The following is a 57,671-nucleotide window of genomic DNA, read 5'->3' as shown; positions in this document are numbered from 1 at the left end:
GTCTCCTGCATGCCCTTGAGCTTACCGGGGCAGCTGGTGCCCAAGCAGTCTCTGCCAATCCGGGGACGGGCGGGGGACCGAAGGTCTCTGGCGTCAGCGGAGGAGGCCAATCTGGTGCAGGGCGATGAATACGTCGTCACGCTTCTGGTCGAGGAGTGCTTCGTTGAACAGCGTCGTGTGCCTCGGTGCCGGCTTCCGGATGAAGAGCAGGACGGCCCGGAGTTTGTGCATCATGGTGGTCACCTCCCTTCCATGCCTGGGTTGCGGCGGTCAGTGCTGCGGGGCCGGACAGGTGTGCTGGCGATAGTCACGGTGAACCTTTCGTGTGTTTGCCGTGGAGATGGAAAGAAATTTGGCACGTCAATTAAGGCCCCGGTAAATTGGGGATGAAAAGGCCTCATAACGCATGGAAATGCCCGGGGCAATTGTTTGATTTCGCAAAGCGACGAATGGCCCCCTGAACGCAAGAGCGCCACAGCCCCCAACAGGAAGCTCGGTTCCGAACTATGGGGATGCTGCGCAACCGCGTGGTTCCGCCTGGTCAGCCGGCTATCAGAGGGCTTCCGAGGAACGGGAGTCCTCTGTCTCCGCTGGGTGCTAGGTCAGGGACACTAGGCCGCGAGCGGAGGGGTCAGGAGACAGTCAGGCCGAAATTCGGGCGCAGATCAGCACTGGAGGCCGGGGTGGCGGTGACGGAATACATCCATCCGCTAGTCAAAGTAATCATTTTCCCAACCTCCTTTTCTGTCCTGCCGTGGCTCCGGCTGAATGGCCGGGCGACGCGCGCCGTGACCCCGGCAAATCGCCCTGGGGTCAAAATAAAAATACACCATGAATGCAGCAGTTGACCACTGAATTCATAAACTTTCCTGAAGTTCTTTTCTAAAACGTATCTATAGGCCCCAACGGACCACTGCGGGTGTCTTCTTATCCCAGCCCAGGGTGCAGACTTTCGCCGTGCCCAGCACGAAGTGCCGCCCTTCGCGGGGATCGAGTCCAAGCCACCGGGCCGTCAGTATCCGGGAGAAGTGGCCGTGGGCCACGATCAGCACATTGTCCAGGCCGGATTCCAGCACCCGCGCCACAATCTTGTCCGCCCGGGCTGCCACGTCGTCGAGTGATTCACCGTTCGGTACGCCGTGGGTCCAGATCAAGTACTCCGGGTTGTCCTTGCGGATGAGGTCAGAGCTGATGCCTTCGTACTCGCCGTAGTCCCACTCGACGGCGAGCGGCTCCAGCTGGGCGTTCGGGTAGCCCGCCAGTTCCGCCGTCCGGCGCGCCCGCCGGAGCGGCGAGGTCAGCACGAGGTCAAAGTCGACGGCGTCGAGCACCTTGCGCGCCTCGACCGCCTGCTGCTCGCCTTCCACGGTGAGGGGAAGGTCCGTGAGGCCCGTGTACTGCCCGCTCTTTGACCACTCGGTTTCGCCGTGCCGCAGGATCCACAGCTGCGGACGGGGGCCGTTGGTAGGTGCAATCACTTAGGACTCCTCAGTAGTGGACAGTTCGACGGCGGATCCGGTTCCGGCCTCTTCTGGAGCAGACTCCGGCTGCGCAGCCCACCACACGCGCAGTTTGGCCTCGGCGACTTCGGCATCCAGCGGGCCGTATTCCATCCGTTCTTCGAGCAGGTACTTGTAGGCGCGGCCCACGACGGGGCCCGGCTTGAGCCCCAGCAGCGCCATGATCTGTCCGCCGTCCAAGTCGGGGCGGACCGCCTCAAGGGATTCCTGCTCCCGCAGGGCTGCAATCCTGGCTTCCAGGTCGTCATAAGCGAAGGATAGCCGCTCCGCCTTGCGCTGGTTGCGGGTTGTCACGTCGGAGCGGGTGAGCCGGTGCAGCCGCTCCAGGAGCGGCCCCGCGTCGGTGACGTAGCGGCGGACGGCGGAGTCGCTCCAGCCGGCGTCGCCGTAGCCATAGAACCGCATGTGCAGCTCCACGAGGCGTGCCGCCGCCTTGATCGTGTCGTTGTCGAAGCGGAGCGCCTTCATGCGTTTTGACGTCAGCTTGGAGCCCACCATGTCGTGGTGCCGGAAGCTCACTGCGCCGCCAGGCTCGAAGCGGCGCGTGGCCGGCTTTCCGACGTCGTGCATCAGGGCAGCGAACCGCAGCACAAAATCGGGGCCGGGAACGGGGCCGTCGGCACCTGTCTCCAGCGCGGCAGCCTGCTCCAGGACCTGGAGCGAATGCTGGTAGACGTCCTTGTGACGGTGGTGCTCATCCGACTCCAGGCGGAGGGCCGAGACCTCCGGTAATACGAACTCAGCCAGCCCGGTGTCGACCAGCAGATCAATCCCGGCCCGGGGATGGGCGGCGCAAATGAGCTTGACCAGTTCCTCCCGCACGCGTTCGGCGGAGATCATGGTGATCCGTTCGGCCATCCGGGTCATGGCCGCGCGGACGTCCTCGTGGACCGTCACGCCCAGCTGGGCTGCGAACCGGGCGGCGCGCATCATGCGCAGCGGGTCGTCGGAGAACGAGGTTTCCGGGGTTCCCGGAGTGGTGAGGACTGAGGCATGAAGATCACGGACGCCCCCGAACGGGTCGACCAGCTCCAGCGCCGGCAAGCGCAGGGCCATGGCGTTGATCGTGAAGTCCCGGCGCAGCAAGTCGTCGGTCAGTGAATGCCCGAAGGCCACCATCGGCTTGCGTGAGTCGGGATCGTAGGCTTCGGCGCGGTAGGTGGTGATCTCAATCTGGAAACCGGCCTTGCGCATCCCGATGGTGCCGAACGCCCGCCCGATCTCCCAGAAGTTATCTGCCCACTTCTTGATCAATGCGACGGTCTGGTCCGGGGTGGCGTCCGTGGTGAAGTCCAGATCGGGTGAGACGCGGCCCAGGAACAGATCACGCACCGGCCCGCCCACGAGGGATAGTTCGTGGCCGGCGTCGACGAACCGCTGTCCAAGCTCCAGAACCACCGGGTCCACCTGGAAATCAACAGTGTGCGTGTCAGTCTTGTGATGTGCGTGCGCCATAGTTTCTTAAGCATAGTTTCTCAAGCCCGCTGGAAAACCGCGCCGGCACCACATCGAAACTGTCCCGAGGTCCCGCGCTTAACGGTAATCCCCTGGGCGGGGCGGCAATCTACTTTCCCGGCCGTCCACTTTCCCGTCATGTTGAGGTCATCAACAGCGGACAAGAGTCGTTAGAGTGGACTTCATGGCCCATCCCGTACCTAGCGCTCCCGGCAGGAGGACAAACGCACCGTTGCCATCGGCAATCGGTGCCAATGTCGCGCCTGTCCAGCACTCGGGACACGCCTCCCTGCCTACCGTGGAGGAAATCTCCGCCGGTGGCGTCGTCGTGGACACGTCCGACGCCGAACTGCGGGTTGCGATCATCGCGCGCCTCAACCGGGGCGGCCGGCTGGAATGGTGCCTGCCGAAGGGCCACCCGGAAGGCCAGGAAAGCAATGAGGAAGCCGCCGTGCGGGAGATCGCGGAGGAGACCGGGATCGAGGGCAAGATCCTCGCACCGCTGGGAAGCATCGACTACTGGTTTACCGTCAGCGGGCACCGGGTCCACAAGACCGTCCACCACTACCTCTTGCAGGCCACGGGCGGGGAGCTCACGATCGAAAACGATCCGGACAAGGAAGCCGTGGACGTCGCCTGGGTTCCCATCCAGGAGCTGGCACGCAAGCTCTCCTTCCCGAACGAGCGCCGCATCGCGGATCTCGCCAAGGAAGTCCTCCCGGAACACCGCTGAGGGCGCGCGGAAGAGGCTGGGATCGGGCTCGGATAGCGCACAAAGCCATGCCCGGGTGAGACGATGAAGACGATGTCATCAGCCGAACCCACTCCCTCGCCCTCCGGCCCCACCGATTCTAAAGCTGTCCAGCCCGGAGAGGCCCGTTCCAGCGCCATCATGGCCGCGGGAACCCTCGTCTCGCGATTCCTGGGGTTCGGCAAGACCTGGCTGCTGGGCGCCGCGCTTGGTCTTGGCTCCACCGTCAACGACACCTTCATCAATGCCAACAACCTGCCGAACCTGATCTTCCTGCTGGTGGCAGGCGGCGTCTTCAATGCGGTCCTGGTTCCCCAGATCATCAAGGCCAGCAGGGCGCCGGACCGGGGAGCGGACTACATCAGCCGGCTTCTGACCCTCGCCGTCCTGGTGCTGCTCACACTCACCCTCCTGGTGACCCTCCTGGCGCCCTGGGTCATTGAACTGACCACGCAGGGTTACTCCCCGGAGCAGAAGTCGCTGGCCGTAACGTTCGCATTCTGGTGCCTTCCGCAGATCTTCTTCTACGGCCTGTACGCCCTGCTGACCCAGATCCTCAACGCCAACGGCGCGTTCGGTCCCGCCATGTGGGCTCCGATCCTGAACAATATCGTGGCGATCGCCGGACTCGGCATGTTCATCGGCATCATGGGCGCCAATGTGACAAACCCACACACCCTCGACAACTGGGGCTCTTTCCAAACCTTCCTGGTGGCCGGGTTCTCCACGATCGGCGTGATCGCGCAGACGGCCATCCTGATGATTCCGGTGTTCCGGCTCCGGCTCGGCCTGCGGCCGCGCTTCGGCTGGCGCGGAGTGGGACTGGGCCAGGCGGCACGCCTCAGCGTCTGGACGCTGGCGACTGCCGGCGTCGGGCAGCTCGCCTTCCTGTACGTCATGCGCATCGCCACTATCCCTGGCGCCGAACGCCTGCGCCTGGAACACGCCGGTGACCCCGCAGCGGACACGCTGCCGGGTAACGCCGTGCTCGAGGTGGCCAGCCAGCTGTACCTGCTGCCGCACTCGATCATTGCGCTTTCCCTGGCCACCGTCCTGTTCAACCGGATGACCCGGGCGTCCCAGGACAGGAACCACAGCGAACTGCGGAATGCGCTTTCGCACGGTCTGAGGACCATGGCCGTGGCCACGGTTTTCGGGGCACTGGCACTGTTCGCCCTCGCCGGCCCGCTGGGCATGTTCTTCTCCGGCGGCGAACAACAAGACGGCGTCATGCTGGCCCAGACGCTCACGATCCTGGCGCTGAGCACGCCGTTCATGAGTGCCAACTTCATGATGTCCCGGGTCTTCTACGCCAGCGAGGACGCCCGGACGCCGTTCTTCATCCAGCTGGTGCTCGCGCTCGTCAACGTGGTCGCCGCCTTCCTGATCCAGTTCCTGCCGTTCGACCAGATCATCTTCGCCATCGCCATGCTCTACACCGGCGGCAACATTCTGTCCGTCATTGTCAGTGCAGTCTTCCTGCGCCGGCTCCTGGGCCATCTGGACGGTCCGCGGATCGCGAACTCTTACATCCGCATGGGCTACGCGGCCTTGGGTTCGGCCCTCACCGCGGCCGTGGCGCTGTGGCTGCTGGGCAGCTACAGCCCGGACGGTTTCGCATGGAGCAGCCGCCCCGCCGCGCTGGTGACGATCGTCGTCGTCGGTCCCATCATGCTGGCCGTTTACCTCTTCCTGCTGAAGCTCTTCCGCGTGACCGAGCTTCGGGATCTGCTGCAGCCGCTGCTCGGCCGGCTCCGCCGGGGGCCAAACCCTGAGCCGGACGTCTCCGAGCGCCGTGACACCGGCGTGGGGGGCGGGGCTGCGGAGGGTTCGGGACCCGCGCGCCCCCGGCCGGAACGCGCCACCGTGTCGGTGGACACGGGCCTGATTCCCAGGATTTCGGGTGAATTCGACGCCGCGTCCTTCCGTGCCGGACCCGATATCCGGGAACCCGAGGAACGACGCGGCTGGCCCGCCGGACCGGAAGGCGGCTACCTGCCCGCCGAAGAGCTGCCCAGTTCGGCCGAGGGCGGCCTTGGCCGGGGCGACGTCCCGCTGCCCGGCCGCCGGACGTACCAGGGCCCGCCCGGCCACAATCCGTATTTCCCCTTCGGGCGCAAGAAGAAAAAATAAGGTCGGGACGGTGTCACAGCGCCGTGCTCCGCGGCGTGGACACGCGATCGGCTAGGATCGAAGACTAACAAGGGGAGTTGCAGACCAGGGGTCAACCGGCTTTACCGGGGGACTTGCGGTCACTGATGAAGTGGTCAGGCCGGCAGTTCCCGGACAGTCTAGGAGGAGCCCGTGTCCCACCCGATCGATGTCGGATCAGTACTCGGTGGCCGCTACAAGGTCACCGCCACCGTGCTGGCCTCGCATGACCAGGATCTGGTGCTGGACGGTGTCGACCAGGTGCTGAATCGTGCCGTGAGCATCCTTGTAGCCGGCCCGGACAACGCCGACCAGGTGGCCCGGAGCGCCCGCGAAGTGGCCACAGGTGAGCGGCCCGGCCACGTTCAGATCCTCGATTTGGGCGTCAGCGCGCACACGACGTACTTGATCACCAGTCACACCTCTGCGGCCGATTTGCTGGATCTTGTGGTCTCCTCCAACCCTCCCTACGTCGAACCGTTCTTCACGGACACGCTGGGCAGTGAGATCTTTGGACAGGCCCGCTCCCAGGAACCCGAAACGTACGACGGACTCTACGACGACGAGGAAGTAGACGCCGGGTACATCGACTACGGACAAAAGCAGCCGCCGGCTGCCGCTGAACCGGTGTCCGCGCCGGTTCGGGCCCCCCGCGGGCCGTCGCTGCCGGTGTCGGGCCCGGCCGCCGGTCCAGCCCCCGCCGCCGCTGCCGGGATGGCGGCGGGCGCTGCCGCCGGTGCCCCGCCGTCCCCGAAGACCGCGCCGCAGGAGGCGACCCCGCACACGACGGCACCCCAGCCCGTTCAGGAGGCGGGCGCCGCTCCGCCGACCACAATGCAGCCGGGCGTACCGGCCGGTCAAACTGACTCAACGCCGGCGTGTCCTGCCGAGCATCCCAAGGTGTCCCTGTGGTCGGAGGACGATTACGGCTACGCCGGTCCGGCTGAACAAGATCACGCCTCCCAGCAGGTTCACCCCGCCGCCGCTGCGACTGCTGCCGGGGCCGGCCAGCTTCCACCGGAGAAGGACCGCACTCCGCGCACTTTTCCCGTCGCGGCGCGGAACACCGACGCCGAGCCTGATGAGGACTACTACGCAGAGGATGAAGGGCCGCGTCGCGAACCCCGTTCCATGCGCTGGCTCGTAGGTGGCCTGCTGGCCGCCGTCCTGGTGGTCGGACTGATCTTTGCCGTGACAAACCTTGGAAGCCTCTTTAAGAGCAGCCCGCCGCCCGCCGCGGGTGGCAGCTCCTCGGCGAGCACTCCGGCCGCAAGTTCCGGAAAGCCTTCGTCGAGCACCAGTTCTGCGCCCGCGGGCGGGACGCCGGCAATCGAAGGCGTCACCCGGATCGGCAACTTCGACTTCGCAGGAACGTACGATGCGGATCTGTCCAAGACCTTTGACGGAAATGGCGCCAGCTTCTGGTCCGACATGGAGTTCGCCACGGACGACTGGGGCGGTCTTGCCAGTGAGGTCCCGCTGGCAGTCAAGCTCAAGGGGCCGTCCGAGGTTTCCTCGGTAACATTGAGCCAATTGGGAGCCTCCGGCGGAAACATTAGCGTGTTCACCAACGACCGCCCTTCCTTGGACGGAGCCAAGCAGGTCGGCAGTAACAGCTTCACGTCGCCGGACCTCACCATCCGCCTGCAGGAGCCAGTCACCGCACAGTATGTGATCGTGTCCATCAAGACGCTTCCCAAGCTGGCGGCACCCAAGACCCGCTACGGTTTTGGTCTGCGCCTGGCCGAGATCAAGGTCCAGTAGCTCAGCCCGTAATCCGGCCGGCACGCCACCTGGCCTTCACTACCGGGACGGTACCCTGAATGGTGGCGACCTGCTGTGATGCCCGGTTCCATCGGAATATTCAGCACCAAGTAGTAGTTGTGCCATGTGGCCGGCCACCCAGGCGGGCGCATCGACAAAGGAAGAGGTTCACCGTTCAGTGAGCAACGCAGAAAACACCGCGTCCGAAGTACGTGATGTCATCATCGTCGGCTCGGGACCCGCGGGCTACACCGCCGCGGTGTACACGGCGCGCGCCAACCTCAAGCCGCTGATGCTGGCAGGTTCGGTGACCGCCGGCGGCGAACTCATGAACACGACCGACGTAGAGAACTACCCGGGATTCCCCGACGGCATCATGGGCCCGGACCTGATGGAAAACTTCGAGAAACAGGCTGCCCGATTCGGCACGGAAATCCAGTTCGAAGACGTCACCAAACTGGACCTCGACGGCGACATCAAGACCGTGACCATCGGAACGGGGGAGACCTTCCAGTCCCGGTCCATCATCCTTTCCACTGGTTCTGCCTACCGCGAGCTGGGGTTGCCGAATGAGAAGCGCCTTTCAGGCCACGGCGTCAGCTGGTGTGCAACCTGCGACGGTTTCTTTTTCAAGAATCAGGACATTGCCGTGATCGGTGGCGGCGACTCCGCAATGGAAGAGGCACTGTTCCTCACGAAGTTCGCGAAGTCCGTCACCGTGGTGCACCGCCGGGATACCCTCCGGGCTTCCAAGATCATGGCCGACCGTGCACTGGCCCACGAGAAAATCACTTTCGTCTGGAACACCGGAGTGGAAGACGTCCTCGGCCAGGACAAAGTCACCGGGCTGCGGTTGAGGAACCTCGTGGACGGCTCGGAAACTGAACTGGCCGTTACGGGCGCCTTCGTGGCGATCGGCAACGATCCCCGTACAGACCTCGTCAAGGGCAAGCTGGACCTCACCCCCGAGGGAACCATTGCCGTCGAGGGACGTACCTCGAAGACCAGCCTCAAAGGCGTCTTTGCCGCCGGCGACGTCATTGATCCCACCTACCGCCAGGCCATCACGGCGTCGGGCTCGGGCTGTGTGGCCGCCCTCGACGTCGAACATTATCTCGCCGATTTCCACGCCTAAACGGCGCGCAGAAGCCAACCGAAGAGAGAGACAAGGTTATGAGCAACGCAAAAGACGTCACAGACGCCAGCTTCAGCACTGATGTACTGGCTGCTGACAAGCCCGTCATTGTGGATTTCTGGGCCGAATGGTGCGGACCCTGCCGCAAGCTGGGACCAATCCTCGACGAGATCTCCGTTGAGTACAGCGAAAAGGTAAATGTCGTCAAGGTCAATGTGGACGACAACCCGGGCATTGCTGCGGAGTACGGCATCACGTCCATCCCGGCGGTCTACCTGTTCCAGGGCGGCGAGGTCAAGAGCACTGTCATCGGTGCCCGGCCCAAGCAGTTTTTCGAAAAGGAATTCGCGGACGTTCTGTCCTAGTTCAGTCGGCTCCGTGAGCGATCACGGTAAGCCTCGGAGGCCCCACTTCCTGGAAGTGGGGCCTCCGTTTTCTGTGCACCCGGATTCCCGGTTACGAGCCAGCGCGTAGGCGTATGGGGTCTCGGGGGGCCCGTGGGTGCCGCGGGTCCCGCGGGAGAGAATTTCTGCAGCTAATCTAGGTTGAAAGACGACGGGTAATTCCGCGGATGCTCCGTGCTTGCCTCAGGGTTTCCCTTGACCCCGGGGAGGGGAGAGTGCACACTCATGCCGCCTGCCCTTTGCAAAGACCTCTGTTTCACGTGAAACATCGAAGGCTAGCGCCAGCCCCCAGACCGGGTGTGCGGGGCCCTGGTTCAGCGGCGAACCCACGGCTGGGCCCAATGTGTAGGTTTGACGTGATTCATCGGCAGCAGCCGTCGGCCGGACCCGGCCGCGACGGATTTGCCCCTTCTCATGTCAGCCTTGCGGCTCGAACATACGCGGGTTTCACGTGAAACATGCGTTACAAATCCTGCGGACCTCTCGATTTCTCCCGGGAGACCACCCGGACGCAGAGTCGAAGGACATGCCTCGAAAGGCACCTCCGCCAGGTAGGACGGTGACAGATCGCTTTCCTAGTCGCCGTAACGCCGAGGACTGACAAGAATCAGTCTTGCCGTTGCTGCACCGTGGCAACACCGTTTCCAAACGAAAGCGGCCACAAAGAGCTCCGCCCAACCATTGCCGGGAAACGTTTCACGTGAAACATTGAAGCAGCTCAGGACTGGGACAGGAACCGTTGAATACAAGACACAGGAGCAATGATGAAAGCCGGAAAATCCCAGGTTCGGTTTCCACCAGATGAATAACTCCAAGGGCAGTCAGTGGTCGTAGGCGGTCAGTGAGCGGCGGACGGACTGTCCTGTGTGGTCGTTGTGCCAGATCGCGGCGGTCATGGCCAGCAAGCGTTGAACGATCCGGACCGTGACGCCCGCAAGGGTGCGTCCGAAGTGATGTTCGAGGTCCAGCTGGACTTTGAGGGTATCGTTGATCGATTCGATGACCTGCCGCAGGGGTTTGAAGAACCGTGATCCTGCCCGGGGTTTTTCGCCCTTGCGGCCAGGCGCAGCAGCTCGATCCCGGGCTGGTCCACCGTCTCCTCGAACCCGGCACCGTAGTAGTTCTTGTCACCGATAAGGATCTGCGGTGCCCGTCGGCACGGACCCTGGCCATCGCCGGGGTCCCGGCGAGGATGTCCAGGAACGTCTGGCGTTCGTCGGCCTTGGCCCCGGTCAGGGCATACCCGATTGGCAGCCCCTGCAGGGTGCAGACCAGGTGCAGGCGCAGGCTCAGAAATACCGTGAATGCGAGGCGCAGTACCCGTATTCGGCCCACCCGGCCAGGTCTGAGCGGCGGACCGTTTCCTTGGACCGGGCGCATTCGACCGGGGTCGAATCCACGACCCGCACATCGTCGCTGCCGATATCGCCTTGTTGGACGAGGATACCGATGAGCCAGTTCATGGTCGGCGCCGCCGGCGCAGCCGCTTGTTGTATCCGGCCTGGCCGGGCAGATACGGGAACATGGTGTGCAGGCTCTTGCGGGCATGGCGCAGCCAGCGGGCCTCGCTGGTAAAGCCGAGCAGCGCCTGTATCAGCGCCAACGTGATCACTTCGGCATCGGTGATCCGCGGACTGATGCCGACCCCGGGGCCGGGCCGGGACGCGTTCCGGATATGCCTATAGCAGATCATCGGCTTGCACATACAAATGCAGTAACAAGGCTGTGCAGATCGGCGTCCACGCGAGCCTCCAGGTTCGACGTTGGGTAGATAACGCCGATTCTGAACACCGTTGCCCGCTTTCAGGCCAAGGCACGCCGGACAGTCCCCCTGGAATCACTCATCTATTCCCGCTATTTAGCTATGCGCGACGTCCTGTCCTGTTTCACGTGAAACATCACGCCGACACCCGGGGGACAGGACGTCTGTAGAACAGGGCCGCGGAAGGGCTACTTCAGCAGCCACGTTGACGAGCAACGCACCCTGGGAACCCGAGGAGGTATAACTGATATGGCACTCCCAGATTATCCGAGGGACCACGCCAATGGAGACATACGTGCCATCGACATCAGTGCGGATATTCCGATCTCAACTTCGCAGGTGACCAACAGGACTCCACAGGGGAATGCAGCAGACTTCACCATCGAGGGTCATCACCAGTACCAGGGGCGAGCAATCTCCCTCTTTTCATCCCTCCAATATTCCCCAAGCACCTACCTTCCGCATGGCCTGCAGGACACGCACCGGCCGGACGAGTGAAAGGAACCGGGAGGCACCGCGGTGCGGATCCGCACGGCAGTCACACTGAACACCAGAAACTGCCCCAGGCGGTTTCACGTGAAACATGTAGCGGACGCGGCGTCTGGCACCGGCAGCGCAACGGTAATGCAGGGATTTGATTCCGGCCCAATACCGCGGCGAATCCTTCCTGCCGCAGCCCGGGCTCGAAGCCAACATCCTGCTGCTAGTGATTTGGCCCCACCGTCTGATTGCGGACACTGACGGACCGCCAGACGCTGCCTGCGCCTACCGGAGGCGACCACAGGCATCACCAGGAACGCCGTTGGTCCACCGCCCGCCCAATTCGGGAGACACTGAAACCTGCAGTCCGTTGCAGCGTGCACAGGGTTGGGCCGGCGGGATCCGTGAACGGCGGAACGGTTCCATTGACCCCAGTTTCCGAACACGCCTGGGAACCCGCGGAACACACGTCGCCGGTGCAAAGCTCCCAACAGGGGCCAGAGACCTGTTGGCAGAATGTCCGTCCGCACCGCAAGCCCAGTACGCACAATACGCACAAAGACCGTGGGGCCACGGCCCCGTTCGCCCACGGCGACTCCTGCCACTCGCGGCGTCACAGTAGCGTTGGGTCGAAACCGTCCGCGTCACCTTGCCGGGAGGAACAGTTAAGCCAAAAGTGGGATCTGAGAACCGGACCATGGCCGGCTCCGCAGAAATATCTCCGCGGCATGCTCTCCCGCAGGCCCTGATCGGGCTCTGCAGAGGTGAGGATGACAGTCCCACTTTCTTGCTCCACCAGTCCCACTTTCTTGCTCCAGATGAGTAGTTAGTCCAGCAGGAGGCAAGCTTCCAGACCTGGTCACGGAGAGGGCAGAGCAGGGATCACTACGTGGGACGATGGTTTTTCCACTGCAACTCACCACGAGACGACAGACGGTGGTCTGGTAGCGGACGATGGAGAAAGCGACTACTGGGACAACACGGCCTTAGCGCCTGCACCGGGGAAGCCCGAAAGGAGGGTTTCCATTGCCAGGCATCAGCACAGCCGGAGCGGAAGACTACGTCTTCACCGTGACTGATATCTCGGCCGCCGGCGAGTTTTCCACAGAAGTTATACACACTGTTATCCACAGGCTATGAGTGATTGCTCACAGCTCAAAGCATGGCCGGCTACACTTTTCGTGGGAGAGTCGCTGGCAGCAGGGTGGGTGACGGCCATTCGGCGGATCGTGCCAGGTTGGCACCTGCGTCAGAAACTGACGAATTCCCTTGCTAGTTGACCCACCAGAGAGCGTCAGATTGCTCCAAAATTAACCGGTTTCTAGGGATTTTGTTGGCGCGCCCGGGTGTGCACTGACTCGTCTCTGGCAAACGCTGAGAATGTTTCACGTGAAACAGCGGAGGGCCAGAACGGCAGACCTGAGAATGGCAAGGGCCTGCTGCGACTGGTGGTCAGCGGGTACCACTGACCTTTCGCTTTCGTCCCGGCTAATCCACAAGGTTATCCACAGGAATATCCACCGCGATATCCACCGCTACGAGCCTGTTGATAATAGGTCCGCAGCTTCGAAAGTCGCCTGCATATTCCTTCGCGTTTCATGGTGCCGAGCCGATCGGGGAAACACTCACTCAGTGACGCGGCAAGAATGCGGTCCGGGGGAGCCCGCTTCTCAAGCGTTCGGGGCGGCCGCCAGACACCGCCGACTCGACGTCGACTTAGGAGCTGGGCGGCGGCGACAGTCTCGGAAGCCGGAGCAGTGCGCTAGGAAGTCATTGTATCCACATGCCATTCCGATGGTCTGTCCGAAAGGAGGTCGAACCCCTGAGCAGATACTCATCTCACAGCTACGGTCGGCCTAGCAGACTCGATCCGATGGGGGCCAGAAGTCTGTTTCCATAGCCGGTCTCGGCGAGTCATCCCACTGGCTGCACGCCCTCCATCGGGGGAGCGGTTACGCCCACCAGCTCTGGCACCAGCTAGCACCGGCCCACAGATCTGGGCCGCAGCGCGCCCACAATAGCTACTCGCTCCGTCACTGCATGACAATCCGTTTCCTTCATTGTTGGCATCGCACCACGGCGCTCATGTCCTGTCCCCACAATGATCTCCAAAACTACGCACCGCTGACTCCACGGGTTTCGTCCCGTGGGGTGGTGTAGTACTCCGCGGTTGCGCGTTTGCATGGGCAACGTAGTGAGCCATCGTGCGATGGTCAGTGAGTGCCGGTCAAAATCACTCCCAGGAAGACACAAACACACGATGGCTCTAGACCAGTCTGCCCTGCATGACCTGCTTGGCCTGCTTGGCCAACTAAAGCTCACCGATGGCTCCGACCGGATCCGTGCCGCGACCGAAACGCCGAACCAGCAGCTCATCGAAGGGGAGGCGACCGCGTTCATCGGCGCCGCCCCGTTCGAGCGGAGCGGGGGATCGCACCGCCCATCGCAACGGCAGCCGGCCAAGGAAGCTGAATACCGCCGCGGGCGATCTGCATCTGAAGAGCCCGAAGCTGAGAAACGGATCGTGCTTCATGGCCCTGTTGGAACGGCGCCGCCGCGTGGTCCAGGCCCTCTCCACTCGGTCGTGTTGGAGGCTTACCTGCACGGGGTCTCCCACTCGCAAAGTCGACGATCTGGTGAAGGCGCCCGGAGCCGAAACCGGGATCACCAAAACCGAAATTTTCGGGATTTGCCAGGATCTGGACCACGAAGTCGGCGCGCTCCGGGACCGTGACATCTCGGCCATGGAGTACCCCTATGTGTTCTTGAACGCCGCCCGCTGCAGGGCCCTCGACGGGCACCACGTCGTGTCCCAGGCGATCGTAGTCACGTTCGGCGTCGCCGCCGACGGACGTCGGGAAGTCCTGGGCTTCGACGTCGGCGACAGCCAGAATGGAACGTTCTGGACCGCGTTCCTGCGGTCGCTGAAGAACCGCCGGCCAGCCGACGTGCAGCGTGTCATCTTCGATGCCCCACCGGGCTGAAGAAGTCCATCGGGACGGTATTCCAGTGCGCGGCCTGGCAGCCCTGCCGGGTTGATTTCATCCGCAACGCGCTCTCGTTCGTGCCGAAGGATCCAAACACATGATCGCCTCGATCACCCGCACCCTCTTCGTCCAGCCCGATGCCGGGCACGTGAACACCCAGTTCGACGAGGTCGACCGGATGCTGACCACATTCCATCCGAAGGTCGCCGCGATGCTCGGCGACGCACGGCTCAGGTACCCCCGTGGTCGCGGTGCTCGCCTGGCGGCGCCGACAACACTCCGGGTCGATCATTTGCGTCCTGGGCCCTCGGGGAGCCCCACCTACGGCCGACGACGCGATTCAACCGCGGGCGGGCAAGCCGACGGGCAGCGGGCGGCCACCACCTCTGTTTCACGTGAAACATGGGAGCATGTTTCAACGGCCACACGTTGGCGAGCGAAACAACCTATGGGCCAAGGCAACGATTCTGTTCCCCGCCTCCCCAGGGTCTATGACACAGTTAACATCGCACCGCCCTGGGGGCGACTCATGTCCAACCTGCAAAAGCCTACATTTGGGCATTCAGATCGTGGCCCTCCACTTCAACCGTCGCGTTCTCACCGCCCAAAGAGTCAGGGCAGACGCGGGGCTACAGAACCGGGCAGCACATTTCCGATCGGACCGCCGTCGCCGTCCGCGCGCTCGAAACCTGCTCCGGCATGGGGTACTACTGCCAAAAGACCACCGCGCGCGGTCTTGTTTCACGTGAAACTGTGCCCCGTCCTGCATGTCGCCTGAGCCTCCGGCGGGCCAGCTGGCCGCTTCATCGGATCCTTGCTTCCGCAGCCACCGTCTGAGTGCATACCTCCGACTCGGGGTGTCAGAGAGAACTGATCCACTATCGTCAGGGAGTATCGGCCCTCGAAAGTTTTCCCCCTGCTACCGCTAACCCGCCCTGGCCGGGTCAACGAAGGGAAAGCCCGCATCCTCAACCGAGCGTGGGAACAGCTGCTACCCAACCCGACGGCTGCATGCGCCGCCTACGACAAAGGGACCATGTTTCACGTGAAACATGGTCCCTTTGGAACGGTGAAGAAGATTCCAGACTAGCTGGATGCCCCCGGAGTCAGGACGTCCATGATCCGGTTAAGGTCCTCAACACTGGCGAATTCGATGCTGACACGGCCTTTTCGTGCACCCAAGGAGATCTTGACATTGGTGTCGAGGCGGTCCGATAAGGACGAAGCCAGATAGTCCAGGCGCTCGTGCCGGGCCCCCGGACGGGGGATGTTGTTCTTCGCGTTGGCTGCGGGACTCTGGTACAGCGTCACGGCCTCTTCAGTGGCTCGGACCGACATACCCTCGGACACGATCTTCTGCGCCAGGCGCTCCATCGCAGCCGCGTCGGGGAGTGCCAGCAGGGCCCGGGCGTGGCCTGCAGAGATAACACTTGCCGCCACGCGACGCTGGACAAGCGGCGGAAGCTTCAGCAACCGGAGCGTGTTAGACACCTGCGGACGTGAACGACCGATGCGGTCCGCCAACTGCTCATGGGTAGTGCCAAAGTCTTCCAGGAGCTGCTGGTAGGCGGCCGCTTCTTCGAGGGGGTTCAGCTGGCTGCGGTGGAGGTTCTCCAGCAGAGCGTCACGAAGCAGGTCATCGTCGGTGGTGTCGCGGACAATTGCGGGGATGGTTTCAAGTCCCGCGGCCTGTACTGCCCTCCAGCGGCGTTCGCCCATGACCAGTTCGTAGGGCTCACCACCCTTTTCGGTTGAAGTACGGACCACAATTGGCTGTAGGACGCCAATTTCCCGCACAGAGTGAACAAGCTCCGCCATGTCGTCCTCATCGAAGACAGAACGAGGCTGTTTGCGGTTGGGGTGGATGTCGGTGACCGGAATTTCAGCGAAGCGGACGCCAGGTACTTCGACCAGCTCAACGCCGGAGTCCGAGCCAGCGTCGTATCCATCGAGAGCGCCAGAAGCTTCAGCGGCAGAACCCTCGGCGGCAACCTTGGGCGCAGTCTTCCCGGCGGCACGTGCCGGCGCCTTCTTGGCCGGGACGTCACCAGTCGAGGCGGATGTTTCGCCTTCGGACCCAGCTGCCGACGCCGAGGGCAGGATTCGGGACGCTGCGGCGTCTTCCACCGCGATGTCGGCATCATTCTCTTCGGCTGCAACTGCCTCCGGAGCAGCATTCCGCTTCCGGGCTTCAGGGAAGAACAGATCCACAGGACGGGACGGCGCTGAACCGTTTCCGGAACCGTTAACCGAGGCGGAACTTGGAATGAGTGCCCCAAGTCCACGGCCAAGGCCGCGTCGCTTATCGCTCATGGCTACATCCCTCCATTGGAAGAGCCGGGCGTCGCCGGGCTCTAGTTAGTGCAATTCTTGAACAAATTCTAACGTTCAGCGATTTCCGCCGCGGCTTCCAGATACGATAGCGCGCCACTCGACGACGGATCATACGTCATCACTGTCTGCTGGTAGCTGGGTGCTTCAGAGATGCGCACGGAGCGGGGGACAACGGCTCCGAGGACCTGTTCCGGAAAGTGCTCGCGCACTTCGGCGGCCACCTGGGCGGCGAGATTTGTGCGGCCGTCGTACATGGTCAGAAGGATAGTGGAAACAACGAGGTCCGCGTTCAGGTGCTTCTGGATCATTTCGATGTTCTTCAGGAGCTGACTGAGACCTTCCAGCGCGTAGTACTCACACTGAATCGGGATGAGCACCTCGTTGGCTGCACAGAACGCGTTGACCGTCAGCAGTCCCAGGCTCGGCGGGCAGTCGATGAAGATGTAGTCGAGGCGTTCCTCGCCGTTCTTGGCGCGTGCCTTGGCGTAAACGTCGATGGCGCGGCGAAGCCGCTGCTCACGGGCCACGAGGCTGACCAGTTCGATTTCGGCGCCAGCCAGGTGGATTGTGGCCGGGGCACAGATCAAATTGGCGATATCCGGGCACGGAGCCACAACATCCTGCAGCGGGAGATCATTGATCAGCACGTCGTAGATGCTGTCGACGTCGGCGTGGTGTTCTATGCCAAGGGCTGTCGAGGCATTTCCCTGCGGATCGATGTCGATCACGAGCACATTCAGGCCTGCAGCGGCCAGGGCGGCTGCAATGTTGACCGTGGTGGTCGTCTTGCCCACGCCGCCCTTCTGGTTCGAGACGGTGAAGATTCTGGTCTTCTCCGGTTTCGGCAGTTCGCGGCCCAGCAGGCGTTCGCGGCGCCTGTTTTCGTGCGCGAGTTCGCGGGCGATCGGACTGGAATCATCGATGGAGTCCAGCAGGTTGCCGCTGGAGGAAACAGCGGTTTCACGTGAAACGCTCGCCATCCCAGCGTTCATGGCAACCGAAGCCATGTGATTTCCGGAGAAAACACGAGCGGCCGTGGGCGCAACAAAGGACCGTGCGGACCCCAGAGACACAAACGGGGGGATCCGCTGCGTGGAGGCTTCGCTACTTGTCACTGTGACACACTCACTCTCATTCGGCTTTTGCTGCCGGGTACTAGCCTAACCTCTTCGCCTTGAACTCTCAGGGCACCGGGCTGATGCTAGGCAATCTTTTGAGGCTTATTCACAACGATTCGGACGACGGTTGTGGGTTCCTCGAGGACGTCCTCACCCACCACCACCACTGAAGTCTGGGTACCGCCAAGTTTACGGATCACCTTGGCGGCCTTCTCAATTTCCTCGCCGGCGCTGCGTCCCTTGATGGCGACGACTTCGCCCTTGCCGGCCAGCAGCGGAATGGTCAGTCCTGCGAGATTGCTCAGCGCGGAAACGGCGCGGGCCGTGACGACGTCGGCATCCACCATGCCCACGGCGAGTTCCGCCCGGGTGCGCATGATCGTGACATTTTCCAGGCCCAGGTCATCGACGACTTCCTGAAGCCAGATGACGCGCCGCTCAAGCGGCTCGATCAGGGTCAGTTCGAGGTCCGGCCGGGCAATCGCCAGGCACAGGCCGGGCAGTCCTGCCCCACTTCCTACGTCGGCCACGTGGGCGCCCTGGGCAATCTGGCTCTCGATAACAGCACAGTTCAGCACGTGCCGGCTCCACAGCCGCGGCACTTCGCGCGGCCCGATCAAGCCGCGCTCAGTGCCGGAAGTGGCCAGGTGTTCCACATAGCGCTTCGCCAGGTCCAGACGGTCACCGAAGATGGACTGTGCGGCCTTGAGTTCGTCCGCGGTAATTTCAACCATCAAGCTATCCGGCGGATTCAGTCTGCGGAAACGACGATGTGCCGGTCGGCACCTTCGCCTTCGGACTCACTGACAAGTCCAAGGTCAGCGACGGCGTCGTGCACGATCTTGCGCTCGTAGGCGCTCATCGGTGCCAAGGCCACGGCCTCTCCGGACTCCTTGACAGATGCGACGGCGTCCTCTGCGATCTTCTGCAGTTCGCCGGCACGCTCAGAGCGGTAACCGTTGATGTCCAGCACCAGGCGCGAGCGGTTCTCCGTCGCCGACAGGACGGCCAGCCGGGTCAGTTCCTGAAGGGCTTCGAGGACTTCACCATCCCGACCCACCAGGTTCTCCAGACCCGCCGATTCTTCCTCGGCGACGATCGAGATATAGGTACGGCCGTTGCGGACCTCAATGTCAATGTCGCCGTCGATGTCGGCGATGTCCAGCAGTTCCTCGAGGTAGTCCGCTGCAACGTCGCCTTCTTCTTCCAGACGGCTGGCGGAAACGCCTTTCTCCGGGTTCCCCTCGGAGTCCAGGATTTCCTGCTGGGACTCGTCCTGGTCCTCGATACCCTCGGCGGAAATAGCGTGTTCGGTGCTCTCGGCGGACATTACTTCCTCTTCCTGTTTTTACGTTGCGGCTGGACACGCTGGGCCTTGGCCTCGATGACCGCGGCGGCAGCGGCCTCCGCTGCCGCCGCGTCAGCCTTCTTCGCACCCATCAGGGGCAGCGCCGGCAGGCCCTTGGCGGCACGGCGCTCGGCCAGGGCCTTGGCTGCGGGGGAACCCGGCGTCGGCATGCGGCGGATCACGAAGAACTGCTGCGCCATGGTCCAGAGGTTGGTGGTGGTCCAGTAGATGAGGACACCGATGGGGAAGTTGATGCCACCCACACCGAAGACGATCGGCAGGATGTAGAGCATCATCTTCTGCTGCTTCATGAACGGGCTGGCCATGGCCTCTTCGGACATGTTCTTGGCCATGATCTGCTTCTGCGTGATGAACTGTGAGGCCGTCATGGCCAGGATCATCACGATCGAGAGGGTCCATACGGCCACCACATTGCCGCCGGGAGGCGTGCCGTGAAGCAGGGTGGCGGACAGCGGAGCGCCGAAGATGCTCGACACGTCGAACTGCACCACCTGCTCGTGGCTCATCGCGCCGATGCTCTTCCCGCCGACGGCCGCCGTGGTAATCCCGGAAAGGACCTGGAACAGTGCGAAGAAGAACGGCATCTGGATCAGCATGGGAAGGCAGGCCGAGAACGGGTTGGTGCCGTGCTTCTTGTACATGGCCATCTGTTCCTGCGCCATGGCCTGGCGGGACAGCTGGTCGGTCTTGCCCTTGTACTTGTCCTGCAGCTTCTTCAGGTCCGGCTGCAGCAGCTGCATGCCGCGCTGGGCCTTGATCTGCTTGACGAACACGGGAATCAGGGCGGCGCGGATCACCAGCACCAGCCCGATGATGGACAGCGTCCACGTCCAGCCGTTGGCCGCCGGCATGCCGATGGCGCTCAGGCCATCGTGGAAGACCACCATGATGGCGGACACAAGCCACTTGAACGGAAACATGATTGTTTCAAAGAAGTCCATACGATATCCCTATTCGTTAGGCCGCACTGCGGCCTTCTCCATCAGACTGAGCACCCAGGTACTTGTCCGGATTGTTCAGCACAACAATTGTGGGGGTGCGGTCTGCGGGCCACTCGCATTTGCCGGCGGGGACATGGTCCACACCACCGGCATTCCAGGGATGGCAGCGCAACAGACGTTTGGCCGCAAGCCAGCTTCCTTTGACCGCGCCGTGCACCGTGATCGCCTCGAGGGCGTAGGCCGAGCAGCTGGGAAAGAAGCGGCAGACCTGGCCGTACAGCGGTGAGATCACCTTGCGGTAGGCCAGAAGCATCAGGATGAGGACAGTGCGGGGCAAGTTCCAGACTGCCCGGCCCAACCATCTTGCTGCTGATTTCAGGGCAGGTTCAGGATGCGGGACGACGGCGGCAGCGGAGTTACGCACGCGGTGTCCCTTCCTGTGTTGTCTCGTAAGAAACTGAAGAAGCAGCCTGTGGAAGGCGGCTGCCCAGCCGTTTCATGGTTGTCTCCAAAGCGGCGTCATAGTCGGTGCATAATTGTTCCCAGCTGGCGTCGGCCGCGGCGGGCAGGGCCCGGACCACGATCGCGAACCCGCTGCCGTATTTCTGCAACGACAAGGCGCCGGCTTCTCTCAGTCTCCTCTTAACGAGGTTCCTGACGACAGCGTTCCCGACACTCTTGGAAACGATGAATCCGATCCGGCTTGGTTCATCGGCAGCGAGGGCTGCCGCATATAACACTACGTTCCGGCGTCCATTGCGGACACCGGAACGTACAGTTGTTGAAAAATCGGTCGATGTCCTGAGACGGTTGCGGGTGGCTAGCACCGTTCTACTCGCACAGGGAGGTGGACCGACGAGTCAGGTATTTAGGCCGACAGCTCGGTGCGACCCTTGCCACGACGGGCTGCCAGGATGGCACGGCCGGCACGGGTACGCATACGAAGGCGGAAGCCGTGCTTCTTGGCTCGACGGCGGTTATTCGGCTGAAAAGTCCGCTTGCTCACGTTAGTTACTCCAGTGGATCAAAGGTGCGCCCACCCGATCAAGGGGAAGAACTGGTCGACGCTAAGTTTTGTATGTGCCGCTTCTCCTCGGACTCGCAAGACGCGGAGCGTCGGGGAGAGATTCAACTGAGGGCAAAAAGCGTGCACATGGGACTTCACAACGTTAGGGCTTGACGGCACCCGGAGTCAAACCGAGGGACGGCCCGCAACCTTTCCCCAGCTGTGGCTAACTCACATCCACACCTGTGGATGAAGTGGGTCACGGCCCCGGTTTTCGAACTACAACCATGTGATTATCCACAGGACAGACCCTAGCTATCTTCTAGGTTTTTCATCCCCTAGAGTGTCCCAGTAGCCAATTATCCACGGACTGTGCATAACCCTGTGGATTAAGCCGGGACCAGCGCACTGGTTCGGGACTTGTGGCTGCAGCTAATGCAGGCAAGCAAGTTTGAGGAACTGATTGATGACAGTAGACGAAGCCAACCAAGCCAACACTGTCGGAAGTTCCTGGCGGAGGGTAGTGAGCCTTCTCGAGAACGACCACCGTGTAACACCCCGGCAGCGCGGCTTTGTCATCCTCGCCCAGGCGCAGGGCCTGATCGGTTCGACCCTCCTGGTGGCGGTGCCCAACGAGCTCACCCGCGAGGTCCTGCAGACCCAGGTCAAGGAAGCACTCGACGATGCCCTCCGCAACGTCTTCTCCGACGAAATCCGCTGCGCCATCGACGTCGACACCGATCTGGTCCCGCTGCACACCGAGCCGGAGCCCGTCGTCGAACTTGCCCTGGCAGCCGACGCGACCGTGGAGCTGAAGCCGCAGCCGATGCTGCCGAGCACTTCCCACGAATTTGGCCGCCTCAATCCGAAGTACGTCTTCGATACCTTCGTCATCGGCTCTTCCAACCGCTTCGCCCATGCCGCCGCCGTCGCCGTGGCTGAAGCCCCGGCCAAGGCCTACAACCCGCTGTTCATCTACGGCGACTCCGGACTGGGCAAGACCCACCTGCTGCACGCGATCGGCCACTACGCCCGCAGGCTCTACAGCGGCATCCGGGTCCGGTATGTGAATTCCGAGGAATTCACCAACGACTTCATCAACTCCATCCGCGACGATGAGGGCACCAGCTTCAAGACCACCTACCGCAACGTCGATGTGCTGCTCATCGATGACATCCAGTTCCTGGCCGGCAAGGACCGGACGCTGGAGGAGTTCTTCCACACGTTCAACGCGCTTCACAACAACAACAAACAGGTGGTCATCACCTCCGATCAGCCGCCCAAGCTGCTCGCGGGCTTCGAAGACCGAATGAAGTCACGTTTCGAATGGGGCCTGCTGACCGACATCCAGCCGCCGGAACTCGAAACCCGTATCGCCATCCTCCGGAAGAAGGCCCTCAGCGAGGGTCTCTCCGCCCCGGACGATGCCCTGGAGTACATCGCGTCCAAGATCTCCAGCAACATCCGTGAACTCGAGGGTGCGCTGATCCGTGTCACCGCGTTCGCCAGCCTGAACCGCCAGCCGGTGGATGTGGCCTTGGCGGAGATGGTCCTCAAGGACCTCATCACCGACGACGGAGCCCAGGAAATTACCTCGGCGCAGATCCTCACGCAGACGGCCGACTACTTCAAGCTCAGCATGGAGGAGCTTTGCAGCAAGTCGCGCACCAGGACGCTCGTGACCGCCCGGCAGATCGCCATGTACCTGTGCCGCGAGCTCACGGACATGTCGCTGCCCAAGATCGGGCAGGAACTGGGAGGCCGCGACCACACCACGGTGATCCACGCTGACCGCAAGATCCGCGAACTCATGGCCGAGCGCCGAGTGATCTACAACCAGGTGACCGAGCTGACCAACCGGATCAAGCAGCAGCAGCGCAATTCCTGAACCGTCCGGCCGCTGACACCTACCTTATTAACAGGCACCTGTGGACAACCCTGTGGATAGTTAAGGGGACAACCGCCCTTAATGGGCTTAAAACCCTTAAGCCGCCTGTGGATCGGCACCAGGGCCAAAAATGTTATCCCCATCCACACCCTGTTTAAAACCTGCTCCACCCACAGTCCATGAACAGGGCTTAACCGCGGAATCGCACCGCGAAACGGGGTTATCCACAGTATCCACAGCAGTTATTAACACTACTAATCCCTAGAAAATGAAATTCCCTCAAATAACAGTCTCTTGTTCGCCGCCTCAGACCGCCAAGGCCCGTTCCGGCCCGGGGCCGGAAACCAGGCAAAAGGCCGCCGGGTCGAACCACACGGATGTAACCCATGGATGGGAGAACCGACTTGTTGGGGCTAAGCTGTCTGCAGTGCGTCCGTCCCGGACTTCATTTGTGGTTCCCAGCTGGGCCATGAACCCGGGAAGCAGGCACGTCCCTTCCTGACGGAGTTCAGTTGCCCGACCGAATTCCGCGGCAATCCGGCGATTTAGCGATGACAGCAGCAATGAAAGGCGGCACCCTTCCGTGAAGTTCAGAGTCGAACGGGACGTCCTGGCAGAAGCCGTGACATGGACCGCCCGGTCGTTGTCTCCGCGGCCGCCAGTACCCGTGCTTTCCGGGCTGCTCCTCAAGGCCGAAGCCGGTACCGTGAGCCTGTCGAGCTTCGATTACGAAACGTCCGCAAGGCTCGAAATCCCCGCGGACATCTCCACGGAAGGCACCATCCTGGTGTCGGGGCGCCTGCTGGCAGACATCTGCCGCAGCCTCCCCTCAGCCCCCGTCGACGTCGAGACTGAGGGCAACAAAGTCACGCTCACGTGCCGCCGAAGCAGCTTCCACCTCGCCACAATGCCGGAGGCCGAATACCCGCCGCTGCCTGCATTGCCCCCGATCAGCGGCACCGTCCCAGGGGATTCCTTCGCCCAGGCGGTTTCCCAGGTGATCATCGCCGCCAGCAAGGACGACACCCTGCCGATTCTCACCGGCGTGCGGATGGAGATCGAGGACGATCTCATCACCCTGCTGGCGACGGACCGCTACCGGCTGGCGATGCGTGAAGTTCCCTGGAAGCCGGTAACGCCCGGGATTTCCACGAGCGCCCTGGTCAAGGCCAAGACGCTCAATGAAGTAGCGAAGACCCTCGGCGGCAGTGGCGACATCCATCTTGCCCTCGCCGAGGATGATAGCCGGCTCATCGGGTTTGAGAGCGGCGGCCGCACCACAACCTCACTTCTCGTCGACGGCGACTACCCCAAGATCCGCTCGCTCTTTCCGGACTCCACACCGATCCACGCGACAGTGCAGACCCAGGAACTCGTCGAAGCCGTACGACGTGTCTCGCTCGTGGCCGAACGGAACACTCCGGTCCGCCTTGCCTTCACCCAGGGCCAACTGCACCTTGATGCCGGCACCGGCGAGGATGCCCAGGCTTCCGAAGAGCTCGAAGCCCAGCTCACCGGGGAAGACATCACGGTTGCCTTCAACCCGCACTATCTGGTCGAGGGACTGAGCGTGATCGAAACCAAATACGTGCGGTTCTCCTTCACGGCGGCACCCAAGCCGGCCATGATCACGGCCCAGCACGACGCCGACGGCGAAGACCAGGGCGACTACCGCTACCTGGTCATGCCCGTCCGTCTCCCCAACTAGCTGGCAGTTGTTGTCGTTTTGGACCGCCCAAACGACAACTAATGCGAGTCAGTTGGGTGCGTATCGCCCACACCCCAACGCAGAAAAGAGTTCATACCGTGCACATCGGACTGATCGGCCTTGGAAAAATGGGTTTCAACATGCGCGAACGGCTGCGCACAGGTGGAATCGAAGTCACAGGCTTTGACCGGAACCCGGACGTCTCGGACGTGGCGAGCGTGGACGAACTCCTGGCCGCCGTCCCGGGACCCCGCCTGATCTGGGTAATGGTCCCCTCCGGAGAAATCACCGACACCGTGATCACTGAACTCGCAACCAAGCTCGACGCCGGCGACCTCGTGATCGACGGCGGCAACTCCCGCTACACCGAAGACCAGAAGCACGGAGCTGCCCTGGCCGCTCAGGGCATCCGCTTTGCCGATTGTGGTGTCTCGGGCGGAGTCTGGGGTCTCCAGAACGGCTACGGGCTGATGGCCGGCGGTGACCCCGCCGACATCGAACGGGCACTGCCGGTCTTCGACGCGCTCCGCCCCGAAGGCGGCCGCGCCGACAGCTTCGTCCACGTGGGCGGCGTCGGCGCCGGGCACTACGCCAAGATGGTCCACAACGGCATCGAGTACGGCCTGATGCAGGCCTATGCCGAAGGCTACGAACTCCTCGCCGCCAAGGACATCATCACAGATCTGCCCGGAACCTTCCGGGCCTGGCAGAAGGGCACGGTTGTCCGGTCCTGGCTGCTGGATCTCATGGTCAAGGCCCTGGACGAAGATCCAGGACTGGAATCGATCGACGACTACGTCGAGGATTCCGGCGAGGGACGCTGGACCGTGGAGGAAGCGATCGCCAACGCCGTGCCCGCGCCGGCCATTACGGCAGCGCTGTTTGCCCGGTTCTCCTCCCGCGAGGACAATTCACCGGCCATGAAGATGGTGTCCGCGCTGCGCCACCAGTTCGGCGGGCATGCCACCCGTCCGGCAAAATAGTCCTGCCCTGAAATCCTGAATCCGGCGTGTACCTAGAACAACTTTCGCTCACCGATTTCCGCAGTTACGCCCAGGTGGACCTCAGCCTGGCGCCCGGCGTCACGGTTCTCGTCGGGTCCAACGGCATTGGCAAGACCAACCTGATGGAAGCCATTGGCTACCTCGCCAGCCTCAGTTCCCACCGGGTCAGTTCGGATGCGCCCCTTCTGCGCTTCGGCACCGAACGGGCCCTGATCCGCGCCAGACTGGTCCGCGGCGAACAGTCGACGGTGCTCGAACTCGAAATCAACGCGAGCCGGGCCAACCGTGCCCGCATCAACCGCAGCAATCCGGTCCGCGCCCGGGACATCCTCGGTATCTGCCAGACCGTGCTCTTTGCACCGGAAGACCTGGCCCTGGTGAAGGGCGATCCGTCCAGCCGGCGTCGGTTCCTCGACGAACTGCTGGTCAGCCTCATTCCCCGCCATGCCGCGACTCGCAGTGATTACGACCGGGTCCTCAAGCAGCGCAATGCGCTGCTGAAATCCTCCCGGGCCGGCAAGTTCACCTCCGGCCATGAGGCAACGCTGGATGTCTGGGACCAGCACATGGCGCGGGCCGGGGCCGAGCTGCTGCACGCGCGGCTTGAACTCGTGGAACGGCTCCGGCCGCATCTCAAGAGTGCCTATGCCCAGCTCACGGACGGGTCCAAGGAAGCCGGTGCCATCTACCGTTCGACGCTGCAGGATGTACTGGAGGACGACGGCGCCGCGCCGTCGGCTGCCGTTCCGGCAACGGCAGATGAGGTGGAAGCAGCGGTGGAGGATCTGCGCGTGTTGTCCGTCGATGAACTCACTGACCGCTACGTCCAGGCCTTCGCAGCGTCACGCCGCAAGGAGCTGGAACGGGGGATCTCCCTTGTCGGGCCGCATCGCGACGAGCTCGAACTCGTGCTGGGACAGGCCCCGGCCAAGGGCTATGCCTCGCACGGTGAAACCTGGTCCATGTGCCTGTCCCTGAGGTTGGCCTCGTACTACGTGATGCTGGACGATGCCCGCACCGGTGGCTCGGCTCCCATCCTGATCCTGGATGACGTATTCGCCGAGCTGGATGTTGAGAGGCGGCGTAAACTGGCGGCAATAGTATCCGGCGCCGAGCAGGTGCTGGTGACGGCCGCCGTCGAGGATGACATTCCTGTGGAACTGGCCGGACGGCGGGTGAAGGTAGTCCTGGGAGGAATCGATGCGCCGGAATATCGATGAATAAGGATACCGACGGCGGCCTGCAGCCAGGCAGAGATCCCCACGACATCGACGCACCCCAGTCCGCGCTGAACAGAATGCGTGACGCTGCCGCGGCGCGGGGCGAAATCCGGCGCAAAGCCCCGCCGCGTCCCGGCACCGCCCCGCAGAAACCTGCCCGCAGGGCCGGAGGGACCCGGGGATTCGGGCAATTCCACAGCACGGGCCGCGACCCTCTCGGCTTGGGGAAGGTGGTGGGCCGTCTCGTCGCCGAACGCGGCTGGAGTTCACCGGTGGCGGTCGGTTCGGTGATGGCACAGTGGGGAACCCTAGTGGGACCCGAAATCTCCGCACACTGCACTCCTGAGAGTTTCGAGAACACCACCCTGCACGTGCGGTGCGATTCCACCGCCTGGGCCACGCAGCTCCGGTTGCTCAGCATCAGCCTGCTGGACAAGTTCCGCACCGAGCTCGGTGAGGGCGTCGTGACCCAGATCCAGGTGCTGGGACCGGCGGCTCCGAGCTGGCGGAGGGGCGCCCGGACGGTCAACGGACGCGGCCCCCGCGACACCTACGGGTAATTGCAGCGCACCTCAAGCGCGCTGGATATGAAGCACTCCTTGCAAAAGTCTTGAAAATTGCGGAAACGGCGTGTAGGGCGCTTGGACGCCCCGGGGGCGTATAGGAACCCTAGACCGGGACCCCTGGAGCCTTGCAGGTGGAGTCAATGGCCTCCCAGCGGCCCTTTCCTTGCCGTTTGGGGCTCTGGAATGCGGGTTTAGACTCTCCTGCACGGTAGAATTGTGGCAGATAACTGGGCGCCGGTGAAACGTTGACTGAGTCCGTTTCCGACGCAATACCAGCGTGCGGCGGACGGCTCCTCGAGTAGAACAGCCGGTGTAATCAGTGACGTGCCTGTTGGCAAAAGCCCTTTCCTCCGGAGAGTGGCAACGGCCGGCCTTCAACGAATACAGAGGAGTCGAGAGCGCCTGTGGCTAACGACAATGCAGATATCCCCGCCGTGGAACGCCAAGCGGAAGTTGTGATGGCAGACGCGCCGGAGACCGTGACACCCCATGGCTACGGCGCGAGCGACATTACGGTCCTCGAGGGCCTGGAAGCCGTCCGGAAACGTCCCGGCATGTACATCGGGTCCACCGGACCGCGCGGACTGCACCACCTGGTCTACGAAGTGGTGGACAACTCCGTCGACGAGGCGTTGGCAGGCTACTGCACCCACATTGAAATCGTTCTCCAGGCCGACGGCGGCGTGAAGGTGGTCGACAACGGCCGCGGGATCCCGGTCGACATGCACCCGACCGAGCACAAGCCCACGGTGGAAGTCGTCATGACCATCCTGCACGCGGGCGGCAAGTTCGGCGGCGGCGGCTACGCCGTGTCCGGTGGCCTGCACGGCGTCGGCATTTCCGTGGTCAACGCGCTGTCCAGCCGCGTCGACACCGAGGTCCGCCGCCAGGGCCACGTCTGGATGATGTCCTTCGCCGACGGTGGCAAACCTCAGGGCGGACTCGTCAAGGGAGAGAATACCGACGAGACCGGTACCACCCAGACGTTCTACCCGGATGCCAGCATCTTTGAGAGCACGGAATTCGACTTCGAGACGCTGCGGGCCCGCTTCCAGCAGATGGCCTTCCTGAATAAGGGCCTGCGCATCACGCTGACCGACGAGCGTCGCGCTCAAGAGGATCCGTCCGAGGACGGCGACCTCGATCTGGATTCCGTCCCCACCGAAGGCGAAATCCCCGCGGAATTCCACACCGTCGTCTACCAGTACGACGACGGACTGCTGGATTACGTGAAGCACCTGAACTCCGGCAAGAAGGTGGACGTGGTGCACGAGGACGTCATCGCCTTCGAAACCGAGGACACGGAACGCCACATCGCCCTGGAAATGGCGATGCAGTGGACCAACGCGTACTCCGAGAGCGTCCACACCTACGCCAACACGATCAACACCCATGAGGGCGGTACCCACGAAGAGGGTTTCCGTGCCGCGATGACCTCGCTCATCAACCGCTATGCGCGGGAGAAGAGCATCATCAAGGAAAAGGACGACAACCTCACCGGTGACGACATCCGCGAGGGACTCACAGCAGTCATTTCGGTCAAGCTGGCCGAGCCGCAGTTCGAGGGCCAGACCAAAACCAAGCTCGGCAACTCGGAGGTCAAGGGCTTTGTCCAGCGCGTTGTTACCGACGGTCTTGGCGACTGGCTGGAACGCAACCCCGGTCCGGCCCGTGACGTGATTCGCAAGGCCATTTCCGCTGCCCAGGCCCGGATGGCCGCCCGCAAGGCCCGCGACAACGCCCGCCGCAAGAGCCCGCTGGAGTCCTTCGGTATGCCCGGAAAGCTGTCCGATTGCTCCTCGAAGGATCCGGCCAAATGCGAGGTCTACCTCGTGGAGGGCGACTCCGCCGGCGGTTCCGCCAAGCGGGGCCGGAACCCGGAAACCCAGGCCATCCTTCCGCTGCGCGGAAAGATCCTGAACGTGGAGCGCGCCCGGCTGGACAAGGCCCTCGGCAACGCCGAGGTCCAGTCAATGATCACAGCGTTCGGCACGGGCATCGGCGAGGATTTCGACCTCAGCAAGCTGCGCTATCACAAGATCGTCCTGATGGCCGATGCCGACGTCGACGGCCAGCACATCACCACGCTGCTGATGACGCTGCTGTTCCGCTACATGCGCCCGCTGATCGAAAACGGCTACGTCTACCTTGCCCAGCCGCCGCTGTACCGGATCAAGTGGTCCAACGCCCCGCACGATTACGTTTACAGCGACCGGGAACGGGACGCCAGGCTGGTCTCCGGCCAGGCCGCCGGCCGCCGTATTCCCAAGGACAACGGCATCCAGCGTTACAAGGGTCTCGGCGAAATGGACTACACCGAGCTCTGGGACACCACCATGGATCCGGACCACCGCACCCTGTTGCAGGTCACCATGGACGATGCCCTGGCCGCGGACCAGACCTTCTCCACCCTGATGGGCGAGGACGTCGAATCCCGCCGGAACTTCATTCAGCAGAACGCCAAGGACGTTCGGTTCCTCGATATCTAGGCGGATCACAACCCTAAATATTCCCGGACCGATATATACCTGAAACGGAAAATATAGACTATGAGTGACGAAACACCCGAGGTCCCAGCCGGCTCGGCCGCCGGCGAGCCCGCACTTGAAGGCACCGTTGTGGATAGCGACGTGCTGACTGACCGAGTCGAACAGGTGGACCTGCAGACGGAAATGCAGCGTTCCTACCTCGACTACGCCATGGCCGTGATCGTGGGCCGTGCCCTCCCCGACGTCCGCGACGGCCTCAAGCCCGTCCACCGCCGTGTGCTGTACGCAATGTTCGACGGCGGCTACCGCCCGGACCGTTCCTTCAACAAGTGCGCCCGCGTGGTCGGCGAGGTCATGGGCCAGTACCACCCGCACGGCGACACGGCGATCTACGATGCGCTGGTCCGCCTCATCCAGGACTGGACCATGCGCTACCCGCTGGCCCTCGGCCAGGGAAACTTCGGCTCGCCCGGCAACGACGGGGCTGCGGCACCGCGGTACACGGAAACCAAGATGGCCCCGCTGGCCATGGAAATGGTCCGCGACATTGACGAGGAAACCGTCGATTTCCAGGACAACTATGACGGCAAGAACCAGGAACCGACGATCCTGCCGGCGCGGTTCCCCAACCTGCTGGTCAACGGCTCCTCGGGTATTGCCGTCGGCATGGCCACGAACATCCCGCCGCACAACCTCCGCGAAGTGGCCGACGGCGTGCAGTGGTACCTGGCCAACCCGACCGCCAGCCGGGAGGAACTGCTCGAGGAGCTGATCCTGCGCATCAAGGGTCCTGACTTCCCGACCGGCGCCACGATTCTGGGGCACAAGGGCATCGAAGATGCCTACCGGACGGGCCGCGGCTCCATCACCATGCGCGCCGTCGTCAACGTCGAGGAACTCCAGGGCCGCACCTGTCTCGTGGTCACCGAACTGCCCTACCAGGCCAACCCGGACAACCTGGCGATCAAGATTGCCGAGCTCGTCAAGGATGGCAAGATCTCGGGCATCGCGGACCTCCGCGATGAAACCTCCGGACGCACCGGCCAGCGCCTCGTGATCGTGCTCAAGCGCGACGCCGTCGCCAAGGTGGTGCTGAACAACCTCTACAAGCACACCCAGCTGCAGGACAACTTTGCGGCCAATATGCTGGCAATCGTCGACGGCGTGCCCCGCACACTGAGCCTCGATGCCTTCATCCGCCACTGGGTCACGCACCAGATGGACGTCATTGCGCGCCGGACCCGCTACCGCCTCCGCAAGGCCGAGGAAGAAGCGCACATCCTGCGTGCCCTGCTCAAGGCGCTCGACGCGCTGGATGAGGTCATCGCCTTGATCCGTGCGTCCAACACCACCGAGGCCGCCCGCGACGGCCTGATGCAGCTCCTGGCTATCGATGAACTCCAGGCCCGCGCCATCCTGGACATGCAGCTGCGCCGGCTCGCTGCCCTGGAACGCCAGAAGATCCAGGACCGCCACTCGGAACTCGAGGCCATGATCACCGAGTACAACTCGATCCTGGCTTCCGAGGAACGGCAACGGGGGATCATCAGCACCGAGCTGGCCGAAATCGTGGCCAAGCACGGTGACGACCGCCGCACCAAGGTTCTGCTCGGCTTCGACGGCGACATGTCCATGGAAGACCTCATCCCCGAAGAGGAAATGGTCGTCACGATCACCCGGGGTGGCTACGTCAAGCGCACCCGCAGCGACAACTACCGCTCCCAGCAGCGCGGCGGCAAGGGCATCAAGGGCGCCCAGTTGCGCGGCGACGACGTCGTGGAGCACTTCTTCGTCACCACAACGCACCACTGGCTGCTGTTCTTCACCAACCTGGGACGCGTCTACCGGGCCAAGGCCTACGAACTCGTCGAAGCGGGACGTGACGCCAAGGGCCAGCACGTGGCGAACCTGCTCGCCTTCCAGCCCGATGAGCACATCGCCCAGGTGCTGGATCTGCGGGACTACCAGCACTCGCCGTACCTGGTGCTTGCCACCAAGCGCGGCCTGGTCAAGAAGACCCGCCTGGAGGACTACGACACCAACCGTTCCGCCGGCGTCATCGCGATCAACCTCCGCGAGGGCGACGAGCTCGTCTCCGCCCAGCTGGTCTCGGAAACCGATGACCTGATGCTGGTGTCCCGCAAGGGCCAGTCCATCCGCTTCACCGCGACGGATGAAGCCCTGCGGCCGATGGGCCGGGCCACGTCCGGCGTTACCGGCATGAAATTCCGGGAGGATGACGAGCTGCTGGCGGCCGACGTCGTAACGGACGGCTCCTTCGTCTTCGTCGTCACCGAGGGCGGCTACGCCAAGCGCACCGCTGTGGAGGAGTACCGGCTCCAGGGCCGCGGCGGCCTCGGCATCAAGGTCGGCAAATACCAGGAGGAACGCGGACACCTCGTCGGCGCGTTGATCGTGCAGGAAGAAGATGAAGTCCTGGTGGTCATGGAAGGCGGCAAGGTGGTGCGATCTTCGGTGGCGGGTGTTCCCGCCAAGGGCCGCGACACGATGGGCGTGATCTTTGCCAAGCCGGACAAGAATGACCGCATCATCGAGGTTGCGCGCAACAGCGAACGCGGCCTGGATACGGACGAGGAAAGTCCGGCATCCGCGCCGGATGACGTAACGTTGGCTGAAGATACCGGATCGCATGACGGGTCCGCAGAGGCAGAATCAGTACCGGCCCCGGAATCAGATGAGTCATCGGGCAATGCCGAACTGGACGAAGACAACACCGGAGGTAACGAGTGAGTGATCCCGACTCATATCCCACGCAGAACAGCAGCGGTACAGGCGGAATGCGGCAGCCTGCGTCCGCACCGCGCGTCAGCGCGCCGTCACGCCCGCAGCAGCGCCCCGGCGTTCCCGGCGGAGCCGCAGGTTTAACGCAGCGTCCCCCGGCGCCAGGTCAGCGCCCCGCGCAGGGCCGCCCGACGGCGCCCGGACAGCGTCCCGGCCAGAACGAGGCCGGCCTGATCAAGCCGGCCCCCAAGGCAAAGGTCCGCCGCGCCCGCCTGCTGGTCAGCAAGGTGGACCCCTGGTCCGTGCTGAAGATGGCTTTCCTGCTCTCGGTTGCCCTGGGCATCGTGACGGTGGTGGCTGCGATCGTGCTCTGGACGGTTCTTGACCTGACCGGCATCTTCGATCAGGTCGACAGCCTGCTGGGCACCCTGGCCGGCTCTGAGGGAGGCGGCTTCGAGCTGAAGAAGGTGGCCTCGCTGGGCCAGGTTGCGTCCTTCGCCACCATCATCGCCGTGATCAATGTGGTGCTGCTGACAGCCCTGTCCATGCTCTCGGCCGTGCTGTACAACATCTCCGCCACACTGGTGGGCGGCATCGGCGTCACGCTTACAGACGACTAAAACCCGCACTTTTCCCGGATATTTTCCCGGGAAATGCCTCGATTTGAGATCGGGCCGGGATGTGCTGTAAAGTCATATCTCGGCCCGATGAGGCATCGGGGCGTATAGCTCAGGCGGTTAGAGCGCTTCGCTGATAACGAAGAGGTCCCAGGTTCAAGTCCTGGTACGCCCACGGAACCTGTACAGGGTTCGGTAGGGGTTTGGTGATGGTCCGGGTTTTTCCGGGGCCGGAACGGGGTGCAGGTGAAGACGTTGCTGGTTGTTGCAGCTACGATCGCAGGCGTCCTGCTCTACAGAAAAGTGCAGGAGTCCGAAGCCCGGAAAACAGTCTGGAGCGAATCAACCGACACGGTTGACTAGCCCGGAATCCCGGAACGGGAGCTGGAAAGCAGCTTTCCGAACTAGGGGTATGATTGTCGGGTTGCTTCTTATGGGGGCATGGCGCAATTGGTAGCGCACCTGCTTTGCAAGCAGGGGGTTCGGGGTTCGAGTCCCCGTGCCTCCACCATAGGGAAGGCCCCGTACCGCGGAAACGCGGTACGGGGCCTTTTGCATGACCGGGAATCCGGGCAGCTGAAAGAGGGGCTGTCTCATTGCTTGGGCTTGGCGTAGTCGCCCATGCCCTGCCAGTCTATGAAGACGTATGGTTCGTCCCCGACTACCCAGGCGTCGTGCCCCGGCGGAATGACGCCGAAGTCGCCCGGGCCGAATTCGCTCTCCTCGCCGTCGTCCATGACCACCTTGAGGCGCCCGGAGACGGTGTAGCCGACGTGGGCAGCCATGCAGCTGTCCGTCTGGGCGATCGGCTTGACGTGCTGGGACCATTTCCATCCCGGCAGGAACGTCGCACGCCCTACGGCGCCGGCGTCGAGATTGACGAGTTCAACCTGTCCCATCCCGTCCTTGACGGGGCGGGTCTCCTCCGGGTTGTCAAAGCTCTTGCGGATGATTGAAGCCATCATGGTCTCCTTTGTGGATGGGGGTGAGACCGGATTTAAGACTGTCACTGCCGCCTGCCACGGTCAAGAATGCGTGTGTCAGGTGCCATCCTCCCGGCCCCACTACTGTTGGACCGTGAACCTCTTCCTTGCCGTTTTGGGAGTGCTGGGTGTGGCATCCTCCGGGCCCCTTATCGCTGCCACCCTGGGCGCCACCACCGTCAGCGCCCTTGCCATCGCGTTCTGGCGCAACGCGATCGGTGCTGCCGTGATGGCCGGGCCCGTGCTGGTCCGGCAACCCCGCCAGTTTGCCAGGATCACCGGAAAAGAGTTCCGCTGGTCCCTCGCCGCGGCCGTCGCCCTGGCGCTGCACTTCGCCTGCTTCATCACCTCCCTCCAGCTGACTTCCGTCGCCGCGGCAACAGCCCTGGTCTGCCTGCAATCGGGCTGGATCGCTATCTTCCAGCTGTTCCGGGGCGTGCGGCACCGCTGGCAGGTCCTGGCGGGCCTGGGCATCGCTTTCGGCGGCGTCGTGGCGATCACCGGGTTCGACATGGGCACTTCCCCGGACGCGCTCCTGGGCGACCTCCTCGCCGTCGCGGGAGGCGCCCTGGCCGGTATCTACACGCTGGCGGGCGGCAAGGCCCGCCAGACCATGGGGACCGGGGTCTACACGACGTTCTGCTACGGGATGTGCGCCGCCGTCGTCGCGGTGCTGGCGCTCGTATCCCGGCAGCCGCTGGCCGGATTCGACGCCGCCGGCTGGCTCGGCATCCTGGCCGTCACCGTGTGCGCCCAGCTGATCGGCCACACGGCGTTCAACCACCTTCTGGCCACCATGAGTCCGCTGCTGGTATCCATGATCATCCTGCTGGAGATCCCGGGCGCCGCCCTGCTCGCCGCGGCGTTCCTTTCCGAGACGCTGCCCGCAGGGACCTATGCCGGCCTGGGCATGATCCTGGTGGGGCTCGCCGTCGTTGTCCTGGGGCAGCGGGGCTCGCGGGCCGTGCGCCGCAATGCCGCCCTGCTCGCGGAGCTGGGGACCGACTGAGGCTGCCGGCTGTACGGGGCTACTGGCCGCCGCGGCGGGCCGGCTGGGCGGTGTTGACCGTGTGGATGGCACGGAGCAGCTTCGCCGGGAAATATACCGAGAAGAACACCACCATGGGCGCCTTGAGGGCCATCTTCTTGACGTTGTGCGCCTTGTACGTGCGGTCGAAGCGCGTCACGTAGTACCGGTAGTCGCGGGGCGAATCTTCAAGCCTGCGGGCGGACATCCCGGAAACCATCGCGGGCCAGTACTGGATCCGGAGCTCGTGGTCGGCGAGATGCAGCGAGAGGTCGATATCCTCATGCATCTCATCCTTCTCATCCCGGCAGGTCTCGCCGCGGATGACTTCCCAGGCGGAACGGCGCAGGGCCATGTTTGAGCCGAACAGGAAGTGGTACTGGTGTTTGGCGAGCTTGAGCATAAGCTGGCGCATCTTGTCGTCTGCCTTGAGGCCGAAGCGGCGCATCGGCATGTCGTAGTAGACCACCGGACCCGTGGCGGCGTGCACCGACTGCTCAGCGAACGCCTTCTGGACCTGTTCCACCCAGTCCGGTTCGAGGACAGAATCAGCGTCGATCCGGCCTAGGATATCGCCGGTGGCATGGTCCAGACCGAAGTTGCGCGTGGGAATCAGGCCCTGGTCCCGGTCCTGGCTCAGCAGGATGATGGGGCTCTCCGGGTATTCCAGCTGCATCTGCCGCACGATCCCGGCGGTGCGGTCCTTGGACATGTTGTCCACCACGATGATCTCGTGGGCCGGGACGGACTGGTAGACCGCCGCGATCAGGCACTGCCTGATGACGCTTTCCTCGTTGTAGGCAGGGATGACAATGGATACGGCCGGTGGCGGCACAGCATCGTCTAAGGCATCCTGGGAGGATCTATCGGGTGACATCCCCTCAAATTTAGCACCCATGCCCGCTTATACCGTCCGGCGCCGGGCACCCTCCGGCGAGGAAACAAAAGGAGGGATCCCGCCCGTGGCGGAATCCCTCCCTGAGCCGGCCTGCATGCGGGCTACGGCTTCAACTACTTGCCCGTGGTCTTGTCCGCGCCGTTGTTGCGGCTGGCGGCAATGTTCCGCACAGCAGTCTTCGCATCGGTGGCTACCTTGGCGGCAGCATCCTGGCTATCCTCGGCCGCACCTGCCGCCACGTGCTTGGCAGTGTCCGCGGCGTCCTCAACGGCAGTCACCGCCGAGTCGGCGACTTCGCCGGAGGCCTCCGCGGCCTTGTCGGCCGCGGCGACAGTTGGCGCGCCGGCCGCGCCGGCGGTGTCCAAGACGCCGTTGACTGTGGTGGCCGGAACCGGCGCAGGGGTAACCGGCGCCGGGGTCTTCCACGGATCTTCGACCGGCTGGGAGGCCTTCCAGACGGCAACCCCCGCGGCGACGGCGGCGGCAATCACGCCGAAGATGAGCAGTCCGCGGTGCTTGGGCTTCTGCGGCTTGGCAAGCTCTCCGCTGACCGCCTTGCTGGCCTCGTTCGCAGCCACCTTGATGTGACTGCCGGCCGACTTCGCCTGCTCCTGGACGGCGTGGATGATCCCCACATCGCCAAGCTTCTGGGCCACAGCATCGACGTGCGCCGGGGCGCCTTCCAGCGTGCGGTGCACGGCCTCGGAAGCGTAACCGATCTGGTCCGAGAGTTTGGGCAGGTAGTCAACGACGACCCGGTCGCGTGCGTTCGCGATCACCGGCGTCGCCTTGTCCAGCGCCTCGTGGAGGCGCGGGGTGGCGCCTTCAACGGCGTCGTGGATCATCGGTGCGAGGTGTGCCAATCCGTCCTGGATGCGCGGAGTTACCGTGGCAACGCCGTCGGCCAGATTGTGGGCGGCCGACTTGAGCCCCTCCTGGATTTTGGGAGAAGCGGTATCCAGGCCGTGCTGCAGTCGCGGAACGGCCCAGTTGACTGCTGCTTCAACCCGCGGTGCTGCCCAGTCCTTGGCGTTCCCTACTCCGGTGCTGACTGACTGCTCCAGCTCACGGGCAATACGATCCGATTTCTTCACAACTGCCTCCCGATTAATGTGACGTATCTGCAGTTAGCCTACGTGTCCCAGACCTCACCGGCTATTCTTCAGTCCGATTTCGGGAGGATTTCACCCAGCGCGGAACTGGCTGACCGGCCCTATGCGGATTGGCCTGTCATGGAAGAATAGGGCCATGACTGCCATAGCAACTGCAAAAGCAACCATCCACACGAGCCTGGGCGACATCGTCGTCCACCTCTTCGGAAACCACGCCCCCAAGACCGTCGAAAACTTCGTCGGGCTGTCCACCGGTGAGAAGGCCTGGACCCACCCCGAATCGGGCGAGGACAAGACGGGCACGCCGCTGTACGACGGCACCATCTTCCACCGCATCATCAAAGACTTCATGATCCAGGCCGGCGACCCCTTGGGCCGCGGTGTCGGCGGACCGGGCTACAAATTCGATGACGAGATCCACCCGGAACTGACCTTCAACGAGCCGTACAAACTGGCCATGGCCAACGCCGGCATCCAGATGGGCCGCGGCACCAACGGTTCGCAGTTCTTCATCACCACCATCCCCACCGGCTGGCTGCAGGGCAAGCACAGCATCTTCGGTGAGGTCGCCGATGACGAATCCAAGAAGGTTGTTGACGCCATCGAGGGTGTGCGCACCGGCATGGGCGACCGCCCCGTCGAGGACGTCACCATCAACAGCATTGACGTAGAAAAGCTCTAAGCCCAAGCCATGAGCTACGGACTTCCGGCGGCCGAGCCGTCCGCGCAGATCCCGGTGTGCCCCCGGCACCCGGACCGGCCCGCCTATGTGCGCTGCCAGCGGTGCGGGCGCCCTGCGTGCCCCGACTGCCAGCGGGCGGCCGCCGTCGGATTCCAGTGTGTTGACTGTGTCAATGAAACACGACGTACGACGCCGGACGTCAAGACGGTCTACGGCGGCGCCGTGGCCGGCGGCCGGCCGCTCGTAACGTTTGCCATCATCGGGCTGTGCGCCCTGGTCTATGTTCTGCAATGGCTGGTCCCCAACGACGGGATCTATCAGAACCTGGCGTTTGCCACCGTTTATGCCAGCCCGGAGTTCGGGGTTTTCGAACCCTGGCGCATGGTGACTTCCGCCTTCCTCCATTCCCAGGGGTTCATCCTCCACATCGTGCTCAACATGTACATGTTGTGGATGTTTGGCCAAGCCCTGGAGCCACTCCTGGGCCGCATCCGCTTTCTGGCGGTCTATTTGCTCTCCGCCTTCGGCGGATCCGTCGGCTACCTCCTCCTGACGCCCGGTTACGTCCCAGGCCAGCCGCTGAGCGGCGTAGTGGGTGCTTCCGGCGCCATTTTCGGCCTCTTCGGCGCCATGCTGGTGGTCCAGCGACACCGCGGCGGCGATACCAGGCAACTCTGGGTATTGATCGCCATCAACGGCGTGATCGGATTCCTGGTCCCCCAGATCGCCTGGCAGGCCCACCTCGGCGGCGCCATCACGGGCGCCCTGTGCGCTGCCGTCATCGCGTACACGCCCCGGGGACCGCGGCAGGGGCTCCTGCAGGCCAGCGGCCTCGTGCTGGTGTTCGCCCTGCTGATCGCCGTGTCCGCCCTCAGGGTGGCCAGCGCCTAGGCGCGGCTTCTTAGCCTGTCTCAGGGCCGTCTCTTCCGCCCGGCCTCCTCGCCCTCCCTGCGTGCGGCTCCCTGCCCTGCCTCCAGGCGCTCCCTGCGTGGACGCCTGCCTCTGGTGACTTATCCACACCCCTTCCGGGGCTTGTCCGCGCCCTTTTCTGCGGGGCGCTCGGGTCCGCCTGGCCGGGAACAGCCCTTCACCTGGTGCGGGCTGGAAGTTGTCCACAGGGGTTATCCACACTGTTGGTAACTTACATCGTTGTAGTTCAACGCGGTCCGCTCGATCTGTCCGCCCCAGCTGGCGATTACCCGCTAGGCTGTCCATCGATCTCCACAATTGTGGATAACTCCCGTTGGTTGCCCTGTGGTTAAGTGGACAACTCCGTGTCCTGGACTCCGGGCGCCAGGCCCGGATCGCGTCGCTCGTGGAAGCGGCCAGTGACTGGCCTGAATGGCTTGCCGGCAACCCACAGCGTCATGTCTGATTTCAACAGCTTTATGCACACTGTTAATAACTTGATGCTCTGAGTGTCCGTATCTCGGAGGCACGTGTCGGGCCGTGAGATCGCCCCTACGGTGCACTGACCGTTGATGTTATCCCCAGTTGTGGATAACTTGTGGGTACTCGCCTGTTGTTAAGTGGATAACGTTGCCGCGGGCTGTGTTTTGCTGGATCGTGGACCCCGAGCCCGGTAGGCAAGCCAACACCCGGCGACGGACGGCGCTTCCCGGACTTATCCACAGCAAATCCACAATGTTAATAACGCACACGACTGTTGTTCAGAGGGTGCTGTCCCTAGCGTTTCCCCCCGACGCGGCATCCGCGTCGCTCCCCTGGTCGATGCGGTGGAGTTTGAGCGCCTCCGCGAGGCGGCCGAGGAATTAGAGGACATCCGCGCCGTTGACGCGGCCTGGGAGGAAGTTGAACAAACCGGGCAGACTCCGATTCCGTGGGAGGGCGTCAAACGCGATCTCGGCCTGGCGTGAGCTACGGCATTGAGGTCTTGCCGGCAGCGGCCGGCAGCTACGCAAACTCCGCCCGAGGGCCGCCGGATCCTGGCAGCCATTGAACTCTTGGCTGAGACGCCCCGGCCACCCGGGGCGAAAAAGCTTACCGGCCGAGTTGAATGGCGCGTACGCACCGGGGACTACCGGGTGCTTTACCGCATCGACGACGGGCGCCTGGTCATCGTTGGGGTTCCGGCGGGACATCGCCGTGAGATCTACCGCGAAGCGTAGTGCGCTCCGCCTCCATGGCGCAGGAACGTGGAGACTACCTCTCAGGCGTGAGCTGTGCGCACTGCCTCAATGCGGCCAGACGCCCGAGCTGCCCCGCCGGTGGCTGTCGAGCAGATGGGTGTCCACCATGCCAATGGCCTCCATCAGGGCGTACATGGTGGTGGGACCGACGAAGGCGAAGCCCTTCTTCCGCAGCGCCTTGGATAGCGCAACGGACTCCGCGGAGATGGTGGGGATCTGCGCATGCGCGGTGGGCACCGGCGTCGATTCCGGCTGGAACTGCCAGACGAAGTCGACGAGTCCCCCCTCGTCCCGGAGGGCGAGGGTGGCCCGGGCATTAGTGATTGCCGCCTGGATCTTCAGCCGGTTCCGGACAATGCCGGCGTCCAGCATCAGGCGGTCAATGTCCGCCTGTCCGAACGTGGCGACAGTCTCGGGGTGGAAGTCATGGAACGCCGCCCGGAAGGCCGGCCGTTTCCGCAGGATCGTGGCCCAGGACAGACCCGCCTGGAATGCCTCAAGGCTGATCCGTTCGTACAGCCCCTGCTCATCACGCACCGGGAGCCCCCACTCCGTGTCGTAGTAGTCGCGCAGCACCGGGTCAACGGCCGCCCACGGGGGGCGCGCCAATCCGTCGTCGCCAATGATGGTGCCGGGGACAGCCGGGGTCATGAGGGGTCCTTTGTTGGGTGTGCCTTTTCCAGCATTATCCGTCAACGGGTGCTGCCCCGGGGATGGCAAAGGGCCAGCACACACAGTGTGTACCGGCCCTTCAGCGGTAGCTGCGGGGCAGTTCGGTATCAGGAACGCCAGCGGGTGGTCATGAGGAATCCCACAATGGCGATCCCAAAGCCTGCAACGATGTTCCATGAGCCCCACGCTCCGACCGGTAGGGTCGCTTCGCTGATGTAGAAGGTGATGATCCACAGCAGGCCGATGATCATCAGGCCGAACATCACCGGTTTGAACCAGATCGCGTTGGGCTTGTAGGCCTGCGCGGCAGAAGACTGCTGCGGCGCGCTGGCGGTCCTTTTTCGCGGCTTCGACTCGGGCACGGGTCCTCCTTGGCGGGCTGGAACAGGAGCGGCACCCCGGCTTGATATCCTGCAAGAAGGAAAACGCCAGCGGTCAACGCGCTCTTGGTCAAGTTTGAATTCTTACTAGCAGCCAATTCTAGCTGTAGTTCAGGCAACCCTGGTGTCCGCCGCGAACATCCAGGAGGAGAAGCCACGGTGCTGCAGCTTCGGGACAGAGCCGCCGCCGGGGCTGCCCGCGCCGCCGGCCTCGTCTCCCGCAGCATGGGCGTTCTCGGTGAACTGCTCGTCACCGCCGGCGTCATCCTCCTGCTATTCGTCGCATGGCAGCTGTGGTGGACCAACGTGGAGTCCGACGCGAACCAGCGGGAGGTCGTCAAGGACTTTGCCCGGCAGTTCAACGGTCCCCTGGAGTCGAACAGCACGGTGGCGCAGGGAACCGGCGCGGCGCCGTCGTCCGCCCCTTCTGCGGACTACGGGCCGGCCGCAATCTCCGCAGAGCCGGCAGTCGGGGCGACGATCGGTCTTTTGCACGTCCCCAGGTTCAGCGCGGAGTACACCCGGCCCATCATCCAGGGGACCGGACCGGCGGTGCTGGATACCCTGGGGATCGGGCATTACGAGGGCACATCGATGCCCGGTGCGGCCGGGAATTTTGCGGTTGCCGGCCACCGGCAGACCCATGGCGCGGTACTGGACAACATTGATGCGCTGGTACCCGGCGACAGAATCTATGTCCAGACCCGGGACGGCTATTACGTCTACGTGTTCCGGAACAGCGAGATCGTCCTGCCCGCCCGCACGGATGTACTGCTGCCCGTCCCGACGCAGCCGGCGGCAGTACCCAAGGAGAGCTACCTCACCATGACCAGCTGCAACCCCCGCTTCGGCTCGCAGGAACGCTTCGTGGCCTACGCCCTGCTGGAACGGTGGCAGCCGGCCTCGGCGGGGCCGCCGGCCGAAATCGCGGCCCAGGTCCAGCGCGCCAGCCAGGAGGGCTGACCATTGTACGCATGGATTTTCCGTCATCTTCCGGGCCCCCTGTGGCTCCGGATTGCCGCCGCGCTGGTGCTTGTCGCCGGCGGGCTGGTATTGATGGTTCAGTTCCTTTTTCCCTGGATGGCACAATTCACCCAGTTCACTGATTCAACGATTGGTTCGGCAAGGCACCCATGAGCACAACCAAGATCCTCGTCGTCGACAACTACGACAGCTTTGTCTACACCCTGGTCGGGTACCTCCAGGAGCTCGGCGCGGAGACGACAGTCGTCCGCAATGACGATGTCACCCTCGCAGAGGCGATCGAGATGGCTGAAGCGCGCGACGGCGTCCTCATCTCTCCGGGACCGGGAACCCCTGCGGCTGCGGGCGTGTGCATCGAGCTGATCACGTGGTGCGGCAGCCACAACAAGCCGATGCTTGGGGTGTGCCTGGGACACCAGGCCTTGGCCGAGGCCTACGGCGGGACCGTCACGCACGCGCCGGAACTGATGCACGGCAAGACCTCCCTCGTGGAGCATCACGGGACCGGTGTATTTGCCGGAATCCCGTCCCCGTTCACCGCGACCCGCTACCATTCCCTGGCAGCGGTCCGTGAGAGCATCCCCGAGGTGCTGGAGATTACCGCGGAGACCGGAACCGGCGTCGTGATGGGGCTGCAGCACCGCGAGGCCCCGCTGTGTGGCGTCCAGTTCCACCCGGAGTCCGTGCTGACGGAAGGCGGATACCAGATGCTGGGAAACTGGCTGGAGTCACTCGGCATGGCAGGCGCGGCCCTGAAGGCTGCCACGCTGAGCCCGCTCATCAAGCACTGACCACCGCGGACGCGGCTCCCGGCCGGGCTACGGGAAGATTCCGCCCAGAGCCCCGGTCCCGCTTTCCTTGGAACCCTTCGTGGACGTCGGGGTGGGGGTGGGGGTGGGTTCCGGCGGGGGCGGCGGAGCCTTCGCCACGGTGACGGAGATGACTTTGCCCTGCTCCACCAGGGCTTCCGCCGCATCGCTCTGCGCCGTGACCTTGCCCGGTTCCACCTGGGAGTTCTCGACTTCGGTCACGCTGAGCGCCAGCCCGAGGGCCTTCAGGGCCGCCTCAGCCTCGGCCCGCGGGCGCCCGATGAGCTGGGGCACCGCGACCTTGCCGGTGGAGACGACGAGTTCGACCACGCTGCCGACCGCCACCGGCTGGCCGGGAGCGGGTTTGGTGGTGATGACGAGGCCGGCCGGCACGGTGGGGCTGTTGTCCATGATGGTGGCCGGCGCGCCGGTCAGGCCCTTCTGCCGCAGGACGTCCCGGGCGGCTGCCTCGGTCCGGCCGGGCAGGTCCGCGGGGATGACGACGGCGCTGGGCCCCTCGGAGATATTGAGCGTGATCTCCGAATTCGGCTCCAGGGAATTGCCCGGCGCCGGGATGGTACCGATGGCGGTGCCCTTGGCGACCGTTTCGTGCTGGACCCGGCTGATCCGGGGCTTGAGGCCCGCGTTGTAGAGCCTCTGGAGCGCCTCGGATTCCGTCAGCGACGCCACCGGGGGAACATCGACCTTGACCACTGCGGGCGGTGCCTCGTTCATCATGTTGTAGAGCCACAGGCCACCGCCGGCCAGCACCAGCACGGTAAGGACCACCAGGGTGGCGATCCAGGTCCGACGGCGGAACTTCTGCCGGGTGGTGTGTTCGCGTTCGGCAGGGAACACCAGCGGAAGACTTCCCGTGTCCGAAGCTGCATAGGAGACGGCGGACTGGGCCGTCAGGGCGTCGTCGGGGCCGGGGATGTCCTGTGTGGGCCGCAGTCTGCCGCCGGGCACATCATCGAGGAACTTGGCGCCGGTCATCGGGAAGACCGCCGTCGGGGTGCCCTCAGACGTGGGCACGGTGTCGTTCGGATCGGTCGGGGCCTCACTGGCCGCCAGCGGGGCCACTCCCACCCCGCTCCGGGCCGCGCGGAGGGCACGGCGGAAAGCGGCGGCATCCTGGAACCGGTCTGCCCGGTTCTTCTGCAGGGCCTTCATCAGCACGCTGTCCAGGGCGTCGGAGATCTCCGGGTTGAGGCTGCTGGCCAGCTCCGGAATTTCCCGGACATGCTGGTAGGCAACGGAAACTGGGCTGTCGCCGACGAAGGGCGGCCGTCCGGTCAGCATTTCGTACAGCAGGCAGCCGGCGGAATAGAGGTCGCTGCGGGCGTCCACGGTTTCGCCCCGGGCCTGCTCGGGCGAGAGGTACTGGGCTGTGCCCACCACGGCCTGGGTCTGCGTCATGGTCGCGGAAGAGTCTGCCATGGCGCGGGCGATGCCGAAGTCCATGACCTTGATGCTGTTGGAATCGGGGCAGAACATCACGTTGGCCGGCTTGATGTCCCGGTGGACGATGCCGGCCTTATGGCTGTAATCGAGGGCCGAGAGGACGCCCAGGCTGTAGTCGATCGCCTGGTCGATGCTGACTTCCTTGGCCCGGACCAGGTCCCGGATTGTCTTTCCGGAAACGAACTCCATGACGATGTAGGGCACCCTGACGGTGTCCTCGTGGTCACCGGGAACGGCGTGGTCCCCGGTGTCGTAGACGGAAACGATAGAAGGGTGGTTCAGCGCGGCCACGGCCTGTGCCTCGCGCTTGAACCGGGCCTGGAACTGGGGGTCCCTGGCGAGGTCGGGTCGCAGCAACTTGACGGCAACGGTGCGCCCCAGCCTGGTGTCCGTTCCGCGGAACACGTCGGCCATGCCGCCGCGCCCGATCAGCTCACCCAGCTCGTAGCGCCCGCTGAGGACGCGCTGCGTGTTCACGGGGCGGCGGTCCTCCCTGTGCGACGGTGTGCGGGGTGAATTAGACACGGAGTCCTACGGTCCCTTGGTAGCGCTGGATGACGGGGTGGCCTTGGCTGCTGCCAGGTGGTAGGTCACGAGGGAGCCCGCTGCCACCTTCTGGCCCTGGGCAGGTTCCGAACTGACGAACGTTCCCGGATCCTCTTTCTTGTTGCTCGGTCCGACGTCGGCACCCTTGGCCCAGCGGAGACCGGCTCCCTCGATGGCCTTCTGTACTGCTGCTTCCGAGGCCCCGGAGGGGATCGCGGGAACCGAGACCATTTCGGGCCCCTTGGAGTAGCTCACGGTGATGGTATCGCCCGGCTGGACCGGCCCGGAGGGGTCGATGTTGGTGACCGTTCCCGGCGTCGCGTCGTCGAAGACCTCGACGCCGGTGACGGCCAGGTTCTTGCCGATCAGTTCATTGCGGACCTCGTTGAACGGCCGCCCCAGATAGGCGTCCGGAAAGAGGTTGATGGCGGCCGGCGTGGACACGGTGGGGGTCGCGGAGCTGCTCGTGGGGCTTGGGCTCTGGGACGTGGGCGAGGTGGTGGGGCTCGAGCTGATGGGGCCCGCGCTGGTGGTACCGGCGTTGCTGCTGGCCGGGGACTGCGGCGGGAACAGGATGCCGGCCTGGGTAAGGATGACGCCCACGAGGGAGAAGAGCACCAGCAGGATCAGGGCAATCAGCGGCCACGTCCATGGGCTCCGGCCGCGGCGTTGCGGTTCATCAACGGGTTCGTCGTAGTCATCGTCCTCCTGCACCCATTGGCGCTCGGCCGCAAGGGCGTCTGCACGGGAGAGGGTGTTGCGCGCGCCGTAGGCGCTGGCTGCGGCTGCGCCGGCTGCCAGGCCCGCAGCGGCTCCGGCTCCGGCGCCGATCACCGGCAACGCGGAGGTCGCCGACGTCGTCCGGTCCTCAGCGGCGCTGGCGCCGATCACGCCGGTCGCCGCGGTCGGGACGTCCACCGGCGCTGTGATGGGTCCGGTAGTTGCCTCGAACAGGAGCATGCCGGGGACAGCGGCGTGGGCCGCGGTGATGTCGCCGTTGCGGATGGCCTCGGCGGCCGCGGAGAGCTTGATCGCGTCGGCCGGCCGGTTCTTCGGGTCCTTGGCCAGCATCGACATCAGCAGGGCCCGGACCGGCTTGGGGAGCGTCTCGGGCAGGGGCGGCGGCGCGTCGTTGACCTGCGCCAGCGCGATGGCGATCTGGGATTCGCCGGAGAAAGGGCGATGCCCGGTGAGGCACTCATAGCCGATCACGCCGAGCGAGTAGATGTCCGAGGCGCCGGTCGCCGTCTGGCCGGTGGCCTGCTCGGGCGCCAGGTACTGGGCGGTGCCCATCACCTGTCCGGTCTGGGTCAGCGGAACCTGGTCAGCCAGGCGGGCGATGCCGAAGTCGGTGACCTTGACCCGTCCATCGGGAGTGATCAGCAGGTTGCCGGGCTTGATGTCGCGGTGCACAAGACCCTGGGCATGGGCGACCGAGAGGGCCCGGGCCGTCTGGGCGATCATGGAAAGGGTGCGGTCCGGGGAGAGCACCTGCTCGTGTTCGATGATGCTGCTCAGGGGCTGGCCGGGCACCAGTTCCATCACGAGGTAGGCGGATCCCTCTTCCTCGCCGTAGTCGAAGACATTGGCGATGCCTACGTGGTTCAGGAGCGCGGTGTGGCGGGCCTCGGCGCGGAACCGCTGGAGGAAGCCCGGATCGCCGGTGTACTCCTCTTTGAGCACCTTGATGGCGATGATGCGGCCAAGGATCAGGTCTTTGGCTTTCCAGACCTCTCCCATGCCACCGATCGCAATACGCGTGGTCAGCTGGAATCTGCCGCCGAGGGTGATTCCTGATGTAGGCCTCACTTATTCAACACCGCCTCAAAAATCTTCTTCGCGTTCGGACTGGTTAGCTTCGCGCCGGTGGTGATGTCCACGTCTTGCATGACGATGGTGACAGCCACTTGCGGGTCATTCGCCGGGGCAAACCCGGTAAACCATGAGTTGTTCAGGCCGGTGCCGAGTTCGGCGGTACCGGTCTTGCCGGCCACCTGGACCCCGGGCACGGCCGCCCCCCGGGCGATGCCGTCGCTGACCACGCTGGCCATCCACTCGGTGATCTGCCGTGAGATCTCCGGCGTGGTGGAGGTCCGCAGGGCCTGGGGTTTCGGCTCGCTGATCGGCCGCAAGTCCGGCGAGCGTACGGCCTTGATCAGGTTCGGCTGCATCTGCACTCCGCCGTTGGCGATCGCGGCCGTCATCGTGTTGATCTGGAGCGGGGTGGCCCGGACGTCGCGCTGGCCGATCGCGGACTGCGCCAGCCCGGAGTCGTCCAGCGGCCCTCTCGGGAAGACACTCGGGGCGTAGTCCAGCTTCAGCTGGTCGCCAAAGTCCTGCCCGAAGCCGAACTTCTCCGCCTGGTCCGCAATCGCCTTCTGCCCCAGATCGATGGCGATGCTGGCGAACGGCGTGTTGCAGGACTGCTGCAGGGCGAACGCGAACGACGCCGTCGTGCGGGTGTAGCAGTTTCCGCCCGCGTAGTTCGGCAGTTTGTACTGGATGCCGGGGAAGGTCATCTCCGCCGGGTTGGGCAGAGTGCTGTCCTTGTTGTACTTTCCCGAGTTGAGGGCAGCGGCGGTGTCTATCAGCTTGAAGACAGAGCCTGGCGCCAGCGCTGCGCCGGTGGGTCCGCTGACGTTCTGGTTCAGGTTGATCCCGGGGATCTTGTTCAGCTCGCTGAAGGTGGCGGCCTCGGCCGCCGGGTCCTGGGTGGCGATCAGATTGGGGTCGTAGGAAGGCTTGGACACCATGGCCAGGATGGCTCCGGTCTTCGGGTTGGTCACCACGATCGAGCCGCGCTGTCCATCCGGGATGAGGTCGTAGGCGAGCTTCTGGATTTTGGGGTCGAGCGTCAGTTCCACCGAGGCGCCCTTGGGCTGGTTGCCCAGGAAGAGCTGGCCGATCCGGTCCAGGAACTGCTGGTCTGAGCTGCCCTCGAGCTCTTTGTTCATCGCCTTCTCCAGTCCGGTCACGCCGAAGCTCCTGGAGAAATAGCCGGTGATCCCGGCGTATGGCTCCGGCTGGGTGTAGGTGCGCTGGAACTTGCAGCTCTCCGCGGCGGGCTCAGATTCTGCCACCGGGCTGCCGCCGACGATGATGGCGCCGCGGTCGTTGCAGTAGTTCTGCAGGAGGGTGCGCTTGTTCCAGGCGTTGGCTTTGAGCTCGTCGGCGCCAACCACCTGCACGTAGCTGAGCGCGCCGAAGATCAGCGCGAACATCGCGATGGCGGCTATCCATGAATTGCGAATGGCCTGGTTCATAGCTGTTTCACCGCCTCGGTGGGTGCGTCGGGACTGGTACGGACGCCGGGGGCGGAGGCCGGCTTCGAGGGCATTGCGGGGACGTCTTTCCGGGCGTCGGGGATCTGTCCGGGCGCCATCGGTGTGGTGTCCACCGGGCTCCGTGCCGTGTGCGAAATCATCAGCAGCAGTCCGACGATGATCCAGTTGGCCAGCAGCGAGGAGCCGCCCGCGGCGAGGAAGGGGGTGGTCAGGCCGGTCAGTGGAATCAACCGGGTGACGCCACCGATCACCACAAAGCACTGCAGCGCGATGGCGAAGGAAAGCCCGCAGGCGAGCAGCTTGCCGAACGCATCCCGGGTGCCGAGCGCGGCGCGGAAGCCCCGGGTGAACAACAGCAGGTACATCAGGACGATGGCGAAGAGCCCGATCAGTCCGAGTTCCTCCCCGAAGGAGGCAATGATCATGTCGCTGTTCGCGAAGGGGACCAGGTTGGGGCGGCCCTGGCCCAGGCCGGTGCCGACGAGCCCGCCGTTGGCCATGCCAAACAGTCCCTCGACGATCTGCAGGCTGCTGCCGAATTCCCTGCCGTAGACCTCATCGGTGAAGGCATTAAGCCAGCCGTCGATCCGGAGTGCCACGTGGGAGAAGACCTTCGAGGCGACGAAGCCGCCGGCGGAGATGAGGACTACGCCGATTATCACCCAGCTGATGCGGCTCGTCGCCACGTAGATCATGACGAGGAACAGGCCGAAGAACAGGATCGAGGTACCCAGATCCCGCTGGAAGATCAGCACACCGATGGACACGAGCCAGGCCGCGATCATGGGGCCCATATCCTTCACCCGCGGGAACTGCACTGGCCGGACCTTACGTCCGGCCAGGAGGATAAGGTCCCGGTTCGAGGAAAGATACCCGGCGAAGAATATGGCCAGCGTGATCTTGGCAATCTCACCGGGCTGGAACGTCATGGGGCCGAGCTTGATCCACACCTTCGCGCCCAGGATTTCACCGGCGGAGACGCCGGGAACCAGGGGCAGGATCAGCAATACTGCGCTCACGGCCAGTGAGATGTAGGTGAAACGGCGGAGGATCCGGTGGTCCTTAAGGAACCAGATGACCGCTATGGCCACAGCCATGGCCACGAGCGTCCAGCGCAACTGGTTGTTGCCGGTATCTTCGCCCACCCGGTCCAGGCGGTGGATCATGGCCAGGCCGAGTCCGTTGAGGGCCGCGACCAGCGGAAGTATTACCGGATCGGCATATTTTGCGCGGATGCGCACCACGAGGTGGAAAGCCAGCGCCGCCGCCGCCAGAAGGCCGGACTGGAACCAGAAGTCCGTGTCGAATGCCTTTTCCCGGTCCACGCCGACGAGGGCATTGGCTCCGATGCCCACGGCAAGGGCGAGGATGAGCAGCACCAGTTCCACGTTTCGGCGTGGCTTGGGCGTCGAGTCGATCTGTGTCATTTGCCCCCCTCACATATAGGAGCTGTCTGCGTGGGTGTGGCAGACGGCAGGGCTGTGTCGCTGGCCCCGGGGCTGGGTGTGGCGGGGGCGGGGCTTGGTGTGGGCGCCGCGGCGCTGGCCGCTGCCGGCGGGGAGGGCGTGAGGCATTCGTCCGCCGGGGCCGTGGTGCCGGTGCGCTCCAGGTTCTTCACGATCCGCTGGGCATCGTAGAGGTCCCGTGCGGGCACCGTCTGACGCACGCGCTGCTGGGAGAATTCGGGCAGGTCTGACATCCGGATTTCGGTCACCGTTTCGAGGGTGGAGAGCTGGATGGGCCCCAGACGCTGGGAGACCCCGTTGAAGATGGCGACGTGCTGATCGTGCTCGCCGATGTAGTAGCGGGTCTGGGTCCACGCGTAGCCGAGCCAGAGACCGATAGTCAGGACCGCGACGATGGCCGCTGCGATGGAGATGGTCAACCAGCGCCGGGGGCGGGCCACCGGCTTGTACTCCTCGCCGTCCTCGCGGGCCTGCTCTGACTTGTGGGTGAGGACTGTCGCTGCCCGGCGGGCCACGGTGCGCCCGGCAATAGAGGGAATGGACCCGGATTCCGCGGCTGTCGCGGCAGCGCCGACGAGCTCGTGGGGACGGGTGGAGAGCTCCTCCCGGAGCACTTCGGCCGAGAGGTGCTCGCCGAGATGTGGGTCGGTTGTGGCCTCGGGCTCCTTCTTGTCCGGGGCTGCGCCGCTGCCACCGGCTGCGGGAACCCCGGCTGCGCCATCCCTGGCAGGGAGGGCGGGCTTCTCATCGCCGGGGGACGTCGCACTGTCTCCGGACTTGCCGGGGTCGTCCTTCTGCTGCGATCCCGCGAGACCGGCGGCGCCGTAGGTGCTCCCGCTGTGCGGCCCGGCAGCGGCGGCAACTGTCGCGGCGACGGCGGCCGCAGCGATCGGCGTCGGGACAATTTCGACGGCTGCGGTCCGCACGTCGTCCGGCGTCTGTTGGGCGATATCCACCATCACGACCGTGACGTTGTCCGGCGAGCCGGCCTCGAGCGTGAGGTCAATGAGCCGTTCGGCGCATTCGCGCAGATCCTTGGTTTCCCGCACCGTGCGTTCCACGACGTGACCGGCGACGTAGTTCAGGCCGTCGGAACACAGCAGCCAACGTTCACCCGGCTGGACGTCGAGAGTGGCGAGGTCAAGTTCCGGGCTCGCGTCAACGTCGCCCAGGACGCGCATCAGGACGTTTTTGTGCGGATGTGTTTCCGCCTCTTCAGGCCGCAGTCGGCCTTCGTCGATGAGGCGCTGGACAAACGTGTGGTCGACGCTGACCTGTTCGAATTCGCCCTTGCGCAAACGGTAGGCACGGGAATCGCCGATGTGGGCGAAATGAAGCTTGCCCTCGGCCAGCAGCAGCGCCGTAACCGTGGTCCCCATGCCGGCAAGCTTCGGATTGATGTGGACGAGTTCGGACAGCAGCGAGTTTGCGGTCTGGATCTCGTCGGCGAGGACCGTGCCGGCATCGCCTTCGTAGCTGTCGTGATCGAGGTGGATCATGTCCAGCACGGTGGCCGCGGATGCGACGTCACCGCCGGCATGGCCGCCCATGCCGTCCGCGACAACGGCAAGGTGCCGCCCCGCATAGGCGGAGTCGTCATTTTTGGCCCGCACGCGGCCGACGTCGGAACGCGCGGCGTAACGCATGATGAGCGACCGCTTCGGGGCAGGTGCCTGGTCTGCGGGAATGTCGGGGGCAGCCACGGCTACGGCCTCAATTCGATGACCGTCTTGCCGATTCTCACGGGGACACCAAGCTCGACCGGCAGGGCCCGGGTCAGCTGCTGGTCTGCCAGGTATGTGCCGTTTGTCGAGCCCAGGTCTTCGATGAACCAGCGGCTGCCTTGCGGGAACAGGCGGGCGTGCCGCCCGGAGGCGTAGTCATCCTCCAGGACGAGCGTGGCTTCCTGGGCGCGGCCGAGCAGGATGGGACTCGCCGCCAGGGCGATGGTGGTGCCCTTGAGCGGGCCTTCCGTCACCACGAGCTGGTGGGCCTGCTGCTTCACGGGGGCGGGGGCAGGCTCCGCCAGTGCGGGGTTCTTGCGGACCTGCCGGGCGCTGGGCGCGCCGGCTGCTGCCTTGCGTCCGATCATCAGGTCGCGGCGCATGGCCGAGACGATGCTGAAGATCAAGACCCACAGGAGCAGCAGGAACCCGAAGCGCAGGGCGGTGATGGTCAGTTCACTCACGGGCGGCCGCCTGGGTTGGCGGGCAGAAGGCGGAAAACAATCTTGGTCCGTCCCATCGTGATGGTGGAGCCGTCAGTGAGCTCCGAGCTCCCGACGATCTTGTGGCCGTTGACGTAGCTGCCGTTCGTGGAACCCAGATCGATGGCTTGGGCTGTGCCCGGACCGGTGCGGATCTCAAGGTGCCGGCGCGAAACGCCGGTGTCGTCAATCAGGATGTCTGCCTCAGACGACCGTCCGAGTACAACGGAAGGAGCGTTAAGCGAGTACCTCTGACCGTCAATGTCAAGTACCGGCAGGAGCCGGGACGGCTGGCGCGTCGGCGCGGCAGGCATGGCGGCGTGGGTTCCGGGCTGTGCCGGAGCGGACGGGGCGGAGGCCTTCTCGGTCCGGGACTTGATTTCAAAATCCCCGGCCCGGCGCTCTTCGTCGCGACGGAAACTGATCCGGACCGGTCCCTGCAGGGTGTAGCCCTGGCTGCGCACGTGGTTGATGACAACATCACAGAGCTCTTCCGCGAGCGGGGTGCCCCATTCCTGGGCCCGCTGGAAATCGTCGTCGCTGAGCAGGACGTCGAAAACGTTGGGAGCTAAAGTGCGTCCCGCGGCGATTGTGAGAGCCTTGTTGTCCACTTCGCGGCGGAGGTGGCTGGCGATCTCGACGGGCTCCACCTGGGCGCGAGAACCGGTGGAGAAGACCCCGCGGACGGCCTTTTCGATGCCGCGCTCGACTTTGTCCAGCAATCCCATGGTCCTTCTCCTTTCCTGACGGCTGCCGGGCAGCATTTCATTCCGGAACTCGGTTTCCAACATTTGCGGGAGCGGGCCGTAGACGGGCACTCCTACATCAGATACTACTGGGCGACGCTGGGAATGGCCTTAATGACCATTGCCACTCCGTACCGGAAAGTCGCCGCTGACCGGCGCTGACATGGGGTGATGCCGCCGGTTCGGGGGTGGCGGCGGCGCGTTCGGTATGGCCCTGCGGGAGCCGGGCCGGAGCCCTCCGGGCCGGCCGCGGGGGCCCAATATCCGGGGCCGGACCGAACTTGTGCGGCCCGATTGGTGTTTTCCCGCGGTTGTCCGTTATGCTTGATCTCGCTGCTTTTACGAGGTTGGCGGTCCGGAAATTGGGCCACTGCCGGATAGAAGAAGTTGCGCGCGAGTGGCGGAACGGCAGACGCGCTGGCTTCAGGTGCCAGTGTCCGAAAGGGCGTGGGGGTTCAAATCCCCCCTCGCGCACGCACTAGAACCCCGGGAAATCAATGATTTCCCGGGGTTCTTTTTGTGTTTCACCCACGCGTAACCAGTTTTCGCCCACGCGACTCTCGATATGCGACCGCCGTGGGCCTTAGCCTGAATCCACCGGTCGGCTGTCGCTGATGGCCGGATTCTGATTCAGTCTTGTTTTCGGGCCGGGGGCAGGGTGGATGGCAGGACCTCGCTGTCCGGTGGTGTTCCACTGTTTCTTTCGGTTGCGCCGTATCGGCTGGATTGACAGGGTTCAGGCCGGTTTGGGCGGCGGGAAGATCGTGTCGAAGAGCTTTTCCCAACCGTCCTGCCACGGCCAGTTTTCGGGCAGATGCAGTCTGATACGCCGGGCCGAAGATGCGGTCCGGGCGGCGACGTTGATGATTTTGGTCCGGATCGTCACGGTGGTGGCTTTGGCGAAATGCCCTCCGGCGAGGGTGCCCGCGGCGCGGGTGAGGTTGAACGCCATGGCCGCGGCGGCGAGCCAGGCGGCGTTGGCGTTGAACTTTCCTGAGGGTAGGTGGGCCAGCGGACCGGCGCGCAGATCGGAATGGACCTGCTCGATCACCGCGTGGGCGCGGTGGGTCTTATCCGCCTTGACGGTGTCCAGGACGTCTGCGGCGACGGTGGTGAAGAACGCGTGAAACCGGTGGGTGTCGAACAGGGTTTCCTGACCCGTGACGGCCTTGGGGTTCAGTTCCGGAACCCTGCGGACCACCAGCCTGCCGGCAACGCGGTCTTCCTTTTTCTTGGAAATGAACGCGGTGAACCCGATTTCGGCGACCTCGGCATCGGAGATCCAGGTGTTGGATTCCTCGTCGAAGATCGCATTGGTGTATTTGATCTTCTCCCACGCGGAGTCCGGGATCTTCGCGATGGCTTTCTTCACGTGCGGGTCCATCCGGGCCGTGATCGAGACTTTCGCGCCGGCCCGTGCCGCGGCGGTGACAACCGCGTGGTTGTAGAACGCGCTGTCCGCGCGCAGCAGCACCATGCCGTCCGCGTCCGCCGAACGCAGCCGATTCACGGTGGCGAGGGTGTCGGCCACGAATTTGCCGGCCCCGCGCGCCGAACTGGTGGCGCCTTTGCGCAGCCGCGCCCCGGTGATGACCGGTGCGGCCTCGTTGGTGGTGACGGTCCCGATCAGCGCGTTCAGGCCCTTGACGCCGTTGTACCCGTAACCGGCGCCCTGCTTCTGATAGCCGTAGGTCGCCTTGACCGTGTCGTCGATATCGACCAGTGCCAGAGCGTCGATCCCGGCCGTGACCGGGGCGGCCCTGGCCAATGCGGGCAGCCAGCGGGAGGCGACCGCGTCGAGCTGGCGGACATGGCCGAAAGTGAACGTCCGCAGAAACGAGCCCAGCGTCGAAGGCGCGTAGGCGCCCTTGAACAGTTTCCCCATCCCACCGTGGCGCAGCAGTCCCATATCATCGATGGAATCGGCGCCGGCAACCATCCCGGCGACCAGGGCCGTGACCTTCAACCCCGCGTTGGCACCGAAATAGTCCGGCAGTTTCAGATGCTCATCGACCAGTTCCCCGAGCCCGGTTTTCCCGGCCAGACCCATGACCGGGACCAGCCCCGCGGCCGACACGAGATTCGGATCATCAAAAGCGCTGGAAATAGCCGACGGGGTATGGAAAAGTTGCATCTACGGAATGCTCCTCTGCAAGGCGAAAACGGAACTCTAGACAAGTCCTATTTTCCCTGATCAGAAGGGCATTTCCGGTTTAAAACGCCGGACCGGCCCAAACCCAACCGGTGGATTCAGGCTTAGGGCCAGCGCGATCAGATCCGGGATAACGCGCAGTATGGTGCCACGATCGAGGTGGAATTGAAACCGCGGAAACAGATCTCGCCCTCGTGTATAACCCAAGAGCTTCCCGGCCGACCGCGGCACGGACACCGAGTCCCCACCACCTAAGCTCCCAGGGCTTGCACGCAGGGGGCGTCCGCCTCGCCGCCAACTCCAAACGCCGTAAATAGCGGCAAGAGCGGCAAATAAGGTCCATGGTCCCTGTCAATACTTATCAGTGGCCCCCATAGTCGAAACTGCAGGATTCCACCACCTTGGGGAGGAAAGCTATGCCTGACGAAGGTGACATAAGAAGAAACCACGCTTCGGGAAAGCCCGAGATCTACCGTAGCGGGGTGTGGGAGCCTTATAGCCCTTATGATGTGCCACCCATCGAAGAAGCGGGCCGCCCGCCCCGCCGAGAAGACGGGGAGCGCGGCGGAGCCTCAGGATACGACTAGGCACGAAGAGCCATTCGGAAGGAGACGGATGGAGAACGCAGGGGACAGGCGGAGATCCGTCCGCATGCCTGGGGGCTAGGTCATTGGGTGGGCTAGGACGAATACGTGGAAAATATCGGACCGCGAAATACACCCGTTCCGTGACGTGCCGCCCTGAGCCTAAGAGGAAGCGGGAAAGAGAGCCATGGCGGACAGCTTTTCTGACATATCTGAGTGGATTAGGAAGGCGGCGGGATGGTTTCGGGCCGAGGCGAAAGCCCGGACCGGTGCCGGTTCTCCGACCGGATCCGGGGATGAGTGGCAACTGACACTGAAGCTCGCGCCGGGGCAGGCAGACGAAGCTCGGGCAGAGCCGGTGATTAACCTTAGTGTCGAATCCCCGGCATGGCGAGACGCCGCTGAAGCCGTTCGGACGACGGTCAAATGGCTTGTCGCCGCGTTCGCAGTGGTCGGCGCCTTGATGTTCGCGAAGGGTTTTATCACCACCCCGAAGCTGAGCTGGAACGAGAACGGACCGCAACTGATCTCGGCCGGGTTCCTAGGCCTGCTGGGGCTTGTCGGCATCGGAGTATTCCTTTACAAGGCAGTGCGCATGCTCCGCCCGACGGTGTACGACCTCAACGACCTGGACCCACAGTTCGCAGCACTGGTGGACGTTCCGGGAAACGGCTACCTTCCCGAGGGCATTACGAATCTCGAAAATTTCAAGGAGGAGTTCACCAGAGCCAGACATAGCGTCATCAGTGCTAGAGCACAGCGCGACACAGCCCGCAGCCAGCTCAAGGAAGCAGAAGAAAGCAGCCCGCCCAATTCAGATGCAGTGAAGAAGGCAAAGGAAGAACTGGAATGGTGGCAGGAGGTTCTCGCCCAGGTACTCAGGAGCTTCAACACGTTGAAGACGGTGCGCGCAAGGCTCCTGAACAAGGCCGAGTATTGGAAAGCAGGCACAGCTTTCGACAACGAGGGGAAAGTCTTGGTCGTAGCGGCTCTTGTGGCGGCGTTCGGCGGCATCGGCTACCAGCTCGCCCTCGCCACACCTGATGAGCCGGCCAAGACGGCCAACTCTTCGCCCGCTGCTCCAACAGTCGGTGAACTCATACGTTCCGACTCTGCCTCAGGCAGGGAACTGTGGGAGCAATTGGGCCTAAGCCGGTGCCAGGCAGCTCAAGACGCTGCAAGGATCGCCGTCATCGTCTCGTCCGGAGACGGATCATCTCAGAAACCATACGTCGTTTCGACGATTCCAACCGTCACGTGCCCAGGCCAAACGTTCACAGTAATTGACCCAGTTGCCCGCGTCAGCCTCCCCGTCAAACGGGACATCGTCTATACCCCGGATGCGACGACGAGTCCGTCGACGGCCGGCACAGCCCGATAACGAACATCCCTCCCTGCCAGGCTTCCCAGCCGGCAGGGAGGCGCAGCTCTTCCATGTAGCCAGTATCTGGTCCAGCGGAACCTGTTGGTGGGAATGCTCGTGATCGGGTCACCCGCCGGCATCAAAGCGCTAAGCCTTGATCCACCGATGTTGATTGGGGCTACGTCGGCGTTTTAAACCGAGAATGGCCGCCTTTTCAAGGAAAATGAAGTTTGTCTAGAACTCATTTTTCACCGAAAAGAGGCCATCTCGTAGATGCAAGTTTCCCACAAACCATCCGCGGTGTCGGTTTCCTTTGACGAGCCCAATCTCGTGTCGGCTGCCGGGCTGCTGCCGGTCATGACGCTGGCCCGGGACGCCGGGCTGCACGAGCTCGCCCAGGACTGGCTGACGGTGCCGACGGATAAGGGCGCGAACGCCGGGCTGAAAGTCGCTTCCCTGGTCGCCGGGATGGTCGCCGGGGCAGACTCGATTGATGACATGACCCTGTTGCGCCACGGCGGGATGAAGCGGCTCTTCACCGCCTGCTACGCGCCCTCGACCCTGGGCTCGTTCCTGCGGTCCTTCACGTTCGGGCACGTGCGCCAACTGGACGCTGTCGCCTCCCGTTTCCTGGCCGGCCTGGGGACCCGGGCCCCGCTGCTCGGGAGCCCCGGGGCGGAGGACTTCGTGTTCGTCGATGTTGACGACACGATCATCGAGGTCCACGGCTACGCCAAGCAGGGTTCCGGCTA

The 57,671-nt window shown here is 63.9% G+C and carries 50 protein-coding genes, 3 tRNA genes and 1 pseudogene (2 of these 54 only partly in view); 28 read left to right on the top strand and 26 right to left on the bottom strand.

Going from position 1 to position 57,671, the window contains the following annotated elements:
• From ACVWZ8_RS08215 to ACVWZ8_RS08200, 4 genes are all read right to left on the bottom strand, one after another.
• Positions 1-11, bottom strand: the beginning of a protein-coding gene (locus tag ACVWZ8_RS08215; RefSeq protein WP_456504337.1) for a glycosyltransferase family 87 protein. It extends 1,459 nt beyond the left edge of the window; only the first 11 of its 1,470 coding nucleotides appear in the window; its start codon is at positions 9-11; its stop codon lies beyond the left edge, outside the window.
• Positions 12-93: 82 nt separating this feature from the next.
• Complete coding sequence (locus ACVWZ8_RS08210; protein ID WP_426975311.1) at positions 94-234, bottom strand: hypothetical protein; 141 nt, start codon at positions 232-234, stop codon at positions 94-96.
• A 659-nt stretch (positions 235-893) separates the two neighbouring features.
• Positions 894-1,478: a histidine phosphatase family protein gene (locus ACVWZ8_RS08205; protein WP_426975312.1), complete on the bottom strand. Its 585-nt coding sequence runs from the start codon at positions 1,476-1,478 to the stop codon at positions 894-896.
• The gene (locus ACVWZ8_RS08200) at positions 1,479-2,975 is read right to left on the bottom strand and encodes a CCA tRNA nucleotidyltransferase (protein ID WP_456504336.1); all 1,497 of its coding nucleotides are present in this window, start codon (positions 2,973-2,975) and stop codon (positions 1,479-1,481) included.
• Positions 2,976-3,207: 232 nt separating this feature from the next.
• Between ACVWZ8_RS08200 and ACVWZ8_RS08195 the strand changes: the two genes are divergently transcribed.
• From ACVWZ8_RS08195 to trxA, 5 genes are all read left to right on the top strand, one after another.
• Complete coding sequence (locus ACVWZ8_RS08195) at positions 3,208-3,708, top strand: NUDIX hydrolase (RefSeq protein WP_426975314.1); 501 nt, start codon at positions 3,208-3,210, stop codon at positions 3,706-3,708.
• A gap of 63 nt (positions 3,709-3,771) precedes the next feature.
• On the top strand, positions 3,772-5,859 hold the full coding sequence (gene murJ / locus ACVWZ8_RS08190; RefSeq protein ID WP_426975315.1) for a murein biosynthesis integral membrane protein MurJ: 2,088 nt from the start codon (positions 3,772-3,774) through the stop codon (positions 5,857-5,859).
• A gap of 171 nt (positions 5,860-6,030) precedes the next feature.
• Positions 6,031-7,641, top strand: coding sequence for an ABC transporter substrate-binding protein (locus ACVWZ8_RS08185; protein ID WP_456504335.1), 1,611 nt, complete (start codon positions 6,031-6,033; stop codon positions 7,639-7,641).
• 178 nt (positions 7,642-7,819) lie between these two features.
• Positions 7,820-8,776, top strand: coding sequence for a thioredoxin-disulfide reductase (trxB, locus tag ACVWZ8_RS08180; RefSeq protein WP_456504334.1), 957 nt, complete (start codon positions 7,820-7,822; stop codon positions 8,774-8,776).
• A 38-nt stretch (positions 8,777-8,814) separates the two neighbouring features.
• Positions 8,815-9,141, top strand: a complete 327-nt coding sequence (trxA, locus tag ACVWZ8_RS08175; protein ID WP_426975318.1) for a thioredoxin — start codon at positions 8,815-8,817, stop codon at positions 9,139-9,141.
• Positions 9,142-10,001: 860 nt separating this feature from the next.
• Here trxA and ACVWZ8_RS08170 read toward each other — a convergent pair.
• Positions 10,002-10,923 (bottom strand): annotated as a pseudogene (locus ACVWZ8_RS08170) (IS982 family transposase).
• 2,823 nt (positions 10,924-13,746) lie between these two features.
• On the opposite strand from ACVWZ8_RS08170, the gene ACVWZ8_RS08165 reads away from it, so the two are divergent.
• Together ACVWZ8_RS08165 and ACVWZ8_RS08160 are read left to right on the top strand one after the other, a co-directional pair.
• A complete protein-coding gene (locus tag ACVWZ8_RS08165; RefSeq protein WP_456504333.1) occupies positions 13,747-14,406 on the top strand; it encodes a transposase in 660 nt (219 codons plus the stop codon).
• Positions 14,325-14,510, top strand: a complete 186-nt coding sequence (locus tag ACVWZ8_RS08160) for a transposase (protein WP_456505920.1) — start codon at positions 14,325-14,327, stop codon at positions 14,508-14,510. The genes ACVWZ8_RS08165 and ACVWZ8_RS08160 overlap by 82 nt, the downstream gene beginning before the upstream one ends.
• 985 nt (positions 14,511-15,495) lie before the next feature.
• Here the strand turns inward: ACVWZ8_RS08160 and ACVWZ8_RS08155 are convergent.
• The 8 genes from ACVWZ8_RS08155 to rpmH form a co-directional block, all read right to left on the bottom strand.
• Positions 15,496-16,722, bottom strand: coding sequence for a ParB/RepB/Spo0J family partition protein (locus ACVWZ8_RS08155; RefSeq protein ID WP_426975320.1), 1,227 nt, complete (start codon positions 16,720-16,722; stop codon positions 15,496-15,498).
• A gap of 68 nt (positions 16,723-16,790) precedes the next feature.
• Positions 16,791-17,858, bottom strand: coding sequence for a ParA family protein (locus tag ACVWZ8_RS08150; RefSeq protein ID WP_426975321.1), 1,068 nt, complete (start codon positions 17,856-17,858; stop codon positions 16,791-16,793).
• 86 nt (positions 17,859-17,944) lie between these two features.
• A complete protein-coding gene (gene rsmG / locus ACVWZ8_RS08145) occupies positions 17,945-18,595 on the bottom strand; it encodes a 16S rRNA (guanine(527)-N(7))-methyltransferase RsmG (RefSeq protein ID WP_426975322.1) in 651 nt (216 codons plus the stop codon).
• 17 nt (positions 18,596-18,612) lie between these two features.
• Complete coding sequence (locus tag ACVWZ8_RS08140; RefSeq protein ID WP_426975323.1) at positions 18,613-19,191, bottom strand: Jag family protein; 579 nt, start codon at positions 19,189-19,191, stop codon at positions 18,613-18,615.
• Entirely contained in the window at positions 19,191-20,171 is a 981-nt protein-coding gene (gene yidC, locus ACVWZ8_RS08135) for a membrane protein insertase YidC (protein ID WP_426975324.1), read from the bottom strand. The genes ACVWZ8_RS08140 and yidC overlap by 1 nt, the downstream gene beginning before the upstream one ends.
• A gap of 16 nt (positions 20,172-20,187) precedes the next feature.
• Entirely contained in the window at positions 20,188-20,595 is a 408-nt protein-coding gene (gene yidD / locus ACVWZ8_RS08130) for a membrane protein insertion efficiency factor YidD (protein ID WP_426975325.1), read from the bottom strand.
• A complete protein-coding gene (gene rnpA / locus ACVWZ8_RS08125) occupies positions 20,588-20,998 on the bottom strand; it encodes a ribonuclease P protein component (RefSeq protein WP_456504332.1) in 411 nt (136 codons plus the stop codon). Before rnpA ends, yidD begins: the two co-directional genes overlap by 8 nt.
• Positions 20,999-21,039: 41 nt before the next feature.
• Positions 21,040-21,177, bottom strand: coding sequence for a 50S ribosomal protein L34 (gene rpmH / locus ACVWZ8_RS08120; RefSeq protein ID WP_003800212.1), 138 nt, complete (start codon positions 21,175-21,177; stop codon positions 21,040-21,042).
• Between the two features lie 466 nt (positions 21,178-21,643).
• Between rpmH and dnaA the strand changes: the two genes are divergently transcribed.
• The 11 genes from dnaA (at position 21,644) to ACVWZ8_RS08065 (ending at position 33,922) form a co-directional block, all read left to right on the top strand.
• The gene (dnaA, locus tag ACVWZ8_RS08115; RefSeq protein WP_426975327.1) at positions 21,644-23,065 is read left to right on the top strand and encodes a chromosomal replication initiator protein DnaA; all 1,422 of its coding nucleotides are present in this window, start codon (positions 21,644-21,646) and stop codon (positions 23,063-23,065) included.
• A 583-nt stretch (positions 23,066-23,648) separates the two neighbouring features.
• The gene (gene dnaN / locus ACVWZ8_RS08110; protein WP_426975328.1) at positions 23,649-24,773 is read left to right on the top strand and encodes a DNA polymerase III subunit beta; all 1,125 of its coding nucleotides are present in this window, start codon (positions 23,649-23,651) and stop codon (positions 24,771-24,773) included.
• Positions 24,774-24,871: 98 nt separating this feature from the next.
• Positions 24,872-25,756 (top strand): phosphogluconate dehydrogenase (NAD(+)-dependent, decarboxylating), encoded by an 885-nt coding sequence (gene gnd, locus ACVWZ8_RS08105; protein ID WP_456504331.1) that lies wholly within the window; start codon positions 24,872-24,874, stop codon positions 25,754-25,756.
• A gap of 26 nt (positions 25,757-25,782) precedes the next feature.
• Positions 25,783-26,997, top strand: coding sequence for a DNA replication/repair protein RecF (recF, locus tag ACVWZ8_RS08100; RefSeq protein ID WP_426975330.1), 1,215 nt, complete (start codon positions 25,783-25,785; stop codon positions 26,995-26,997).
• On the top strand, positions 26,994-27,557 hold the full coding sequence (locus ACVWZ8_RS08095) for a DUF721 domain-containing protein (protein WP_456504330.1): 564 nt from the start codon (positions 26,994-26,996) through the stop codon (positions 27,555-27,557). The genes recF and ACVWZ8_RS08095 overlap by 4 nt, the downstream gene beginning before the upstream one ends.
• A gap of 410 nt (positions 27,558-27,967) precedes the next feature.
• The gene (gene gyrB / locus ACVWZ8_RS08090; RefSeq protein ID WP_456504329.1) at positions 27,968-30,052 is read left to right on the top strand and encodes a DNA topoisomerase (ATP-hydrolyzing) subunit B; all 2,085 of its coding nucleotides are present in this window, start codon (positions 27,968-27,970) and stop codon (positions 30,050-30,052) included.
• 60 nt (positions 30,053-30,112) lie between these two features.
• The gene (gene gyrA / locus ACVWZ8_RS08085; RefSeq protein ID WP_426975333.1) at positions 30,113-32,803 is read left to right on the top strand and encodes a DNA gyrase subunit A; all 2,691 of its coding nucleotides are present in this window, start codon (positions 30,113-30,115) and stop codon (positions 32,801-32,803) included.
• Positions 32,800-33,414: a DUF3566 domain-containing protein gene (locus tag ACVWZ8_RS08080; RefSeq protein ID WP_456504328.1), complete on the top strand. Its 615-nt coding sequence runs from the start codon at positions 32,800-32,802 to the stop codon at positions 33,412-33,414. Before gyrA ends, ACVWZ8_RS08080 begins: the two co-directional genes overlap by 4 nt.
• A 98-nt stretch (positions 33,415-33,512) precedes the next feature.
• Positions 33,513-33,586, top strand: a tRNA-Ile gene (locus tag ACVWZ8_RS08075).
• A gap of 65 nt (positions 33,587-33,651) precedes the next feature.
• Positions 33,652-33,774 (top strand): DLW-39 family protein, encoded by a 123-nt coding sequence (locus tag ACVWZ8_RS08070; protein WP_354238890.1) that lies wholly within the window; start codon positions 33,652-33,654, stop codon positions 33,772-33,774.
• A 72-nt stretch (positions 33,775-33,846) separates the two neighbouring features.
• Positions 33,847-33,922 (top strand) — tRNA-Ala (locus ACVWZ8_RS08065).
• A gap of 82 nt (positions 33,923-34,004) precedes the next feature.
• Here the strand turns inward: ACVWZ8_RS08065 and ACVWZ8_RS08060 are convergent.
• Positions 34,005-34,373 (bottom strand): cupin domain-containing protein, encoded by a 369-nt coding sequence (locus ACVWZ8_RS08060; protein ID WP_426975335.1) that lies wholly within the window; start codon positions 34,371-34,373, stop codon positions 34,005-34,007.
• 115 nt (positions 34,374-34,488) lie between these two features.
• On the opposite strand from ACVWZ8_RS08060, the gene ACVWZ8_RS08055 reads away from it, so the two are divergent.
• Positions 34,489-35,403, top strand: a complete 915-nt coding sequence (locus ACVWZ8_RS08055; protein ID WP_456504327.1) for a DMT family transporter — start codon at positions 34,489-34,491, stop codon at positions 35,401-35,403.
• 19 nt (positions 35,404-35,422) lie between these two features.
• On the opposite strand, the gene ACVWZ8_RS08050 is transcribed toward ACVWZ8_RS08055, so the two are convergent.
• Together ACVWZ8_RS08050 and ACVWZ8_RS08045 are read right to left on the bottom strand one after the other, a co-directional pair.
• Positions 35,423-36,298 (bottom strand): glycosyltransferase, encoded by an 876-nt coding sequence (locus ACVWZ8_RS08050; protein ID WP_426975338.1) that lies wholly within the window; start codon positions 36,296-36,298, stop codon positions 35,423-35,425.
• Positions 36,299-36,432: 134 nt separating this feature from the next.
• Positions 36,433-37,413: a hypothetical protein gene (locus ACVWZ8_RS08045; protein ID WP_426975340.1), complete on the bottom strand. Its 981-nt coding sequence runs from the start codon at positions 37,411-37,413 to the stop codon at positions 36,433-36,435.
• A gap of 154 nt (positions 37,414-37,567) precedes the next feature.
• Between ACVWZ8_RS08045 and ACVWZ8_RS08040 the strand changes: the two genes are divergently transcribed.
• The 4 genes from ACVWZ8_RS08040 to ACVWZ8_RS08025 all read left to right on the top strand — a co-directional run bounded on the left by ACVWZ8_RS08040 (position 37,568) and on the right by ACVWZ8_RS08025 (position 40,242).
• Entirely contained in the window at positions 37,568-38,113 is a 546-nt protein-coding gene (locus ACVWZ8_RS08040; protein WP_426975341.1) for a peptidylprolyl isomerase, read from the top strand.
• Positions 38,114-38,122: 9 nt separating this feature from the next.
• The gene (locus tag ACVWZ8_RS08035) at positions 38,123-39,004 is read left to right on the top strand and encodes a rhomboid family intramembrane serine protease (RefSeq protein ID WP_456504326.1); all 882 of its coding nucleotides are present in this window, start codon (positions 38,123-38,125) and stop codon (positions 39,002-39,004) included.
• Between the two features lie 845 nt (positions 39,005-39,849).
• Entirely contained in the window at positions 39,850-39,990 is a 141-nt protein-coding gene (locus ACVWZ8_RS08030) for a hypothetical protein (RefSeq protein ID WP_456504325.1), read from the top strand.
• Positions 39,991-39,999: 9 nt separating this feature from the next.
• Positions 40,000-40,242 (top strand): type II toxin-antitoxin system RelE family toxin, encoded by a 243-nt coding sequence (locus tag ACVWZ8_RS08025; protein WP_456504324.1) that lies wholly within the window; start codon positions 40,000-40,002, stop codon positions 40,240-40,242.
• 66 nt (positions 40,243-40,308) lie between these two features.
• Here ACVWZ8_RS08025 and ACVWZ8_RS08020 read toward each other — a convergent pair whose 3' ends face one another.
• Positions 40,309-40,914 (bottom strand): DNA-3-methyladenine glycosylase I, encoded by a 606-nt coding sequence (locus ACVWZ8_RS08020; protein ID WP_456504323.1) that lies wholly within the window; start codon positions 40,912-40,914, stop codon positions 40,309-40,311.
• A gap of 128 nt (positions 40,915-41,042) precedes the next feature.
• On the bottom strand, positions 41,043-41,297 hold the full coding sequence (locus ACVWZ8_RS08015) for a cell division protein CrgA (RefSeq protein ID WP_426975345.1): 255 nt from the start codon (positions 41,295-41,297) through the stop codon (positions 41,043-41,045).
• Between the two features lie 177 nt (positions 41,298-41,474).
• Here ACVWZ8_RS08015 and ACVWZ8_RS08010 point away from each other — a divergent pair, with 177 nt between their 5' ends.
• Complete coding sequence (locus tag ACVWZ8_RS08010; protein ID WP_426975346.1) at positions 41,475-42,278, top strand: class E sortase; 804 nt, start codon at positions 41,475-41,477, stop codon at positions 42,276-42,278.
• Between the two features lie 170 nt (positions 42,279-42,448).
• The gene (locus tag ACVWZ8_RS08005; protein ID WP_426975347.1) at positions 42,449-43,090 is read left to right on the top strand and encodes an aminodeoxychorismate/anthranilate synthase component II; all 642 of its coding nucleotides are present in this window, start codon (positions 42,449-42,451) and stop codon (positions 43,088-43,090) included.
• A gap of 27 nt (positions 43,091-43,117) precedes the next feature.
• Here ACVWZ8_RS08005 and pknB read toward each other — a convergent pair whose 3' ends face one another.
• The 7 genes from pknB to ACVWZ8_RS07970 are packed head-to-tail and all read right to left on the bottom strand — an operon-like array spanning position 43,118 to position 52,802.
• Complete coding sequence (pknB, locus tag ACVWZ8_RS08000; RefSeq protein ID WP_456504322.1) at positions 43,118-45,097, bottom strand: Stk1 family PASTA domain-containing Ser/Thr kinase; 1,980 nt, start codon at positions 45,095-45,097, stop codon at positions 43,118-43,120.
• A gap of 6 nt (positions 45,098-45,103) precedes the next feature.
• A complete protein-coding gene (locus ACVWZ8_RS07995; RefSeq protein WP_426975349.1) occupies positions 45,104-46,927 on the bottom strand; it encodes a protein kinase domain-containing protein in 1,824 nt (607 codons plus the stop codon).
• On the bottom strand, positions 46,924-48,381 hold the full coding sequence (locus ACVWZ8_RS07990) for a peptidoglycan D,D-transpeptidase FtsI family protein (RefSeq protein WP_426975350.1): 1,458 nt from the start codon (positions 48,379-48,381) through the stop codon (positions 46,924-46,926). Before ACVWZ8_RS07990 ends, ACVWZ8_RS07995 begins: the two co-directional genes overlap by 4 nt.
• Complete coding sequence (locus ACVWZ8_RS07985) at positions 48,378-49,829, bottom strand: FtsW/RodA/SpoVE family cell cycle protein (protein WP_456504321.1); 1,452 nt, start codon at positions 49,827-49,829, stop codon at positions 48,378-48,380. Before ACVWZ8_RS07985 ends, ACVWZ8_RS07990 begins: the two co-directional genes overlap by 4 nt.
• Positions 49,826-51,571, bottom strand: coding sequence for a PP2C family protein-serine/threonine phosphatase (locus ACVWZ8_RS07980; protein ID WP_456504320.1), 1,746 nt, complete (start codon positions 51,569-51,571; stop codon positions 49,826-49,828). The genes ACVWZ8_RS07985 and ACVWZ8_RS07980 overlap by 4 nt, the downstream gene beginning before the upstream one ends.
• A 2-nt stretch (positions 51,572-51,573) precedes the next feature.
• Positions 51,574-52,056 carry an FHA domain-containing protein FhaB/FipA gene (locus ACVWZ8_RS07975; RefSeq protein WP_426975354.1) on the bottom strand — a complete coding sequence of 161 codons (483 nt, stop codon included), beginning with the start codon at positions 52,054-52,056 and terminating at the stop codon, positions 51,574-51,576.
• Entirely contained in the window at positions 52,053-52,802 is a 750-nt protein-coding gene (locus ACVWZ8_RS07970) for an FhaA domain-containing protein (RefSeq protein ID WP_426975355.1), read from the bottom strand. Before ACVWZ8_RS07970 ends, ACVWZ8_RS07975 begins: the two co-directional genes overlap by 4 nt.
• Positions 52,803-53,211: 409 nt before the next feature.
• Between ACVWZ8_RS07970 and ACVWZ8_RS07965 the strand changes: the two genes are divergently transcribed.
• A tRNA-Leu gene (locus ACVWZ8_RS07965) sits at positions 53,212-53,294 on the top strand.
• Between the two features lie 262 nt (positions 53,295-53,556).
• Here ACVWZ8_RS07965 and ACVWZ8_RS07960 read toward each other — a convergent pair.
• The gene (locus ACVWZ8_RS07960) at positions 53,557-54,954 is read right to left on the bottom strand and encodes an IS1380 family transposase (RefSeq protein ID WP_456503753.1); all 1,398 of its coding nucleotides are present in this window, start codon (positions 54,952-54,954) and stop codon (positions 53,557-53,559) included.
• A 789-nt stretch (positions 54,955-55,743) separates the two neighbouring features.
• Between ACVWZ8_RS07960 and ACVWZ8_RS07955 the strand changes: the two genes are divergently transcribed.
• Together ACVWZ8_RS07955 and ACVWZ8_RS07950 are read left to right on the top strand one after the other, a co-directional pair.
• Positions 55,744-56,937, top strand: coding sequence for a hypothetical protein (locus ACVWZ8_RS07955; RefSeq protein ID WP_426975356.1), 1,194 nt, complete (start codon positions 55,744-55,746; stop codon positions 56,935-56,937).
• A 255-nt stretch (positions 56,938-57,192) separates the two neighbouring features.
• Positions 57,193-57,671: the 5' portion of an IS1380 family transposase gene (locus ACVWZ8_RS07950; protein WP_456503408.1), read on the top strand. The gene runs 928 nt beyond the window's last position; the window shows 479 of its 1,407 coding nt (coding positions 1-479); its start codon is at positions 57,193-57,195; its stop codon lies beyond the right edge, outside the window.

Source organism: Arthrobacter sp. UYCu723 (genome assembly GCF_054059215.1).
Note: the sequence above shows the minus strand (reverse complement) of the source record. Positions and strands in the feature narration are given on the sequence as shown.

Coding starts and splice junctions, on each gene's coding strand:
- ACVWZ8_RS08210 (WP_426975311.1), bottom strand. CDS start 234: ATGATGCACAAACTCCGGGCCGTCCTGCTCTTCATCCGGAAGCCGGCA.
- ACVWZ8_RS08200 (WP_456504336.1), bottom strand. CDS start 2,975: ATGGCGCACGCACATCACAAGACTGACACGCACACTGTTGATTTCCAG.
- murJ (WP_426975315.1), top strand. CDS start 3,772: ATGAAGACGATGTCATCAGCCGAACCCACTCCCTCGCCCTCCGGCCCC.
- trxA (WP_426975318.1), top strand. CDS start 8,815: ATGAGCAACGCAAAAGACGTCACAGACGCCAGCTTCAGCACTGATGTA.
- ACVWZ8_RS08165 (WP_456504333.1), top strand. CDS start 13,747: ATGGCTCCGACCGGATCCGTGCCGCGACCGAAACGCCGAACCAGCAGC.
- ACVWZ8_RS08155 (WP_426975320.1), bottom strand. CDS start 16,722: ATGAGCGATAAGCGACGCGGCCTTGGCCGTGGACTTGGGGCACTCATT.
- rsmG (WP_426975322.1), bottom strand. CDS start 18,595: ATGGTTGAAATTACCGCGGACGAACTCAAGGCCGCACAGTCCATCTTC.
- ACVWZ8_RS08140 (WP_426975323.1), bottom strand. CDS start 19,191: ATGTCCGCCGAGAGCACCGAACACGCTATTTCCGCCGAGGGTATCGAG.
- yidC (WP_426975324.1), bottom strand. CDS start 20,171: ATGGACTTCTTTGAAACAATCATGTTTCCGTTCAAGTGGCTTGTGTCC.
- dnaA (WP_426975327.1), top strand. CDS start 21,644: ATGACAGTAGACGAAGCCAACCAAGCCAACACTGTCGGAAGTTCCTGG.
- ACVWZ8_RS08095 (WP_456504330.1), top strand. CDS start 26,994: ATGAATAAGGATACCGACGGCGGCCTGCAGCCAGGCAGAGATCCCCAC.
- gyrA (WP_426975333.1), top strand. CDS start 30,113: ATGAGTGACGAAACACCCGAGGTCCCAGCCGGCTCGGCCGCCGGCGAG.
- ACVWZ8_RS08060 (WP_426975335.1), bottom strand. CDS start 34,373: ATGGCTTCAATCATCCGCAAGAGCTTTGACAACCCGGAGGAGACCCGC.
- ACVWZ8_RS08050 (WP_426975338.1), bottom strand. CDS start 36,298: ATGTCACCCGATAGATCCTCCCAGGATGCCTTAGACGATGCTGTGCCG.
- ACVWZ8_RS08040 (WP_426975341.1), top strand. CDS start 37,568: ATGACTGCCATAGCAACTGCAAAAGCAACCATCCACACGAGCCTGGGC.
- ACVWZ8_RS08035 (WP_456504326.1), top strand. CDS start 38,123: ATGAGCTACGGACTTCCGGCGGCCGAGCCGTCCGCGCAGATCCCGGTG.
- ACVWZ8_RS08020 (WP_456504323.1), bottom strand. CDS start 40,914: ATGACCCCGGCTGTCCCCGGCACCATCATTGGCGACGACGGATTGGCG.
- ACVWZ8_RS08005 (WP_426975347.1), top strand. CDS start 42,449: ATGAGCACAACCAAGATCCTCGTCGTCGACAACTACGACAGCTTTGTC.
- ACVWZ8_RS07990 (WP_426975350.1), bottom strand. CDS start 48,381: ATGAACCAGGCCATTCGCAATTCATGGATAGCCGCCATCGCGATGTTC.
- ACVWZ8_RS07985 (WP_456504321.1), bottom strand. CDS start 49,829: ATGACACAGATCGACTCGACGCCCAAGCCACGCCGAAACGTGGAACTG.
- ACVWZ8_RS07970 (WP_426975355.1), bottom strand. CDS start 52,802: ATGGGATTGCTGGACAAAGTCGAGCGCGGCATCGAAAAGGCCGTCCGC.
- ACVWZ8_RS07960 (WP_456503753.1), bottom strand. CDS start 54,954: ATGCAACTTTTCCATACCCCGTCGGCTATTTCCAGCGCTTTTGATGAT.
- ACVWZ8_RS07955 (WP_426975356.1), top strand. CDS start 55,744: ATGGCGGACAGCTTTTCTGACATATCTGAGTGGATTAGGAAGGCGGCG.